49 protein-coding genes (2 of these 49 running past the window's edge) are annotated in these 56,888 nt (G+C 67.1%); 29 read left to right on the top strand and 20 right to left on the bottom strand.

Annotation, left to right across the window (positions count from 1 at the left end; all coding sequences use genetic code 11):
- Together nudC and ampE are read left to right on the top strand one after the other, a co-directional pair.
- A protein-coding gene (gene nudC / locus ACTXG9_RS11740) for an NAD(+) diphosphatase (RefSeq protein WP_111103067.1) crosses the window boundary here: on the top strand, nt 1-626 show its 3' portion. 280 nt of this gene lie to the left of the window's left edge; the window shows 626 of its 906 coding nt (coding positions 281-906); its start codon lies off the left edge, out of view; the stop codon is at nt 624-626.
- 146 nt (nt 627-772) lie between these two features.
- Complete coding sequence (gene ampE, locus ACTXG9_RS11745; protein WP_021203729.1) at nt 773-1,660, top strand: regulatory signaling modulator protein AmpE; 888 nt, start codon at nt 773-775, stop codon at nt 1,658-1,660.
- A gap of 551 nt (nt 1,661-2,211) precedes the next feature.
- On the opposite strand, the gene ACTXG9_RS11750 is transcribed toward ampE, so the two are convergent.
- The 10 genes from ACTXG9_RS11750 to ACTXG9_RS11795 form a co-directional block, all read right to left on the bottom strand.
- Nucleotides 2,212-2,637, bottom strand: a complete 426-nt coding sequence (locus ACTXG9_RS11750) for a DUF2752 domain-containing protein (protein ID WP_111098929.1) — start codon at nt 2,635-2,637, stop codon at nt 2,212-2,214.
- A gap of 43 nt (nt 2,638-2,680) precedes the next feature.
- Nucleotides 2,681-2,959: a CD225/dispanin family protein gene (locus tag ACTXG9_RS11755; RefSeq protein ID WP_019661492.1), complete on the bottom strand. Its 279-nt coding sequence runs from the start codon at nt 2,957-2,959 to the stop codon at nt 2,681-2,683.
- Nucleotides 2,960-2,993: 34 nt separating this feature from the next.
- The gene (locus tag ACTXG9_RS11760; protein WP_005419784.1) at nt 2,994-3,281 is read right to left on the bottom strand and encodes a CD225/dispanin family protein; all 288 of its coding nucleotides are present in this window, start codon (nt 3,279-3,281) and stop codon (nt 2,994-2,996) included.
- Nucleotides 3,282-3,463: 182 nt separating this feature from the next.
- Nucleotides 3,464-5,353, bottom strand: a complete 1,890-nt coding sequence (locus ACTXG9_RS11765; protein ID WP_111098930.1) for an MFS transporter — start codon at nt 5,351-5,353, stop codon at nt 3,464-3,466.
- A gap of 99 nt (nt 5,354-5,452) precedes the next feature.
- Nucleotides 5,453-6,247, bottom strand: coding sequence for an SDR family NAD(P)-dependent oxidoreductase (locus tag ACTXG9_RS11770; protein WP_111098931.1), 795 nt, complete (start codon nt 6,245-6,247; stop codon nt 5,453-5,455).
- A 141-nt stretch (nt 6,248-6,388) separates the two neighbouring features.
- A complete protein-coding gene (gene yccS, locus ACTXG9_RS11775) occupies nt 6,389-8,566 on the bottom strand; it encodes a YccS family putative transporter (protein ID WP_021202133.1) in 2,178 nt (725 codons plus the stop codon).
- A gap of 182 nt (nt 8,567-8,748) precedes the next feature.
- Entirely contained in the window at nt 8,749-10,806 is a 2,058-nt protein-coding gene (locus tag ACTXG9_RS11780; protein WP_111102377.1) for a TonB-dependent siderophore receptor, read from the bottom strand.
- 326 nt (nt 10,807-11,132) lie between these two features.
- Complete coding sequence (locus ACTXG9_RS11785) at nt 11,133-14,255, bottom strand: efflux RND transporter permease subunit (RefSeq protein WP_021202131.1); 3,123 nt, start codon at nt 14,253-14,255, stop codon at nt 11,133-11,135.
- A gap of 31 nt (nt 14,256-14,286) precedes the next feature.
- A complete protein-coding gene (locus tag ACTXG9_RS11790; RefSeq protein ID WP_111098934.1) occupies nt 14,287-17,520 on the bottom strand; it encodes an efflux RND transporter permease subunit in 3,234 nt (1,077 codons plus the stop codon).
- 74 nt (nt 17,521-17,594) lie between these two features.
- Nucleotides 17,595-18,839 carry an efflux RND transporter periplasmic adaptor subunit gene (locus ACTXG9_RS11795; protein ID WP_021202129.1) on the bottom strand — a complete coding sequence of 415 codons (1,245 nt, stop codon included), beginning with the start codon at nt 18,837-18,839 and terminating at the stop codon, nt 17,595-17,597.
- Nucleotides 18,840-19,025: 186 nt separating this feature from the next.
- On the opposite strand from ACTXG9_RS11795, the gene ACTXG9_RS11800 reads away from it, so the two are divergent.
- The 11 genes from ACTXG9_RS11800 to ACTXG9_RS11850 all read left to right on the top strand — a co-directional run bounded on the left by ACTXG9_RS11800 (nt 19,026) and on the right by ACTXG9_RS11850 (nt 30,898).
- A complete protein-coding gene (locus ACTXG9_RS11800; protein ID WP_031269365.1) occupies nt 19,026-20,345 on the top strand; it encodes a M20 family metallopeptidase in 1,320 nt (439 codons plus the stop codon).
- A gap of 633 nt (nt 20,346-20,978) precedes the next feature.
- On the top strand, nt 20,979-21,797 hold the full coding sequence (gene queF, locus ACTXG9_RS11805; protein ID WP_021202043.1) for an NADPH-dependent 7-cyano-7-deazaguanine reductase QueF: 819 nt from the start codon (nt 20,979-20,981) through the stop codon (nt 21,795-21,797).
- A gap of 214 nt (nt 21,798-22,011) precedes the next feature.
- Complete coding sequence (locus tag ACTXG9_RS11810; RefSeq protein WP_005419771.1) at nt 22,012-22,305, top strand: LysM peptidoglycan-binding domain-containing protein; 294 nt, start codon at nt 22,012-22,014, stop codon at nt 22,303-22,305.
- 43 nt (nt 22,306-22,348) lie between these two features.
- On the top strand, nt 22,349-22,861 hold the full coding sequence (locus tag ACTXG9_RS11815) for a hypothetical protein (protein WP_111102215.1): 513 nt from the start codon (nt 22,349-22,351) through the stop codon (nt 22,859-22,861).
- A 359-nt stretch (nt 22,862-23,220) separates the two neighbouring features.
- Entirely contained in the window at nt 23,221-25,443 is a 2,223-nt protein-coding gene (locus ACTXG9_RS11820) for an NADP-dependent isocitrate dehydrogenase (RefSeq protein ID WP_111098607.1), read from the top strand.
- A gap of 278 nt (nt 25,444-25,721) precedes the next feature.
- On the top strand, nt 25,722-26,687 hold the full coding sequence (locus ACTXG9_RS11825) for a hypothetical protein (protein ID WP_021202039.1): 966 nt from the start codon (nt 25,722-25,724) through the stop codon (nt 26,685-26,687).
- Complete coding sequence (locus ACTXG9_RS11830; RefSeq protein ID WP_010481027.1) at nt 26,680-27,228, top strand: GTP-binding protein; 549 nt, start codon at nt 26,680-26,682, stop codon at nt 27,226-27,228. Before ACTXG9_RS11825 ends, ACTXG9_RS11830 begins: the two co-directional genes overlap by 8 nt.
- On the top strand, nt 27,221-27,637 hold the full coding sequence (locus ACTXG9_RS11835) for a roadblock/LC7 domain-containing protein (protein WP_111098609.1): 417 nt from the start codon (nt 27,221-27,223) through the stop codon (nt 27,635-27,637). The genes ACTXG9_RS11830 and ACTXG9_RS11835 overlap by 8 nt, the downstream gene beginning before the upstream one ends.
- A 53-nt stretch (nt 27,638-27,690) precedes the next feature.
- On the top strand, nt 27,691-28,050 hold the full coding sequence (locus ACTXG9_RS11840; RefSeq protein WP_005419760.1) for a hypothetical protein: 360 nt from the start codon (nt 27,691-27,693) through the stop codon (nt 28,048-28,050).
- Between the two features lie 165 nt (nt 28,051-28,215).
- Complete coding sequence (aceK, locus tag ACTXG9_RS11845; protein ID WP_111102217.1) at nt 28,216-29,946, top strand: bifunctional isocitrate dehydrogenase kinase/phosphatase; 1,731 nt, start codon at nt 28,216-28,218, stop codon at nt 29,944-29,946.
- 61 nt (nt 29,947-30,007) lie between these two features.
- Complete coding sequence (locus ACTXG9_RS11850) at nt 30,008-30,898, top strand: energy transducer TonB (protein ID WP_111102232.1); 891 nt, start codon at nt 30,008-30,010, stop codon at nt 30,896-30,898.
- A 34-nt stretch (nt 30,899-30,932) separates the two neighbouring features.
- On the opposite strand, the gene ACTXG9_RS11855 is transcribed toward ACTXG9_RS11850, so the two are convergent.
- From ACTXG9_RS11855 to trxA, 3 genes are all read right to left on the bottom strand, one after another.
- Nucleotides 30,933-32,507 carry a sensor domain-containing diguanylate cyclase gene (locus ACTXG9_RS11855; protein WP_111102218.1) on the bottom strand — a complete coding sequence of 525 codons (1,575 nt, stop codon included), beginning with the start codon at nt 32,505-32,507 and terminating at the stop codon, nt 30,933-30,935.
- 207 nt (nt 32,508-32,714) lie between these two features.
- Complete coding sequence (rho, locus tag ACTXG9_RS11860) at nt 32,715-34,466, bottom strand: transcription termination factor Rho (protein ID WP_019660840.1); 1,752 nt, start codon at nt 34,464-34,466, stop codon at nt 32,715-32,717.
- Between the two features lie 228 nt (nt 34,467-34,694).
- On the bottom strand, nt 34,695-35,024 hold the full coding sequence (trxA, locus tag ACTXG9_RS11865) for a thioredoxin (RefSeq protein WP_005411275.1): 330 nt from the start codon (nt 35,022-35,024) through the stop codon (nt 34,695-34,697).
- A 509-nt stretch (nt 35,025-35,533) separates the two neighbouring features.
- Between trxA and rhlB the strand changes: the two genes are divergently transcribed.
- The 8 genes from rhlB to ACTXG9_RS11905 all read left to right on the top strand — a co-directional run bounded on the left by rhlB (nt 35,534) and on the right by ACTXG9_RS11905 (nt 42,628).
- Nucleotides 35,534-37,258, top strand: a complete 1,725-nt coding sequence (rhlB, locus tag ACTXG9_RS11870) for an ATP-dependent RNA helicase RhlB (protein ID WP_019660839.1) — start codon at nt 35,534-35,536, stop codon at nt 37,256-37,258.
- A 144-nt stretch (nt 37,259-37,402) separates the two neighbouring features.
- Nucleotides 37,403-38,089, top strand: a complete 687-nt coding sequence (ftsE, locus tag ACTXG9_RS11875; protein WP_005411273.1) for a cell division ATP-binding protein FtsE — start codon at nt 37,403-37,405, stop codon at nt 38,087-38,089.
- A 2-nt stretch (nt 38,090-38,091) separates the two neighbouring features.
- The gene (gene ftsX / locus ACTXG9_RS11880) at nt 38,092-39,039 is read left to right on the top strand and encodes a permease-like cell division protein FtsX (protein WP_019660838.1); all 948 of its coding nucleotides are present in this window, start codon (nt 38,092-38,094) and stop codon (nt 39,037-39,039) included.
- Nucleotides 39,040-39,046: 7 nt separating this feature from the next.
- The gene (locus tag ACTXG9_RS11885; RefSeq protein WP_019660837.1) at nt 39,047-39,889 is read left to right on the top strand and encodes a response regulator; all 843 of its coding nucleotides are present in this window, start codon (nt 39,047-39,049) and stop codon (nt 39,887-39,889) included.
- Complete coding sequence (gene ung / locus ACTXG9_RS11890; RefSeq protein WP_111102220.1) at nt 39,886-40,599, top strand: uracil-DNA glycosylase; 714 nt, start codon at nt 39,886-39,888, stop codon at nt 40,597-40,599. The genes ACTXG9_RS11885 and ung overlap by 4 nt, the downstream gene beginning before the upstream one ends.
- Before the next feature lie 278 nt (nt 40,600-40,877).
- Complete coding sequence (gene rpoH / locus ACTXG9_RS11895; RefSeq protein ID WP_099559904.1) at nt 40,878-41,753, top strand: RNA polymerase sigma factor RpoH; 876 nt, start codon at nt 40,878-40,880, stop codon at nt 41,751-41,753.
- A gap of 175 nt (nt 41,754-41,928) precedes the next feature.
- Entirely contained in the window at nt 41,929-42,312 is a 384-nt protein-coding gene (locus tag ACTXG9_RS11900; protein WP_111098618.1) for a type II toxin-antitoxin system RelE/ParE family toxin, read from the top strand.
- Nucleotides 42,296-42,628, top strand: a complete 333-nt coding sequence (locus tag ACTXG9_RS11905; protein WP_019338970.1) for a helix-turn-helix domain-containing protein — start codon at nt 42,296-42,298, stop codon at nt 42,626-42,628. Before ACTXG9_RS11900 ends, ACTXG9_RS11905 begins: the two co-directional genes overlap by 17 nt.
- Nucleotides 42,629-42,704: 76 nt before the next feature.
- On the opposite strand, the gene purD is transcribed toward ACTXG9_RS11905, so the two are convergent.
- Both purD and purH read right to left on the bottom strand, forming a co-directional pair.
- On the bottom strand, nt 42,705-43,988 hold the full coding sequence (gene purD / locus ACTXG9_RS11910; protein ID WP_456115641.1) for a phosphoribosylamine--glycine ligase: 1,284 nt from the start codon (nt 43,986-43,988) through the stop codon (nt 42,705-42,707).
- A 61-nt stretch (nt 43,989-44,049) separates the two neighbouring features.
- The gene (gene purH / locus ACTXG9_RS11915) at nt 44,050-45,633 is read right to left on the bottom strand and encodes a bifunctional phosphoribosylaminoimidazolecarboxamide formyltransferase/IMP cyclohydrolase (protein ID WP_021203250.1); all 1,584 of its coding nucleotides are present in this window, start codon (nt 45,631-45,633) and stop codon (nt 44,050-44,052) included.
- Between the two features lie 224 nt (nt 45,634-45,857).
- Between purH and ACTXG9_RS11920 the strand changes: the two genes are divergently transcribed.
- The 6 genes from ACTXG9_RS11920 to ACTXG9_RS11945 are packed head-to-tail and all read left to right on the top strand — an operon-like array spanning nt 45,858 to nt 51,658.
- On the top strand, nt 45,858-46,475 hold the full coding sequence (locus tag ACTXG9_RS11920) for a CDP-alcohol phosphatidyltransferase family protein (protein ID WP_111098614.1): 618 nt from the start codon (nt 45,858-45,860) through the stop codon (nt 46,473-46,475).
- 34 nt (nt 46,476-46,509) lie between these two features.
- Nucleotides 46,510-48,261 (top strand): bifunctional alpha/beta hydrolase/class I SAM-dependent methyltransferase, encoded by a 1,752-nt coding sequence (locus tag ACTXG9_RS11925; RefSeq protein WP_456115642.1) that lies wholly within the window; start codon nt 46,510-46,512, stop codon nt 48,259-48,261.
- Nucleotides 48,261-49,589: a phosphatase PAP2/dual specificity phosphatase family protein gene (locus ACTXG9_RS11930; RefSeq protein ID WP_111102224.1), complete on the top strand. Its 1,329-nt coding sequence runs from the start codon at nt 48,261-48,263 to the stop codon at nt 49,587-49,589. Before ACTXG9_RS11925 ends, ACTXG9_RS11930 begins: the two co-directional genes overlap by 1 nt.
- The gene (locus ACTXG9_RS11935; RefSeq protein ID WP_021203254.1) at nt 49,586-50,023 is read left to right on the top strand and encodes a hypothetical protein; all 438 of its coding nucleotides are present in this window, start codon (nt 49,586-49,588) and stop codon (nt 50,021-50,023) included. Before ACTXG9_RS11930 ends, ACTXG9_RS11935 begins: the two co-directional genes overlap by 4 nt.
- Before the next feature lie 13 nt (nt 50,024-50,036).
- On the top strand, nt 50,037-50,666 hold the full coding sequence (locus ACTXG9_RS11940) for a lysophospholipid acyltransferase family protein (RefSeq protein ID WP_021203255.1): 630 nt from the start codon (nt 50,037-50,039) through the stop codon (nt 50,664-50,666).
- On the top strand, nt 50,663-51,658 hold the full coding sequence (locus ACTXG9_RS11945) for a phosphatidate cytidylyltransferase (RefSeq protein WP_111102225.1): 996 nt from the start codon (nt 50,663-50,665) through the stop codon (nt 51,656-51,658). The genes ACTXG9_RS11940 and ACTXG9_RS11945 overlap by 4 nt, the downstream gene beginning before the upstream one ends.
- 130 nt (nt 51,659-51,788) lie before the next feature.
- Here ACTXG9_RS11945 and fis read toward each other — a convergent pair whose 3' ends face one another.
- The 3 genes from fis to prmA all read right to left on the bottom strand — a co-directional run bounded on the left by fis (nt 51,789) and on the right by prmA (nt 53,912).
- A complete protein-coding gene (gene fis / locus ACTXG9_RS11950) occupies nt 51,789-52,064 on the bottom strand; it encodes a DNA-binding transcriptional regulator Fis (protein ID WP_005419706.1) in 276 nt (91 codons plus the stop codon).
- Nucleotides 52,065-52,178: 114 nt separating this feature from the next.
- The gene (locus tag ACTXG9_RS11955) at nt 52,179-52,949 is read right to left on the bottom strand and encodes a DUF3426 domain-containing protein (protein WP_021203257.1); all 771 of its coding nucleotides are present in this window, start codon (nt 52,947-52,949) and stop codon (nt 52,179-52,181) included.
- Nucleotides 52,950-52,991: 42 nt separating this feature from the next.
- Complete coding sequence (gene prmA / locus ACTXG9_RS11960) at nt 52,992-53,912, bottom strand: 50S ribosomal protein L11 methyltransferase (RefSeq protein ID WP_026347109.1); 921 nt, start codon at nt 53,910-53,912, stop codon at nt 52,992-52,994.
- 163 nt (nt 53,913-54,075) lie between these two features.
- On the opposite strand from prmA, the gene ACTXG9_RS11965 reads away from it, so the two are divergent.
- Both ACTXG9_RS11965 and ACTXG9_RS11970 read left to right on the top strand, forming a co-directional pair.
- Nucleotides 54,076-55,041, top strand: coding sequence for a hypothetical protein (locus ACTXG9_RS11965; RefSeq protein ID WP_456115651.1), 966 nt, complete (start codon nt 54,076-54,078; stop codon nt 55,039-55,041).
- The gene (locus tag ACTXG9_RS11970; RefSeq protein WP_010481078.1) at nt 55,038-55,412 is read left to right on the top strand and encodes a hypothetical protein; all 375 of its coding nucleotides are present in this window, start codon (nt 55,038-55,040) and stop codon (nt 55,410-55,412) included. Before ACTXG9_RS11965 ends, ACTXG9_RS11970 begins: the two co-directional genes overlap by 4 nt.
- Nucleotides 55,413-55,508: 96 nt before the next feature.
- Here ACTXG9_RS11970 and accC read toward each other — a convergent pair whose 3' ends face one another.
- Together accC and accB are read right to left on the bottom strand one after the other, a co-directional pair.
- Nucleotides 55,509-56,876, bottom strand: coding sequence for an acetyl-CoA carboxylase biotin carboxylase subunit (gene accC, locus ACTXG9_RS11975; RefSeq protein ID WP_021203259.1), 1,368 nt, complete (start codon nt 56,874-56,876; stop codon nt 55,509-55,511).
- Between the two features lie 10 nt (nt 56,877-56,886).
- Nucleotides 56,887-56,888 carry a 2-nt sliver of an acetyl-CoA carboxylase biotin carboxyl carrier protein gene (gene accB, locus ACTXG9_RS11980; protein WP_019660824.1) on the bottom strand. It continues 478 nt past the right edge of the window, so a 2-nt sliver of its 480-nt coding sequence is all that appears in the window; its start codon lies off the right edge, out of view — the gene reads right to left on this strand; only part of the stop codon is in view: it crosses the right edge, with 2 bases visible at nt 56,887-56,888.

The following is a 56,888-nucleotide window of genomic DNA, read 5'->3' on the forward strand; positions in this document are numbered from 1 at the left end:
CCGCACCACGTCGCCTCGACCTGCGCCAGGCCGCGCTGCTGTGGTCGATGGCCGATGCGACCGCCTTCAGCTATGCCCGCGGCATGTCTTACTGGCACTCGCGCACCCGCTTCTGCGGTGTGTGCGGCGGCGCCGTGGCGTTTGCCCGAGGCGGCTTCGTCGGCCGTTGCGCGCAGTGTTCCACCGAGCACTACCCGCGTGTCGATCCCGCCGTGATCGTCGCCGTGGAGAACCAGGGCCGGCTGCTGCTGGGCCGGCAGTCGAACTGGGCCCCGCGTCGTTACTCGGTGCTGGCCGGCTTCGTCGAACCCGGCGAGACGTTCGAGCAGACCGTGGTGCGTGAAGTGCACGAGGAGAGCAAGGTGCGGGTGACCGCCTGCCAGTACCTCGGTTCGCAGCCGTGGCCGTTCCCCGGCGCGCTGATGATCGGTTTCCGTGCACAGGCGCAGGATGACCTGCCGACTGTGGATGGCGAACTGGAAGACGCGCGCTGGTTCACTGCCGATGAGGTTGGCGCAGCATTGGCACGCGATGCGGACGACGATGGCCAGGGCATCCGCCTGTCGCCGCCGATCTCGATTTCGCGCGGCCTGATCGAACACTGGTACCGCGAGCAGCAGGGCTGAACCGGCCTGCGGCCGGGCCGGTTGTGGCTGCTGTATTGCCGCCACCTGAACACGGCCCGGGTTACAGTCCGGTTCACCGCTGAGGGGCGCCGCTGCGACAGGTAAGGTAACGGCGCCGAGCGTTCCGTTTCGTAGGGAGACCTGCCATGTTCACCACTCTGGCCGCCGTGCTGGTGGCACTGGCCCTGGGCCATGTTGCCCCGGCCGCTGCCGCCTCGCTGCGCCGTTTCGACGGCTTCCGGCGCTGGCTGGGCTGGCTGGACGCGCATGGCGGAAAGGCGTGGCAGGGACCGGCCGGTGTTGCATTGGCACTGCTGCCGCCGCTGCTGCTGATGGCGCTGCTGGCATGGCTGCTGCGCGGGGTGCTGTTCGGGCTGCCGTCGCTGATGCTGGGCGTGGCGGTGCTGGCCTGGTGCTGGGGGCCGCGTGATCTGGATCGTGATATCGAAGCGATCATCGATGCGGACGACGCCGCAACGCGTCAGGCCGCCGTGCGCAACCTGCAGGCGGCCGGTGGCAGCCTGCGCGAAGACGTGCCGTCGCTGGTCGAGGCCACCGTGCTCAACGCGCTGCGGCGCTGGTTCGCGGTGCTGTTCTGGTTCCTGCTGCTGGGCCCGGCCGGTGCGCTGGGGTACCGGCTGCTGGCGCTGATGGCGGAAAGCCCGATGCGTGCTCGCGTGCCGGTGGAGCCGCTGGCGCTGGCGCAGCGCCTGCTGGGCTGGATCGAGTGGCCGGTGGCGCAGCTGATGGCGTTTTCGATGGCGCTGGTGGGCAACTTCGATACGGCGTGGAAGGCGTGGCGCCAGGCGCATGGCGAGCGGCTGGCCGGCACCATCGGGTTCCTGGGCGCGGTGGCGCGGGCCAGCGTCAACGCCGAGCTGCGCGAAGATGCGCACGATTACACCGAGGCCGGGCTGTTGCCGGTGTGGCAGCGGCTGCCGGACCTGCGTGATGCGATGAGCCTGGTGTGGCGGATGCTGCTGCTGTGGCTGGCGATCCTCGCGTTGCTGGTGATTGCAGGCTGGGTGACGTAGGTGTTCTGGCAGGGCTTGCAGCCCTGCACCTGCAGAGGCGACAGCAACAGCAACAGCAACGGCAGGATTGCTGCGGGTTGGCGGGGTGGGTCGGATGGCGGGGGACGCCGTGAATCCGTCCATGGAGGCTTGGTCGCCGCATCCATGCGGCTCACACCCCCGCCATCCGACCCACCCCGCCTTCGACAGTTTTCCGTGCACTGACGTTCTGTAGAGCCGAGCCATGCTCGGCTCCGAGCGAGCGCAGCGAAGCTATCCGCTTTTGATCTTCTCTTTCTTTTCCGTGGCGGACGCGCACGGAAACTGTCCGTGGCCGGGCGGGATGGGTTTGAGGGGGTGTCCGCGGCATGGGTCCGAGGCATGCCTCGGGCGGGTTGGGCAGGACGCCCAACCCTGGTCTTGCCGTGCGCGCAGGACAGCGCACACGAGCAAGCCGCGGCCAAGCCTCCACGGACGGATTCACGGCGTCCCCCGCAAACCCATCCCGCCCGGCCAACCCCATGATCGACGAACGCCGCCCACCACGAGGGGCTGCGCCGTTGGCTGGAAACCTAGATCGGCGCCAGCGCGGTAAACGGTGCCCACGGCAGGTTGCGCAGCAGCGCATACCCAGGCAGCACCCAGAGCCAGAACACAGGATTGGCCAGCACCCGCATGAGCGGGTCGAGCAGGCGTGGGCGGATGCCGGCGATGTTCAGCAGCATCAGCAACAGGAACGGCAGGCTGATGACCAGCAGCGGGTTCATCGCCATCGCGCCGGGCAGGTCGAAGTGGACCAGCGAATACAGGCAGCGCGTGCTGCCACATCCCGGGCAGTACAGGCCCGTCAGCGCGTACAGCGGGCAGCTCGGCAAGGGATTGCCGGCGACATACGGATTGACGTTGCGCAGGAGCACCGTGGCGCCCGCGGCCAGGCCGGCGGAAACCAGCAGCGGCGCCCAGCGGGCGAACCGGGAACGAGCAGGAAGCGCGGACATGCAACAACGGATCCGGCGCAGGCGCCGGATCCGTCCAGGCGTATCAGTAGCCGCTGTTGCTCATCGCGCCCATGCCGCCGAGCACAACGAAGAACAGCACGTACAGCACGACCACGACGGCCCAGGCGATGGCCGACCAGATGGCCCACTTCTTGGCCTTGGCGGCGGAGTCCTGGGCGCCGGCAATGTCGCCAGCGGCCAGCTTGCCGTTGACCTGGGCGGCATAGACGATCGACACGATGCCGGCCGGCAGGCAGCAGAACAGGGTGGTCAGGATCGCCCAGACCAGGTTGTTCGGGACCTGCGGAGTGGCGGTATTCATGGGTTCAAGCTCCTTGATGGGTGGTGGTGGTAGATCATTGGTCGGAAAGAGCGCCCAGCACGGCCAAGCCGCCGAACAGCCCGAACCACAACAGCAACAGGACCGGCAGGGCCACGGCCGAAGCCACCGCCCACCAGCCCGCCTTGCGCGACGCACTGTAGGCCCCCGGCAGGTCGCCGGCCGCGCGGCGGCCATCGACCTGGGAGGCATAGACGATCGACACCACGCCCAACGGGAGGCAGCAGAACAGCGTCGTCAGGATCGCCCAGACCAGATGGTTGGGGATGTAGACCGGACGGCTGAGCGGTGGTGGTTGATTCAAAGCAAGACTCCATTCCTTGGTGGCCAGCCGTGATGTATCGGCCGGACCTCCCCCCTGTGGGTGCGTAATCTACCGCAACCGACGTTGCATGTATGCGTTTACAGTCACGACATGTCGCGTACGTCACCGGACGGTGGCCTATGCGGGGGAGGCTGCCGGGCCCGCTTGGCGGGCCGGGTCCGTCAGGCGTGATCGCCGCGCAGTGCCCGCACCTGGGCCTCCAGCACCGGGGCGCTGGTGCTGTGGCCATCCACGGCCGGCGCCGCGACCACTTCGACGGTGGCACGGAAACGGCGCGGCACCCGCATGCGGCCCAGGCGGCTGTCGCGCCGGCTCCACATGCTCGACCACATGCCGCGCAGGGCCATCGGCACCACCGGCACCGGCCGCCGTTGGAGGATCTTCTCAACGCCCGACTTGAACGGGGCCATCGCACCATCCCTGGTCAGCGCACCTTCCGGGAAGATGCAGACCAGCTCACCTTCGGCCAACGCGGCGTCAATCTCGTCGAACGCGCGCTGCATCAGCGCCGGGTCTTCGCGCGCGCCGGCGATCGGGATCGCCTTGGCGGTGCGGAAGATCCAGCGCATCACCGGGATGTTGAAGATCCGGTAGTACATGACGAAGCGCACCGGGCGTGGAATCGTCGCCGACAGGATCAGCGCGTCCATGTAGCTGACATGGTTGCAGACCAGCAGCGCGGCGCCTTCGTCGGGCACGTTGGCCTCGATGCCGTGCGGGCGCAGCCGGTACAGCGTGCGCACCATCAGCCAGCTGAGGAAGCGCATCAGGAATTCGGGGACGATGGTGAAGATGTAGATCGCCACCAGCGCGTTGGCGATGGCCAGCGCCAGGAACTGCTGCGGGATGGTCCAGTGCAGCAGCGTGTGCGCGGCCAGCGACAGCAGGGCCGCAGCGACGATGAAGCCGGAATTCTGGATGTTCAGCGCCGCGAACACGCGCGACATCTGCGCCTTCGGCGTGCGGCTCTGGATCAGCGCGAACAGCGGCACCACGAAGATGCCGGTGAACAGGCCGATGCCGACCAGGTCGATGACGATGCGGCTGCTGCCCGGCTGCTGCAGGAACGGCCCGATGGCCAGCCCCTGCACGGTCGCCTCGCCGCTGCGGGCGAAGTACAGGTCGAGCAGGAACGCGGTCATGCCGAACGCGCCCAGCGGCACCAGGCCGATTTCCACCGTGCGCGCCGACAGCTTCTCGCACAGCAGCGAGCCGATGCCGGTGCCAACCGAGAACAGGGCCAGCGCAAAGATGTACAGGGTTGGCTCACCGCCCAGGTTGGTCACCGCATAGGCCGGTAGCTGCGAGGTCAGCACGGTGCCGACGAACCAGAACCAGGACACGCCCAGGATCGAATTGCGCACGGCTTTCTGCTGGCGCGCCATGCGCAGCACCGCCAGTGATTCCGGCAGCGGGTTCCAGTTGATCTTCAGGTTCGGGTCGCCGGCATCGACCTTGGGAATCAGGCGCGCGGCGATGTTGCCACAGATCGCCAGCGCGATGATCGCGCAGGCCGCCACCACGGTGCCGTGGCTGCCGGCCACGGTGAACACCAGGCCGCCGACGATCATGCCGGACAGGATCGACATCGAGGTGCCCATCTCGACCAGGCCGTTGCCGCCGGTCAGTTCCTCGGGCTTGAGCACCGACGGCAGCACCGAGTACTTCACCGGGCCGAACAGGGTCGACTGCATGCCGGTGCAGAACAGGGCCACCAGCAGCACCGGCAGGCTCTGGGTCAGGAAGCCGACGGCCGCCAGCGACATGATCACGATCTCCATGGTGGTGGTGATCACGATCAGTCGCGATTTCTCAAGTTTGTCGGCGATCTGCCCGGCCAGTGCCGAGAACAGGAAGTAGGGCAGGATGAAGATGGCCGGTGCCAGCGTGGCGTACAGCCCCAGCTCCTCCTCCGGCACGGCCATGAACAGCAACATGCTGATGATCGCCTGCCGGTACACGTTGTCGTTGAACGCGCCGAGTGCCTGGACCACGAAGAACGGCAGGAAACGGCGCTGGCGCAGCAGGGCGAACTGGTTGTGACCGGACATGGAGCCTCCTTGACCGGCGCAGCCTAGCATTCCTGCCCATCTGCTGTGGGTACGGACCTGTGGGTGCGGACCCGTTGGTCCGCACACCTGCCAGCACCCTCAGACGATATCGTCGACCACGCCGCCGTCCACGCGCAGCGCCGCGCCGGAGGTGGCGGAAGCCTGCGGCGAGGCCAGGTACACCACCATGTTGGCCACTTCCTCGACCGTGGCAGTGCGCTGGATCACCGAGGATGGCCTGTGTGCCATCACGAACTCGCGGCCGATCTGCTCCAGCGGCTTGCCGCTGCGCTGGCGTTCATCCTCGAACATCGCCGCGAAGCCATCGGACAGGGTCGGGCCGGGCAGCACCGCGTTGACGGTGACGCCACTGCCGGCCACGCGCTTGGCCAGGCCGCGCGACAGCGACAGCTGCGCGGTCTTGCTGACCCCGTAGTGGATCATGTCGGCGGGAATGTTGCGTGCCGATTCGGAGGAGATGAACAGCACGCGACCCCAGCCGGCATCGACCATCGCCGGCAGCAGTGCCCGCGACAGGCGCACACCGGACATCACGTTGGTCTGCCAGTAACGCTCCCAGGTGGCATCTTCGGTCTCGAAGAAGTCCTCGGGGCCGAAGACGCCGGCGTTGTTGACCAGGATGTCGACCTTGGGCAGGCCGGCCAGCAGCGTATCGACGCCGGCCGCATCGGAGAGATCGGCGGCCACGCCGATCACCTCGGCACCCGGAACGGTAGCGAGCAGGCGCTGGCGGGCGCGTTCGACACTGTCGGTGCTGCGGCCGTTGAGAATGACCCGCGCACCCGCCGCGGCAAGACCCTGGGCGATCGCCAGGCCGATGCCGGCGGTGGAGGCGGTGACCAGCGCGGTGCGGCCGGCGAGTTCGATCTTCATCGGGGATTCCAGTACCAGGGGATCACCCAGTATCCGCGCGGGAACGTGATCGGAATGCATCGCAAGGCGCAACACACGGTTGCACACGGTGCAGTAGATCCACGCCACGCGCGGATGGGATGTCCGACCAGCGACAAGGAATCAGGTCAGGTTGGTCACTGCCTCATTGGCCGCTGCACGCACCTTCGGCAGCATCCGCAGCACCAGCGCCATCTGGGTACGGATCAGCTGCAGTTTCGGCGGCATCGCCTCGTCGATCTGCTCCAGCTCGGCGGCCACCGCGCGGTCTGAGTCGTTGTCATCTTCCGCAACGGGTTGCCGCGCGGTCAGCGCCGTCGCCAGCTGCTGAAGTGCCTTGCGCACGCGATCGCCCGCGGCCAGCGCCAGTGGATCGCCAGCATAGCTGTCCACCTGGTCGCGGTGCGCACCCAGCGCCGACAGATGCCCCAGCAGCGTGTTGGACAGCGCCAGGAAGCGGAAGCCGGCATCCAGATTGCGGCGCACATGGCCGGGTTCGCGCAGCATGTTCGACAATGCGGTGGACAGCGCGGCGTCGGCGTTGTGCATGTCGCGGCGGGCGATGCGGTATGCCAGGTCATCGCGCATGCCGCTGCGGTACTGGCCCAGCACCGAATCCAGGTAGCGAGCCGCAGTGTCCAGCACGCGTGCCAGGACGAGATGCAGCTGCCGGCCCTGCCAGTCGGGCAGGATCAGGAATGCGGCGACGGCGGCGATCGCGCAGCCCAGCAGCGTATCGACCATGCGCGGCACGATCAGCACGAAGCCGTCGCCGATAAGGTTGAAGCAGGTCAGCGCCATCACCGTGATCGCCGCCGATGCCACCAGGTAGCGATCGGTACGGGTGAAGAAGAACAGCAGCGCCGACAGCAGTGCGATCAGCAGCTGCACGTGCAGCTGTGGGAACAGCTGCAACAGCGCCCAGGTCAGTACCAGGCCGGCCACGGTGCCGACGATGCGTTGCGCCAGGCGCTGGCGGGTGGCACCGAAGTTGGGGCGGCACACGAACACGATGGTCAGCAGCACCCACGAGCCGTTCTGTGCATTGAACAGGCGTATCGCGGCAAAGCCGGCGATCAGCGCCAGCGCCATGCGCAGGCCATGGCGGAATAGCACCGAGCCGGGCGTGAGCTGCTGGCGGATGCGCACGCCCATCTCGCGCAACGTGTGCGGGTTGCTGTCGCGCAGGCGGGTGTCGACGTTGTCCAGACTGGCCTCGGAGCGCTCCGCGTCCAGCAGGCGGCGCTCGATGCTGCGCAGGTTGTGCACCAGCAGGTCCAGAGAACCAAGCAGGCGCTGCCACTGCGGGCGCTGCTGGTCACGCAGGTAGGCCAGCGCATCGGCCAGATCGCGTCCGGCCTGCTGGTTGCTTTCGCCATACACGAACGGACGGCGCAGGCGGATCGCTTCGCCCAGGCGCGCGCAGGCCTGGCCCTGCAGGTCGAGCAGGCGCTGGCAGCGGTACAGCACATCGCTGTGGAAGAAGGCGTCGACCAGCGCGCCATAGGGGTAGTGCGAGGAACTGGCGCGCTCGTGGAAATCCTGTGCCATGTAATAGAGACGCAGGTACAGACCGGAGTTCACGCCCGGCCGCCCGGAACGGCCGAAGCGGGCCAGGATCGCTGTCTTGGCCTCGTTCAACGCACCGACCACACGCCGGTTCTGTTCGGCCAGGTCGAGTTGGCGACGTTGCAGGTCTGCTTCCCTCACCGGCTCGAACAGCGCGGCCTTCAGCTGCAGGTAGCGGCCCAGTTCCTGATACAGCCGCGCTACGCGTTCGCGCACCGGACGGTTGGCGAACAGCGCGGTCCACAGGATCGACAGCAGGCCGTACCAGACCGCACCGGCCAGCAGGTGGCTGACCGCGTCCAGCGCGCTGTGCAGGTCGCCGGCGCCATGCTGCTCCAGGCCGATCATGGTGTAGATCGCCAGCGTCACCGTCGCCTGGGCGATCGACGCATAGCGCTCGCCGAGCGCACCGAGCAGGGTCAGGCCGAAGGTGGACAGCGCCAGCGCGCCAATGAAGATCCACGGCCACGGGAACAGCCAGATCACCGATGCTGCGGCAAGGCAGAAACACAGCAGCGACAGCAGTACCGCCTTGGTGCGGCCCCACCAGTTGTCGTCGGTCTCGGCGATGGCGCTGGCGATGATGCCGAGAAACACGCCGGGCAGGGCGGTGAGCGCGTCCAGCTGCCAGCACACGGCAAGCGCTGCGGCCAGGGCGATGAACACCCGCAGGCCATAGCTGGCCTTCTCGTGGGCCCACAGGCGGCTGAGGCGGGATTGGCGGGCGGACATGCAGGCTCGGTGGAAGGGTCTTCCACCATTATTGCGGGCCATGCGTGAAATGGTAGATCCACGCCACGCGTGGATGATTTTCCGCTCGATACGCGGTAGTGCCGGCCGTTGCCCGGCTCTTCATGCGCCCGGACGAAGGTGCGAGGAGCCGGCCGGCGGGCGGCACTACGGGGTTGCCGGGGTTACATGTCGAACCGAACGCTCACCGCGAACGTACGCGGCAGGCCGGCGCCAGCGTTGGACCAGTACTTCCGGTTGGCCAGGTTCTCGACGCTGGCACGCAGGGTCACCGGGTGGCCCGAGGCAAGCAGCCGGTAGCCGACGCCGGCATTCACCAGCGTGTAGTCGGGCAGCTTCAGGGTGTTGTCGGCGTCGTACCAGACATCGCCGTAGTAGCGCACGGCCGCATACGTTTCCAGGCCGTCCACCCACGGCAGCTGGTAGGTGGCATGCATGACGCCGCTCCAGCGCGCGGCACCGGCGGTACGGTTGCCTTCCTGTGCGGCGCTGGCCGGCGACAGCCTGTCGTAGGTCGGGTCCAGCCAGGTGACGCCACCGCCGACCTCCAGGGCATCGTTGAGGTGCAGGTCGGCACTGGCTTCGATGCCTTCGTACAGCGTGATGCCGTCCTGCACCAGGCGCTTGCCGGCAGGCGTGAGCTCATCGATGTTGGCGCCACGCTCCAGCCGGAACGCCGCCAGGTTCGCATTCCAGCGTGCCCCCTCGACCTTCGCGCCGATCTCGTACTGCGTGCTGATGGTCGGGTCGAGCACGTCGCCGGCGTTGACGTAGCTGTTGCCCACGCGGCTGCCCGCTTCCAGCGATTCGATGTAGCTGGCGTAGAGGGTGACGGCATCGCGGGGCTTGAACATCACCGCGTAGGTCGGTGTGACCGGGTAGGTGTGGTAGCGGCCCCTGGTCTCGTAGTCGTTGTAACGCCAGCCCGCCAGCACCGACCAGCCGCCACCGAGGTTCACCGTATCGCTTGCGAACACGGCCTGCTGCACGGTCTCGTCGCCGCGGGTCATCACCCGTGAACCGACGGCGTCATGACGGAGGGCGGGGCGCTGGTACAGGTTGCCGCGGCCGATCAGGTTCCATTCGTAGGGGCGGTCCCATCCCAGCCCGGTCTGGTGGCTGATGCCCGCCACCACCTGATGCTGCAGCGGGCCGGTGCGGAAGCTGCCCTGCAGCATCGCCTGGGCCAGCTTCCACTCGCTCTTTCCGCCCAGTTCGTAGACGTTGACGTCATAGTCGCCGTTGGGATTGTCGATGTAGGCGAAGATCTTGTTGACGTCGTTCCACGAGGTGGTGGCGCCGTAACTCAGGCTGGCTTTCCAGTCGCTGTTGATCTGCCAGTTCAAGCCGGTCGACAGCAGGCTGGATCGGGTGTCGTAGTAGGTGCCGGGCACGCTGTTGTCGGTATCCCCGGCAATCGGTCGCGGCAGCGATGTCAGGCCACGGAAGTAGTACTGCGGCGATTCTTCGCGCAGATCGCGTGACTGGAATACGCCGTCGAAGGTCCAGGTCAGTACATCGCTCAGGCGGGCATCCAGCGAGAGTGCGCCAACCTTGCGATCGACGTACCCACCATTGAAGGTCTCGCCCTTTTCCTGGAAGGCGTTGAAACGGTAGCCGAACATCTGCTCGTTGCCGAAACGTCCGCCAACGTCGATGCCGCCGCTGACGATGCCCTGTTCACGCCAACCCAGCTGGGCGGAGAAGGTGGGCGTGTCCGTCGGCTTCTTGGTGATGTAGTTGACGATGCCGCCGGGTGCACCGAACCCGTACAGGAAGCCGCCCGGGCCTTTCAGCAGATCGACCTGTTCCATCACTTCCAGCGGCCATTCGGTACCCCAGGAAGAGACCTGCAGGCCATTGACGCGATAGCTGTCAAAATTCAGTTCGATACCGCGATTGCGGATGGGTGAGCTCCAGCCGCTGGCGTAGGCGCTGACCTGGGTGGTGACCGAAGGGTCGAGCAGGAAGGCTTCGCCCAGCGAGACCACCTGGCGCTGCTCGATCTGCTCGCGGCCAACAGCGGTGATCGCAAACGGAGTGTCGCGCAGGGCGCGGTCGCCCAGTGCGCCGGCGTCGGTATGGGGGCGTTCGGCGGTGACATTCACCGCATCCAGATCGGTGGCTTTGCGGCTGACGGCCGGCGCTTCGGCATGGGCAGCGCAGGCGGCGGACAGGGCGGAGGCCAGCAGGGCCAGGCGGGGGAGACGGGAAGGCAGCATCGATGGTGGTCCTCGACGGACGGCCACAGGCCATCCGCCCACGGGTGGGGGAAGGGGCAGTGGCTGGGATCACGCAGGCTGGCCGGGGAAGGCAGCGGGGCGCCGCAACGGGGCGCAGGACCGTGGCTGGATGAGAATTGTTCTCTTTTCGTTACGGCACGTCAAACCTGGAGGCGTGCGGACCAACGGTCCGCACCCACGGTCCGTACCCACCATTCGCATCCACGGTAGTGCCGGCCGCTGGCCGGCAGATTCGCCGTACGGAGAAAGCCGGCCAGTGGCCGGCTCTACCCCCGTAGATCCACGCCATGCGTGGATGGGCCGCTCTACGCCCGCTGCGCGCGCTTGAGCAGCTTCGCTTCGCGCCTGCGCGCGCGACGGGCCCGCCAGCGTTCGGCCAGGCACGAGAAGATCACGTACAGCGCCGGCGTGCTGAGCAGGGTCAGGCTCTGCGAGAACAGCAGGCCGCCGATCATCGCGATACCCAGCGGACGACGCAGTTCGGACCCTTCGCCCAGGCCGATCGCCAGCGGAACCGCTGCCAGGATCGCCACCATCGTCGTCATCATGATCGGACGGAAGCGCACGATGCTGGCCTCGCGTGCCGCCTCGCGCGGCGCCAGCCCATGCTCGCGCTGCGCCACCAGCGCGAAGTCGATCATCATGATCGCGTTCTTCTTGACGATGCCGATCAGCAGCACCAGCGCGATCATCGAGATCACCGACAGTTCGGTGTTGGTGCCGAACAACGCCAGCAGCGCACCGACGCCCGCCGCCGGCAGCGTGGACAGGATGGTGACCGGGTGGATCAGGCTCTCGTAGAGCATGCCCAGCACCAGGTAGACGGTCAGGATCGCGGCAAACACCAGGATCAGCATGTCGCTGGGATCTGAATTGAAGCCGAAGCCCGCGTCGTCGGCCAGGCGGATGTCACCGGGCATGCGCATGCCGGCTACGGTGGCGTCGATGATCGCCTTGGCTTCGCCCATGCTCACGTTCGGAGCAAGGTTGTAGCTGAGGTCCATCGTCGTGTACTGGTTTTCATGGGTGATCTGCGACGGTGCCAGGCCGGGCACCTGGGTGGCCACCGCGGTGATCGGTACCATGTCGCCGTTGCCCGCACGCACGTAAACCTCATCCAGCGCCGCCGGCGTGGCGGTCTGCGAGGGCAGGGCATTGACCACCACGCTGTACTGGTTGATGTCGGAGTAGATGGTGGAGATCTGGCGTTGGCCGAAGGCGCCGTACAGCGCGCCGTCGATGGCGCCGACCGTGATGCCCAGGCGCGCAGCCTTTGCGCGGTCGATCTGGATGTTCTGGCGCAGGCCGGCGTTGTCCACATCGGTGCCGACGTCGCGCAGCTTCGGGTTCTTCTTCAGCTCCGCCTGCAGCTTGGGCAGCCACTCCTGAAGTGATGCCAGGTCGTTGCCCTGCAGCGAGATGCGGTACTGCGCGCCCTGGCTTGAGCCGCCGCCGTCATTGCTGGGCAGATCCTGGATAGCGCGCAGGCGCAGTTGCAGGTCGGGGTAGCGGTCGGCCTTGGCGCTCAGCCGCGCCAGGGCGTGCGCGGTGGTTTCGCGACGGCCTTCCCTGCGCGATTTCAGCTCGATGTTGAACTGCGCACTCGACCCCTGGCGGCCGCTGCCCAGGCGAACGCCCACGGTCTTCACTGCCGGGTCGGCCATCAGCATGTCGGTGATGCGACGCTGGCGGCTGACCATGTCCTCGAAGGAAACGGTGGCGCTGGAATTGGCCCGGCCCCAGATCAGGCCGGTGTCCTGCGGCGGGAACGCACCCTTCTTCACTGCACCGAACAGGAAGATGGTGGCGGCGATCAGCAGCAACGGCGTCAACGACAGCAGCAGCGCGTGGCGCAGCGAGAAGTCGAGGAACACGGTGTAGATGCGCAGCATCCGCTCGTGGCCGGCATCGAGCCAGCGGCCGAAACGCGACGGCGGCGCGCTGTGGTCGTGCGCACTGAGGAAGCGGCTGCACAGCGCCGGGGTCAGCGTCAGCGAGACGATCATCGAGACCACGATGGCCGCCACCAGGGTGACGGTGAACTCGCGGAAGAACGCGCCCATCATGCCGCTGGCGAACAGCAGCGGAATGAACACCGCCACCAGCGAGGCAGTGATCGAGACGATGGTGAAGCCGATCTCGCGCGCGCCGGTCAGTGCCGCCTGCATCCGCGGCATGCCCTCGTCGAGATGGCGCATGATGTTCTCGATCACCACGATCGCATCGTCCACCACGAAGCCGATCGCGATCACCAGCGCCAGCAGGCTCAGGTTGTTCAGGGTGAAGCCCATCACGTACATCACCAGCGCCGCACCGGCCAGCGACAGCGGCACGGTTACGGCGGCGATCAGGGTCGGCGCCAGCCGGCGCAGGAACAGCGCCATGGTCAGCACCACCATCGCCAGGCTGATCAGCAGGGTAATCTGCACTTCATGCAGCGACGAGCGGATGGTCGGCGTACGGTCGAAGTACGGCGTCATCGTGGTGCCGGGCTGCAGGTAGTCGCGCAGCGCGGGAATCTGCGCCTTGACCCGGTCCACGGTCTCCACGATGTTGGCCCCGGCGCGTGTGAACACGTACATCACCACCGCCGGCTTGTGGTCGAACCAGGCGGCCTGGTAGGCATCCTGCTGGCCGTCATAGACGTTGGCGATGTCCTTCAGGCGGATCACCCGGCCATCGCCCTGGGTCTTCACCACCAGGTCGGCGAAGTCGGCTGCACGCGCGACCGAATCGTTGGCGATGATCGCGGTGGTGGTATTTCCATCGCTGAGGAAGCCGGTGGGCGAGGTGACATTGGCTGCGCGTACGGCGTTGCGCAGATCATCGGCAGTCAGGCCCAGCGCGTTCATCAGGCGCAGGTTGACGTCCACGCGCACGGCCGGCGTCGAGGCACCGGCGATGTCCACCGAGGCCACGCCGCTGATCTGGCGGATGCGCTGTGCCAGCAGCGAATCGGCGACGTTGTAGAGCTCGTCGGCCGACTGCGTCTGCGAGGTCAGCGCAATGGCGATGACCGGGTCGTCGTTCGGGTTTGCCTTCTGGTACATCGGCGAGCCCATGCCCGAGGGCAGGTCGGCCTGCGCCGAGTTGATCGCGGTCTGCACGTCCAGCGCGGCCGAATCGATGTCGTGGCCGCTCTGGAAGATCATGAACACCAGCGAGCTGCCTTCCGAGCTCGACGAGCGCATGCGGTCGATGCCCGGCAGCTGGCCGAGGTGGCGTTCCAGCGGTGCGGTGACCGTGGACGCCATGGTTGCCGCATCGGCGCCGGACTGGCTGGCGTGCACGAAGATCACGGGGATCTCGATGTTCGGCAGCGCCGACACGCCCAGGCGCAGGTAGCAGATCAGGCCGACCATGAACAGGCCGATGGCCAGCAGCGCGGTGCCGATCGGGCGGCGGATGAAAGGGCCGGACAGGTTCATCGTGCGGCCTCCCGCAGCAGCGGGGCGTGGATCATGCCTGCGGCTCCTGCAGCGAACCATTGCGCAGCGCGCGCTGTTCGCGGCGGCGCGCCAGCCACTCGGAGAAGCGCTCCATGTACAGGTAGATCACCGGCGTGGTGTACAGCGTGACCAGCTGCGACAGCAGCAGGCCGCCGACGATGGCGATACCCAGCGGGCGGCGCAGCTCCGAACCGATGCCGGTGCCCAGCGCCAGCGGCAGTGCGCCGAGCATTGCCGCAGCGGTGGTCATCATGATCGGGCGGAAGCGCAGCAGGCAGGCGCGACGGATCGCTTCATGCGCGTTGGCACCGGCGCGGCGCGCCTCGATCGCGAAGTCGACCATCATGATGCCGTTCTTCTTGACGATGCCGATCAGCAGCACGATGCCGACGATGCCATCCACCGACAGGCTCAGCCCGCACAGCATCAGCGCCAGCAGCGCGCCGACACCGGCCGGCGGCAGGGTGGAGATGATCGTGATCGGGTGGATGTAGCTCTCGTAGAGCACGCCCAGCACGATGTAGATCACCACCAGCGAGGCCAGCAGCAGCCACACCACATCGGTCTGGCTGCCGGTGAATTCAGCGGCCTTGCCGATGAATTCGGCATGCAGGTGTGCCGGCATGTCCAGGCTGTCCTTGGTCTCCTGGATCGCTCGCACCGCTTCGGACAGCGAATAGCCCGGCGCCACGTTGAACGACACCGTCACCGCCGGCAGCTGCTGCTGGTGGCTGACCACCAGCGGTGCGCTGCTCACCTTGCCTTCGGCCAGCGCCGACAGCGGAATGATGTTGCCGGCGCCGACAGTGATGCCGGTGTTCTGCGCGCCGATGCCGGTGGCGGTGGACGAGTTGGAGGAGGTGACCTGGCCGAAGCTGGTGGCATTGGTGCCGGTCAATGCGCCGGCGCCGTTGGAGGCGACCGCCAGCTGTTCCATCAGCGCGGTGCTGGTGCGGAACTCCGGTGCCACTTCCAGCACCACGCGATACTGGTTGAGCTCGGTGAAGATGGTCGAGATCTGGCGCTGGCCGAACGCATCGTAGAGCGTGTCGTCGATGGTCTGCATCGGCACGCCCAGCACGCTGGCCTTGTCGCGGTCGATGTTCAGCTCCAGGGCGCGGCCCTGGCTGGACAGGTTGTTGTCGACGTCGGCCAGTTCCGGGCGCTTGCGCAGCGCTTCGGTCAGGCGCGTGGCCTGGGTCGCCACCGTCGCCGAATCCACGTCCGACAGCGAGTACTGGTACTCGGTGGCGGCCACACGGGTATCCAGGGTTACGTCCTGCACCGGCTTCAGGTAGAGCGCCACCCCCGGAATGCCGGCCACTGCCTTCTGCAGGCGCGGCAGGATCTCCTCCAGGCCATCGCGCTCGCCGCGTTCCTTCAGCACGATCGACAGCTGGCCCTGGTTGAGCGTGGGGTTCATGCTGCCGGCGCCGATGAAGGCCGACACGCCGGTCACGTCCGGATCCTGGCGCAGCGCTTCGGCCACCTGCCTGGTGCGCTGCTCCATCTGCGGGAAGGCGATGTTCTGGTCGGCCTGCACCACGCCGGTGATCAGGCCGGTGTCCTGTTCGGGCAGCAGGCCCTTGGGGATCAGCACGTACAGCAGCACGGTCAGCACCAGTGCGCCGCCGGCCACGGCCAGGGTCAGGCGCTGGTGGCCCAGCACCCAGTCCAGGCTGTGCTCGTACAGGCCGACGGTGCGCGTCCACAGGTTCTGCTTGCCGGCCGCCGCCGCGCGCTCATGCGCGTCCTCGCCCTCGGGCAGGGCATCGGGCTTGAGCAGGTAGGCACACATCATCGGGGTGAGCGTCAGCGAGATCAGCATCGACAGCACCACCGCGATGCTCAGCACCCAGGCGAACTCATGGAACAGGCGGCCGGTCACGCCGGGCATCAGCAGCAGCGGCAGGAACACCGCCACCAGCGAGATGGTCAGCGACAGCACGGTGAAGCCGATCTGGCGTGCACCGATCTCGGCCGCTTCCTTGCCGCTCTTGCCCTGTTCGATATACCGCACGATGTTCTCGATCATCACGATCGCATCGTCGACCACGAAACCGGTGGCCACCACCAGCGCCATCAGCGAGAGGTTGTCCAGCGACATGCCGGCAAAGGCCATCACCGCGAAAGTGCCGGCCAGCGAGAGCGGTACCGCCACCGAGGGAATGATCGTGGCCCACAACCGGCGCAGGAACACGAAGATCACCGCCACCACCAGGCCGATGGTGAGGATCAGGGTGAACTGCACTTCGTGCACCGAGGCGCGGATGGTCTCGGTACGGTCGTTGAAGATCTCCAGGTGCACGTCGGCTGGCAGCACGCCCTGCAACTGCGGCAGGATCGCGCGGATGCGCTCGACCGTCTGCACGATGTTGGCACCGGGCTGGCGCCGCACTTCCAGCAGCACCGCCGGCTTGCCATCGGCCCAGGCGGCGAGCTGGTCGTTCTCCACGCCATCGACCACCTCGGCCACGTCCGACAGCCGCACCGGGCGGCCGTTCTTGTAGCTGATGATGGTGTCGCGGTACTCGGCGGCGCTGGCCAGCTGGTCGTTGGTGCCGATGCTGTAGGACTGGGTCTTGCCGTTCAACGAGCCCTTGGGCGCATTGACGTTGGCCTGGGTGAGCGCGCTGCGCAGCTGTTCCAGGGTCAGGCCCATGTTCGACAGCTGCGCCGGATTGACCTGGATGCGCACGGCCGGGCGCACGTTGCCGGCAATCGAGACCAGGCCGACGCCCTGCACCTGCGACAGGCGCTGGGCCAGGATGGAGTCAGCGTAGTTGTTGACATCGCGCAGCGGACGCGTGTCAGACGTCAGTTTCAAGGTAACGATGGCCGCGTCAGCCGGGTTCACCCGGTTGTAGACCGGCTGGTAGGGCAGCGACGAGGGCAGGGTGGCCTGGCGTATCGCCGCCTGTACGTCCTGCGCGGCGATGTCGATGTTCCGGTCCATCGAGAACTGCAGGATGATCGTGGACAACCCGGCCGACGAGTCGGAGGTCATCAGCTCCAGCCCGGAGATCTGCCCGAACTGGCGCTCCAGCGGCGTGGTGACCAGCGAGGCCATGGTGGTGGCGTTGGCGCCGGGGTACTGGGTGGTGACCACCAGGCTGGGCGCATCGATTTCCGGCAGCGCCGACACCGGCAGCTTGCGGTAGCCGAGGATGCCCAGCAGCAACAGGCCCGCCATCAACAGCGAGGTGGCGATCGGGCGGCGGATGAAGATCGTCGAAAAGCCCACGGACTGATCCTTGCTGGCACTTCAATGTCGGCGCCGACGAGCATGCCGGCGCGAGGGAGAACAGTCGCCTGCGCTCAGCGCGGGCCACCACCGCGACGGCCACCGCCGCCACCGTTCTTCTGTTCGGCCGCCTTCAGCTCGGCCTCGGTCGGTGCGGCCGGGGTCTGGCCCGGCTTCAGTGCGGTGACCTTGCTGCCCGGCTTCAGGCGGAACTGGCCTTCACTGACCACCCGCTCGCCGCCCTTCAGGCCTTCGGCAATCTGCACCTGGCTGTCGCCCACTTCCACGCCGCTGCGCACGGTCTGCATCTTCACCGTGTTGTCGCCCTGCACGACATAGACGTATTCGCCATCCGGCCCACGCAGGACGGCCTGGGTCGGGATGACCACGCCACCGGCAATCGTGCGCAGCTGCATGCGGACGTTGACGAACTGGCCCGGCCACAGGCCATTGTCGGTGTTGTCGAAGACCGCACGTGCCTTGAACGTGCCGCTGTCCGCACTGATCAGGTTGTCGACCACGTCCAGCTTGCCGTCGCCGGACAGAACATGCGAGTCGGCGCGGTCCAGCGCGGCCACCGGCACCGTGCCGGCGGCCTGTGCCTGGCGCACATCACCCAGCTGGCGCTCGGGCAGGTTGAACAGCACGTGGATCGGATGGATCTGGGTCAGCGTGACCAGCGCGGTGCCGGCGTTGACCACGTTGCCCGCGTCGACCGCGCGGATGCCGGCGATGCCGGAGATCGGTGCGGTGACCTTGGTGTACTGCAGCTGCACCTGCGCCGAGCGCATGCTGGCCTCGTTGGCCGCCACCGCGCTTTCGTACTGTGCCACTTGGTTTCGTTGTGTATCCAGATCGGTCTTGGCGACGTACTGGCGATACTCCGGTGCGTTCGAGCGCTGGTAGTTGGAGCGCGCGGTGGCCAGCAGCGCCTCGTTCTGGCGCTTGGCCGCAGCGGCCTGGTCGTAGCTGGCCTGGGCGGTGCGCGGGTCGATCACCGCCAGCACGTCGCCCTGCTTCACTTCCTGGCCTTCGCGGAAATTCAGGCTCATCAGCTGGCCGCCGACCTGCGGGCTGACGGTCACGGTGTTCATCGCAGTCACCGTGCCCAGCGCGCTGGCATACACCGGCACGTCCTGGCGCGTGGCATCGACCACGGTCACCGGCACCGGGCCGGCATCCGGGTCTTCGCCGCCCTGGCGCGCGCCCGCAGCGGGTTTTCCAGCCTTGTCCTTGCCGCCGCCGATGACGCGCAGGCCGACCACGGCCAGCACCAGCACTGCCACGACCAGCAGCACGATCTTCCAAACACGTGACATTACGAGGACTCCAAGAGGGCTGGACCGGGCGGAGCCCGGCGGGCAATGCGCAAAGCATACCTGTGCCACATCACGTTTCCTGCATGACGGATGGGACGGGCGCTAAGACCGGATGCCGCGCCGGAGGTTCCCGTGGCGGCAGTGTTGCCCTACATTCAGCTGGAACCCCCTGCCGTGGAGATTGTGATGCGCCGTTCGCTGCTGCTGTCCGCCCTGCTGCTGGCCCTGCCGGCCCTTGCCCACGCCCAGGACGGGCAGCGCCCGGAAGTGACCGCCGCCGCGCAGCGGCTGCAGTCCAAGGTGATCGAGTGGCGTCGTGATTTCCACCAGCACCCGGAGCTGTCCAACCGCGAAGTGCGTACCTCGGCCGAAGTCGCCAAGCGCCTGCGGGCGATGGGCCTGAAGCCGAAGACCGGCATCGCCCACCACGGCGTGGTGGCGATCATCGAAGGCGGCAAGCCGGGCCCGAAGATCGCATTGCGCGCGGACATGGACGCGCTGCCGGTGACCGAGCAGACCGGCCTGCCGTTCGCTTCCAGGGTCACTGACCAGTACCGCGGGCAGACCGTGGGCGTGATGCATGCCTGTGGCCACGACGCGCACACCGCGACGCTGCTCGGCGTGGCCGAAGCACTGGTGTCGATGAAGAAGGACCTGCCGGGCCAGGTGATGCTGATCTTCCAGCCGGCCGAGGAGGGCGCGCCGCCGCCGGAAGAGGGCGGTGCCGCACTCATGCTGAAGGAAGGGCTGTTCGCCGATTTCAAGCCGGAGGCGGTGTTTGGCCTGCATGTGTTCTCCAGCGTGCAGGCCGGCCAGATCGCGGTGCGCGGTGGCCCGTTGATGGCCGCCTCGGACCGTTTCGGCATCAAAGTGATCGGGCGCCAGACGCATGGCTCGGCACCGTGGAACGGTGTTGACCCGATCGTCGCCACCGCCGATCTGGTCGGCACCGCGCAGACCATCGTCAGCCGCCGTGCCAACCTGTCCAAGCAACCGGCGGTGCTGACCTTCGGCGCAATCAACGGCGGCATCCGCTACAACATCATTCCCGATGAAGTGGAGATGGTCGGCACCATCCGCACCTTCGACGAAGGGATGCGCCAGCAGATCTTCGCCGACCTGCGCAACGTGGCCGAGCACACGGCCGCCGCGCACGGTGCCAAGGCGGTGACCGACATCTACGAATCGGAGGGCAACCCGGCCACGGTGAACGACCCGGCGCTGACCGCGAAGATGCTGCCGAGCCTGCAGGCGGTGGTGGGCAAGGACAACGTATACGAGCCACCGTTGCAGATGGGCGCGGAGGATTTCTCGCTGTACGCGAAGGAAGTGCCTGGCATGTTCTTCTTCGTCGGTTCCACCAGCGTGGGCATCGACCCGGCGACGGCGCCGGCCAATCATTCGCCGAAGTTCCTGCTGGATGAGAAGGCGCTGGATGTGGGTCTGCGTGCGCTGCTGCAGGTGAGCCTGGATTACCTGCACGGTACCGGTACGCCTGCGGGGTGAGGGGTGTTGGCAGGGCTTGCAGCCCTGCACCCGCCGAGACCAAAGCCACGTCAACGGCAAAAGCTGGTTTCCTGAGGGATGGCGGGGTGGGTCCGGTGGCAGGGGACGCTGCAAGTACGTCCATGTAAGCTCGGTCGCCGCTTGCTCGTGTGCGCCGTCCTGCGCACACGGCAAGACCGGGGTTGGGCGTCCTGCCCAACCCGCCCGAGGCATGCCTCGGGCCCATGCGGCTCACGCCCCTGCCACCGGACCCGCCCCGCCTTCGACAGTTTCCCGCGGGCTGTCGGAACGACACTCTGCTTCTGGTGGGTGTCGACCTTGGTCGACACGGCAGGCGTCGTGAACGTCTGAAGAATCGGCTTTTGATCTTGATTTTCTGATCTTTCCCGTGGTGGTGGCCGCGTGCAAGGAACTGTCAGGGGCCGGGTGGGCAGGCGGGGCGGGGGTGTCTGCGGCATGGATGCCGCGGCCAAGCCTCCATGGACGGGTTTACGGCGTCCCCCGACCCGCCTGCCCACCCGGCCAAGCCGATAGACCGCCTTTCGCGATCATCCCAATACAACCACCACGGAGGGGCTTCGCCGTTGGCCGGCCCGGCCGAAGGCCCGCCCTCCGCGCGATACAATGACCCCCATGAACACCCCACAGGATTCCAGCCTCGGTCGCGAGGTCAGTTACCCGTCGCAGTACGATCCCGGCCTGCTGTTTCCGATCCCGCGCAGCGGCGCCCGCGCCGAGATCGGTCTCGATGACGGCGCGCTGCCGTTCGTCGGCCACGACCGCTGGCACGCCTTCGAGCTGAGCTGGCTCGACCCGCGTGGCAAGCCGCAGGTCGCCGTCGCCACCATCCAGGTGCCGTGCACCTCGCCGCGGTTGATCGAATCGAAGTCGTTCAAGCTGTACCTGAACTCCCTCAACAGCACCCGCATCGACAACGCCGAGGCGCTGCGCGCGCGCATCGTGGCGGATCTGTCGACCTGCGCCGGTGCGCCGGTCCAGGTGGAGTTCGGCCTGCCGGAGCTGCAAGAGACGCCGCTTGGCGAATCCATCGACGGGCTGGACGTGGAGATCGACTGCTACGGCCCGCCGCAGGCGGACTTCCTCGCCGCCGATGCGGGCGAGGTGGTGGAGGAGACCCTGGTCTCGGCGCTGCTGAAGTCCAACTGCCCGGTCACCGGCCAGCCGGACTGGGCCACGGTCAGCCTGCGTTACCGTGGGCCGAAGATCGACCGCGCCGGCCTGCTGCGCTACTTGGTCAGCTACCGCGAGCATGCCGAGTTCCACGAGCAGTGTGTTGAGCGGATCTTCAGCGAGGTGTCCGCGCGCTGCCAGCCGCACTGGCTGGAGGTTGAGGCCCGCTACACCCGCCGTGGTGGCCTGGACATCAACCCCTGGCGTGCCAGCCCGGGCATCGTCGCCCCGGCCGCGACCTACCGCGAGCTGCGGCAGTAACCGCCGCAGGCGGTTACCGGTAGTGCCGGCCGCTGGCCGGCAATCGGCCAAGGCCGGATCCCGTGGCACAGCCGGCCAGCGGCCGGCACCACCGGGTGTCCATTCCCCCGATTGTTCAGCCGCCCCCGGGGCCGGCTTCACACCTGCACCATCCCCATTTAACAACCGCCATGGCACCGTGCCAATCACGTAGTCATGCAGACGGGAGTTGTGGATGAGTACCGAGAAGAAAGCCGATTTCTCCGGCGTCAGTGGCAGTGTCGACAGTACCGCCGAGCAGGTGCCGAAGGCGGACTTCTCCGGCGTCAGCGCTTCGGTGGACAGCACCGCAGACGTTGTCAGCGGCGGCACCTATACCGTGCAGAAGGGTGACTCGCTGTCGAAGATCGCCAAGCAGCATCTGGGCGACGCCAATGCCTGGAAGAAGATCTTCGAAGCCAACCGCGATGTGCTTGATGACCCGGACAAGATCTTCCCGGGCCAGACCCTGAAACTGCCGCCGAAGTAAGCCGGCCAGAACGCCGTCCGACAATCCCTGGGAGGAACCCCGAATGATCAAGACCACCCCGCTCCAGACCGCCCTGATCGCCGCCCTGCTGGGCAGCGTCGCCCTGGTCGGTTGCAAGAAGAAAGAAGAGTCGACCGACAACAATGCCGCTCCGGCAGCGACCGCTCCGGCCGAACCGGCAGCACCGGCCCCGATGACCGGCGCGCCGCCGCCGATGGCCGAAGCCGCTGCTGTCAGCGTCTCGTCGGTAACGGTCGGAAAGACCGCCGCCGCCGACAAGTCGGTTGCGACGACGGCTCTGTTCGCACCGAAGGACGACATCATCGTCTCGGTCAAGACCGACGGCGCCGCCAACAACGTCACCGTTGGCGCGAAGCTGACCTACCAGGACGGCCAGGTGGCCGGCGAACAGAATGCCACGCTGAACACCAGCGGTGCCGAAACCACCAACGTCACGTTCAAGAATGCAAAGGGCTGGCCGGCCGGCAAGTACCGCGCCGAAGTCACCGTCGATGGCAAGGCGGCCGGAACGCCGCAGGAGTTCGAGGTCAAGTAAGTCCTGCCGACTCTCTCCCGGCAGGGCTCACGATGGACGCAGCCGCGAGGCTGCGTCCTTTTTTATTGGGCGATGGTCGGCTTCATCCACGCATGGCGTGGATCCACTGATGCTGTGGGCGAGCTTCGTCCAGGCGTGGATGGATCACAGCGTTGCCGGCATGCAGTACCGCCGCGTATGGCGCGGCTTTGCCCCGCGCGGCTGAAAACGCGACAATGCAGGGGTTTCCCCTGCCGCGCGCCCACCCTGACGGCGACGGGGGAAAGCGTGGGGCCCGGCCCCGCGCGCGACACGGTTGCACGTGGCCCGGCGCTGGCGCCGGCCTTCCCCTGAGCACTGCTACAGAGTCCAAGTCCCCCATGTCCAAGATTCTCTACACGCTGACCGACGAAGCCCCGTTCCTGGCCACCCAGTCGCTGCTGCCGATCGTTGACGCCTACACCGGTACAGCCGGCATCGTGGTGGAAACCCGTGACATCTCGCTGTCCGGCCGCATCCTGTCGCAGTTCCCGGAACTGCTCAGTGACGCGCAGAAGGTCAGCGACGACCTGGCCGAGCTGGGCCAGCTGGCGACCACCCCGGACGCCAACATCATCAAGCTGCCGAACATTTCCGCCTCGGTGCCGCAGCTGAAGGCGGCCATCAAGGAACTGCAGGACCAGGGCTATCCGCTGCCGGATTACCCGGAAACCCCGGCCGACGACCAGCAGCGCGACTACAAGGCGCGCTACGACAAGGTCAAGGGCAGCGCGGTGAACCCGGTGCTGCGCGAAGGCAACTCCGACCGCCGTGCACCGCTGTCGGTGAAGAACTACGCGCGCAAGCACCCACACCGCATGGGCGCCTGGGCGCCGGATTCGAAGTCGCATGTCGCGCACATGGCCGCCGGTGATTTCTACGGCAGCGAGAAGTCGGCCACCCTGGCCAATGTCGGTTCGCTGAAGATCACCTTCCACGGCAATGACGGCAGCACCGCTGTGCTGAAGGAAAAGACCGCGGTCAAGGCCGGCGAGATCGTCGATGCCGCCGTGATGAGCCGCAAGGCACTGGCCGCGTTCATCGGCGAGCAGATTGCCGATGCCAAGGCCCAGGGCGTGCTGTTCTCGCTGCACCTGAAGGCGACCATGATGAAGGTCTCCGACCCGATCATGTTCGGCGTGGCGGTGAACGAGTTCTACAAGGACGTGCTGGCCAAGCACGCCGACGTGCTGAAGCAGGCCGGTTTCGATGCCAACAACGGCATCGGTGACCTGGCTGCGCGCCTGCCGTCGCTGCCGGAAGCCACCCGTGCCGCGATCGAAGCCGACCTGGCTGCCGAGTACGCACAGCGCCCGGGCGTGGCCATGGTCAACTCGGACAAGGGCATCACCAACCTGCACGTGCCGAGCGACGTCATCGTCGACGCCTCGATGCCGGCGATGATCCGCGACTCCGGCAAGATGTGGAATGCCGAAGGCAAGCTGCAGGACACCAAGGCCGTCATTCCGGACCGCTGCTACGCCGGCGTGTACCAGGCCGTCATCGACGACTGCAAGGCGCACGGTGCCTTCGATCCGGCCACCATGGGTTCGGTGCCGAACGTCGGCCTGATGGCGCAGAAGGCCGAGGAGTACGGCTCGCACGACAAGACCTTCCAGATCGCTGCCGATGGCGTGGTCAAGGTCACCGACGATGCTGGCACCGTGGTGTTCGAGCATGCCGTCGAAGCCGGTGACATCTGGCGCATGTGCCAGACCAAGGACGCGCCGATCCAGGACTGGGTGAAGCTGGCCGTCGAGCGCGCCCGCCTGAGCAGCACCCCGGCCGTGTTCTGGCTGGATGCCGCCCGTGCCCACGACGCGCAGGTCATCGCCAAGGTCGAGCAGTACCTCAAGGACCACGATACTGCCGGTCTGGACATCCGCATCCTGCCGCCGGTGGAAGCGACCGCGTTCTCGCTGGACCGCATCCGCAAGGGCGAGGACACCATCTCGGTGACCGGCAACGTGCTGCGTGACTACCTGACCGACCTGTTCCCGATCATGGAGCTGGGCACCAGCGCCAAGATGCTGTCGATCGTGCCGCTGATGGCCGGTGGCGGCCTGTTCGAGACCGGTGCCGGTGGTTCGGCTCCGAAGCACGTGCAGCAGTTCGTCGAGGAAGACTACCTGCGCTGGGATTCGCTGGGTGAATTCCTGGCCCTGGCCGCGTCGCTGGAACACCTGGGCAACCGCTACGACAACGCCGCTGCCCGTGTGCTGGCCAAGGCGCTGGACGAAGCCAACGGCCAGTTCCTGGACAACGACAAGTCGCCGTCGCGCAAGCTGGGTGGCATCGACAACCGTGGCAGCCACTTCTACATCGCGCTGTACTGGGCCCAGGCCCTGGCCGCGCAGGACGAAGACGCCGCCCTGAAGGCGCGCTTCGCCCCGCTGGCCAAGGCGCTGACCGACAACGAGCAGAAGATCGTCGAAGAGCTGGTCGCGGTGCAGGGCAAGGCCGTGGACATCGGCGGCTACTACCGTCCGGACGTGGCCAAGGCCAGCAAGGCGATGCGCCCGAGCGCGACCTTCAATGCCGCGCTGGAGCAGCTGCGCGGCTGATCCGTCGCCGTTCGGTCGTGACCCCGGAACCCGCGCTTCGGCGCGGGTTTCTTTTTGGGCGGCCCCATTCGACCCGCGTCCAGAACCGTGACATCCGTTGGCCGTCGGAATGCCGTCAAAGCGGCATGAAACTTGCCCGCGATGGCCGTCGCAGAACCGATCGGACACCGTCTGCAACCGCTCCCGATCTGAGCAGTCGATCACGACGGCTGCCGCTGGCGATGTCCTAGCCTTGGCGACGCGAGGCCACCGGGGAGGTGGCCGCACGGGGAACACGGATGGCACGCGTGCTGGTAGTGGGAACCGACATCCAGGGCGAGCAGGCCCTGCTGCAGCGGCTACGCGTAGCATCGGCGCTGCCGGACGGCCAGATCCGCCGCAGCCAGGATCTGGACGATTGCGACCTGCTGGTCATCCGTGATACGCCGGCGCTGCGCAACGCCGCCCTGCGCATGCGCCAGCAACGCCCGCGACTGCAGTGCTGGATCGAGGATCTGGGGGGCCAGCTGCGCGACGGCGATGGCCCTCAGGACATACTTGATGACGGTGCCATCGGCCGCGCCCTGCGCGGGATGCAGTTGGCAGTGGAGCCACTGACCATGCACGCACCCGCACCGATCCGTCTTGCCGATGGTGCACACGCCATCACCCGCCTGCTGCGCGAGCGGCTGCCCCTGCGCCAGGGGCAGGCACTGCTGAGTGACGCGGGTGACCCCGTCCTGCTGATGGACCTCGAGCATGACCAGGCGGTGCTGTTGCAGGAGCCCGCGAGCGCGCTGGTAGAGCGCCTGGCCGATGCCTTCGAACGCCTGCAGCTGGATGCGCTCACGCCGGCTCGCCTGCAGGCCCTGGCCGGTGAGCGGCCGCGCCAGCCACTGCGGCCCCTGCTGTGGCAGTGGGCACAGCGCAGCCGACATTGGCAGGCACTGGACGAACGCCTGCGTGGCGCCTCGGTGAAGCTGCTGCGCTGGCCGGATTTCCGCGTGCTGGGTCACGACCACGATGGCTTCCGCCTGTGTTCGCTGCTGCTCAAGCGCGCGTGCACGGTTGAAGAGTGCGCGATGCTGCTCGAGTTGCCGGCTGCGGCGGTGCGTGATTTCATCCATGCCGCCTATCTCTGCGGTTACGCGCAGTTGCAGAGCGCCCCGGCGGCACCGATGACGGCCCTACGCGGCAATGGCACCGACAACGGCCTGCTTGCGCGCCTGTGGCGCCACCTGCGTGGGAGTGAGCGCAATGCGTGAGCACAAGGTGGTCGTGCTCGGTGGCATGGGCAGCGGCAAGTCGACGCTGGTGCGCAGCATCGCGGCCGGCGCGGTGATCGACACCGATGTGGCCAACAGTGATCGCCTCGGTGCCGACAAGGCCTCCACCACCGTCGCGCTGGACTACGCAGACATCGACCTGCCCAACGGCGAACGCCTGCGGCTTTACGGGACACCCGGCCAGCAGCGCTTTGATTTCCTGTGGCCGATCCTGCTGCAGGGGGCACGTGGTGCGGTGCTGCTGCTGGACGCGCGCCGTGCCGGGTTGGCCGGCGAGCTGGAGGACTACCTGCAGGTGCTGCAGCCGTTCGCAGCGTCATTGGCGCTGGTGGTGGCGGTCACCCATCTCGACCAGGCGCCGCACGCTGCGCTGGACGACTGGGCTGCACGCGCCAGCCTGGACGATCAACCGCTGCCTTTGCTGGCGGTGGATGCCCGCGACCGCGAACAGGGATTGCTGCTGATGGATGTACTGATGAGCGAAATGGAAGCGCACGCACTGGTGGCCGCGCATGGCTGACGGGCAGATGGCGGTGCTGCCCGATGCCGGCCAGCGTGCGCGCCTGCAGCCGCTGCTGCAGGACCTGCAGCAGCGGGTGGAAGGCGTGCGCACGGTAGTGCTGGCCAGTGTCGATGGCTTTGCCCTGGTCAGCGCTGGTGCCGAAGGGCGCGGCGAACGGCTGGCGGCAATGACCAGCGCGATGCTGGCGCTGGCCGCGGCGGTCGGGCGCGAACTGGTGCTGGGCGATCTGCAGACGCTGATGCTGGAAGCGATGGGCGGGAAGGTGCTGATGCTGGCAATCCAGGCCGAAGGGCGTGCACCGCTGCTGCTGATGGCGGCCTGCGACCAGCGCAGCGTGATCGGCCAGGTGCTGTGGCAGAGCAGGGAATGTGGCCAGGCGATCCTGGCCGAACTCGGCGGATCGTGAGCCCGGCCGCAGGGGAACGAGGGGCTCGAACCAACATCGACAAGGGGTGCGACGTGGCTGGATTGAATGAATCGTTGAACGCACTGATGGGCATCGACGGCGCGCAGGCAGTGGCGCTGGTCGACTACGAAAGCGGCATGCTGCTGGGCGAAGCCGGTGCCGGCATGGACATGGAGGTGGCCGCTGCCGGCAACACCGAAGTGATCCGGGCCAAGATGAAGACCGCCGCCTCGTTGAACCTCAATGACAGCATCGAGGATATCCTGATCTCGCTGGGCAAGGCGTACCACATCATGCGACCGGTCGCGAAGAAGAAGGGACTGTTCTTCTACATCGTGCTGGACCGGACCAAGTCCAACCTTGCACTGGCCCGACGCAAGGTGCAGGACGTGGAGGCCGAACTGGCGATCTGAGCCATTGGCTTCGGTAGAGTCGAGCCCGCACGACTGCTCTTTGCAACTGTAGAGCCGAGCCATGCTCGGCTGCTTCTGCCTGGATCAGCCGAGCATGGGCTCGGCTCTACACAAGCAACCCCACGCCAGCGTATGGTAAAGCCGGTCTTCCCGGGTGAGCCATGCATGTCCAAGCCTGATATCGATGCCGAGCTGGCGTCGCGCATCGCTGGCGCCATCCACGCTGGCTTCGAGCAGTACCACGCCCGCTTTGCGGCGATCACCGCGCGGGCACGGCAGCGCTTCGAGCAGCGCGACTGGGCCGGTGCGCGGCAGGATGCGGTCGAGCGCATCGTCCTGTACGACCTGTGCATCGCCGAGCAGATGGATGCGTTGCGTCGGCTCGCCGGTGACGCGATCGGCGAGCGTGCGCTGTGGCTGCAGGTGCACGCGCGGTACAGCGCGCTGCTGCAGGGCCTGATTGACGCCGAACTGTACAAGACCTTCTACAACACGCTGTCGCGGCGCTTGTTCTCCACCCGTGGCGTGGACCCGGCGCTGGAGTTCATCGCCTTTGACGTCGAGCCGTCCGATGCGATCACCCATCCCGTCGCGCGGCATACCTACGCGGTGTCGCCGACGCGGCCGGTGGAGGCCCTGCAACGCGTGCTGGCCGACTACCGCTTCGACATTCCCTACGCGCACCAGTTGCGTTGCGCGGCGGCCATTGCCGTGCGCCTGCAGGACGACCTCGCCCATTGGGGGGACACGCCGGTGCGCAGCATTGAACTGCTCGACACTGTGTTCTACCGCGAGCGCCGCGCCTACCTGGTTGGCCGCGTGTTCGGTGAGCATCGCTTCTCGCCCTGCGTGATCGCGCTGGTCAACGATGAGCGCGGGCTGCGAGCCGATGCGGTGCTGACCCGGCGCCGTGATGTCGCCCATCTGTTTGGCGTGTCGCGCAGCTACTTCCAGGCCGATCTGGGCACGGTGGGCGATGCCGTGGTGTTCCTGCGCAGCCTGCTGCCGGGCAAGCCCATCGATGAGATCTACACGGTGCTGGGACGCGCCAAGCAGGGCAAGACCGAGCGCTACCGCACCTTCTTCCGCCACTTCAGCGAGCACCCGCAGGAGCGGCTGGTCCCCGCCGAAGGCACGCCGGGCATGGTCATGGCGGTGTTCACCCTGCCCAGTTACCCGCTGGTGTTCAAGCTGATCCGCGACCGCTTCGCGTGGCCCAAGGCGATGTCGCGACAGCAGGTGGAAGAGAAGTACGCGCTGGTGTTCAACCTTGATCGTGTCGGCCGCCTGCTCGATGCACAGCCGTATCGTCATCTGCGCTTCCCGCGCGAGCGCTTCGCGCCGGCCCTGCTGGATGAACTGCTGCAGCAGTGCGCGCAGAGCGTACGCATCGATGGCGATGAGGTCGAAGTCGCACTGTGCTATGTGCAGCGTCGTTTTCGTCCCTTGAACCTGTACCTGCGCGAGCAGGGCGCGGAGGCGGTGCGGGCGGCGGTGCTCGACTATGCGCAGGCGATCACCGACATGGCGCGCAACAACATCTTCCCCGGTGACATGCTGCCGAAGAATTTCGGCGTATCACGGCATGGGCGGGCCGTATTCTACGACTACGACGAGCTCTGCCTGGTCAGCGACTGCGTGTTCCGCGCCTGGCCGCAGCCGCGTACGCCGGAGGAGGCCATGGCCGACGAGCCCTGGTTCCATGTTGGCCCGCGCGATGTGTTTCCCGAGCGCTTCGGTCCGTTCATGGGCCTGCCGGCTGCGGAGCTGGCAGCCGTGCGCGAGCACTACCGGCACCTGTTCGACCCGGGCTGGTGGCAGGGCCTGCAGGAACGCTTCGCACGAGGGGACTATCCGGATACGCCGCCCTATGCGGGCGCGCACCGGCTGGCCTGAGCCGGCTGTCATGGGTATTGGGACTGAGGTACGCTCGCTGTTCATCACCAAGGATCCGGCAATGATGCGTTCTCCACTGTTTCTCGCCCTCGCGCTGGCCGTCGGTGCCGGCGCCCCCCTGCTTGCAGGTGACGCCACTGCGCAGACCGCACGCGCTGTACGTGCGACTGCGGAAATGAGCATGGTGCTGTCCGGTCATATCGAGGTCACGCCGGAGGGCGCGGTCAGTTCGCTGGTGCTGGACCAGAAAGCCATGGTCGCCCCGGGCATCGCCTCCTTCGTCGAAGGCACCATCGGTGGCTGGCGCTTCGAGCCCACGCTGCGCGATGGCCAGGCGGTGGCCACGAGGGCCCCTTTGCGCGTTCGCCTGCGTGGCAAGGCTGCGGCCGACGGCGGTTATGAAATCAGCATGACCAGTGTCGACTTCAGCGAGTACGATCCTGAGGCCACTGGTTCGGTGACCCCGCTGCACATGACACCGCCGCGCTACCCGGAGGCGGCCTACCGTAACGGTGGCCAGGGTGAGGTGCTGCTGCTGGTCAAGGTGGCGCGTGACGGAACAGTGGCCGACGTGGCCGCCGAGCAGGTGAACATGGCTGTGGTCGCGTCCGAGCGGACCCTGGCCAAGATGCGCGACATCCTGGCCAGAGCCAGCGTCAGCACCGCCCGCACCTGGACCTTCAAGCCACCGACCACCGGGGAGGACAGCACCCGGGACAGCTGGACGGTTCGCATCCCGGTGAACTTCGCCCTGAACCATGATCCCAATGCAGAGGCGGAACGCTATGGCCGCTGGCGCGCTTTCATTCCGGGGCCGCGGCAGAGCGTGCCGTGGCACGAGGCCGACCCGGTCGAGCAGGCCGGCAGCGATCTGCTGCCGGAAGGCGGCGTCTACATGGTGGACGGCGCCAAGCGCGGCCTGCGCCTGCTGACCCCGCTGCAACAGAGCTGAGACCCGCTGCGGAGCCGGGCAGCCCGGCTCCGCGTCAGTCGGCGTAAGGGTAAATCACCACCCGGTTGCGGCCTTGTTCCTTGGCCATGTACAGCGCCTTGTCGGCCAGCCGCAATGCCTGCTCGGCATCGACATGGAAGCTGGGGAAGTGAGCCACGCCCAGCGACACGGTGATGGTGCCGACCGGTTCGAATGGGTGATCGGCGATGTGCTGGCGCAGGCGTTCACCGGCCTGGCGGGCCGAGTCGGTACTGATGCCCGGCAGCAGCAGCAGGAATTCCTCGCCGCCGGCGCGGCAGAGGATGTCGCTGTCGCGCGAATAGCGGCGCATCTGGTCAGCGATGTGGACGATGGCGGCGTCGCCGACGTCGTGGCCATGGCTGTCGTTGATCGACTTGAAGCGGTCGATGTCCAGCGCCAGGATCGCGAACGGGATGCCCTGCACCTGCAGCGCGTCCAGCGCCTGCTGCAGGCCGCGGCGGTTGAGCAGGCCGGTCAGCGGGTCGGTACGGCTGGCACGGTTGAGCGTACCGATACGGTCCTGCAGGGCATTGAAGCTGTGCAGCACTGCCTGCTTGAGTTGGGCGACCTCGAAGTACCACGCGCGGATGCCGCTGACGTGGCTGATCGCATTGCCGGTGTCTTCGCCGCCCTGCACGTTGCGTGCGAGCTGCCACAGTGGCAGCGAGATGCGGCGGGCGAACCACCAGGTGACCAGCAGTGACAGCAGGCCGAGCGGGATCGCGTTCCAGATCACCGCGGTCATCAACCGCGACAATGGCTGCAGCGTGGCCTCGGTCGGCCGCTGGGCGACGATGCCCCAGCCGGTGGCCGGTACCGGCGCATAGCCGGCCAGCATCGACACGCCCAGGTTGTTGCGGACCTGCTGCGCACCGCGTTCACCGCGCACCACTGCCTTCACCGCCGGGTTGCCGACCACGTAGTCGCCGACCCGCTTGCCATCGGCGTGGTACAGCAGGCGGCCATGGCGGTCCACCACGTACAGGTACGAGCCGTCGCGGTAGTAGTGCTTGCCCAGCAGCGTGTGCAGCGCACTGCGCTGGCGCAGGTAGAGGGTGCCGCTGACGTAGCCGCGATAGCGGCCCTGGCGGTCGAAGATCGGGTGCGACAGCGAGACCAGCAGCTTGCCGGTGGCCGACTGGTACGGGTCACTGATCATCGGCTGGCGCGCGGCCAGTGCCGCGTTGTTGCCGACGCTGTGCAGGATCTCGCCCTGCAACTGCAGGGTCTGTGGCGAGGTGGCGATCACCAGGCCATCGGCATCGACCACCAGCGAGGAATTGAAGCTGTTGGTCTGCAACTGCAGGCGGCTGGCTTCGTCCTGCGCCTGTGCCGGATCGAGATTGCTCTGGCCCAGCCGGGTGGCCGCATACGCCAACTCCTGCTGCGCGGCCAGCAGGAAGTTCTGGGTGGTCTCGGCCAGCTTGGTGGCATAGACGCGGTTGGCTTCCAGGGTATTGCCGACCAGCTGGTCGCGCTGCACCCGGTAGCTGGCCAGCAGGGTATTGACCAGGGCGATGATGGCGCTGAGCAGGGCCAGGGCGAGGATCAGCTTGCCCAGGTTGAGGCGGGGAGACAGCGTTCGCATGCGTCGACGGATCCGGCAGGAGGCTGGACCCGACCGGTTCTCCGGAAGGGGCGACAGCGGGAATCGGTGGCCACGCCCTTGGGGCCGGGCAGGGTATAGGGCGAATTATCGCCAAAAGTCGGAGGCGGCAAAGTGAAACAGGTCGCCCTGCAGGCAAAAAAAAACCTGCCGCAGCGAGCGGCAGGCTTCTTCCGATGCAACGCCGGATCAGCGCTTCATCGAACCGAAGAACTCGTCGTTGGACTTGGTGTTCTTCATCTTGTCCAGCAGGAATTCCATCGCGGCCATTTCGTCCATCGGATGCAGCAGCTTGCGCAGGATCCAGATCTTCTGCAGCAGTTCCGGCTCGATCAGCAGGTCTTCGCGGCGGGTGCCGGAACGGTTGATGTCGATGGCCGGGAACACGCGCTTTTCAGCAATACGACGGCTCAGGTGCACTTCGCTGTTGCCGGTGCCCTTGAACTCTTCGTAGATCACCTCGTCCATCTTCGAACCGGTGTCCACCAGCGCCGTGGCGATGATGGTCAGGCTGCCGCCTTCTTCCACGTTGCGCGCGGCACCGAAGAAGCGCTTCGGGCGGTGCAGGGCGTTGGCGTCCACACCACCGGTCAGCACCTTGCCCGAGCTCGGCACCACGTTGTTGTAGGCGCGGGCCAGGCGGGTGATCGAGTCGAGCAGGATCACCACGTCCTTCTTGTGCTCGACCAGGCGCTTGGCGCGCTCGATGACCATTTCGGCCACCTGCACGTGGCGCGCGGCCGGCTCGTCGAAGGTCGAGCTGATGACCTCGCCGCGCACGGTGCGCTGCATTTCGGTCACTTCTTCCGGGCGCTCGTCGATCAGCAGCACGATCAGGTGCACGTCCGGGTGGTTGGTGGTGATGGCGGTGGCGACCTGCTGCATCATCATCGTCTTGCCGGCCTTCGGCTGCGACACGATGAGCGAGCGCTGGCCCTTGCCCTGCGGCGCCATCAGGTCGAGGATGCGGCCGGTGATGTCTTCCGACGAACCGTTGCCACGCTCCAGGGTGAAGCGGCGGCGCGGGAACAGCGCGGTCAGGTTCTCGAACAGCACCTTGTTCTTCGACGCTTCGATCGGCTCGCCGTTGATGGTGTCGACGATGTTCAGCGCGAAGTAGCGCTCGCCGTCCTTCGGGAAGCGGATGCGGCCGGAGATGTGGTCGCCGGTGCGCAGGTTGAAGCGGCGGATCTGGCTGGGCGAGATGTAGGTGTCGTCCGGGCCGGCCAGGTAGCTGGCTTCAGCCGCGCGCAGGAAGCCAAAGCCATCCGGCAGGATTTCCAGCACACCGTCGGCGGCAACGCCATCGCCGTGGCGGGTCAGCACCTTCAGCAGGGCGAAGATCACATCCTGCTTGCGGGCGCGGGCCACGCCTTCGGAGATCTGCAGCTGCTCGGCGATTTCCAGCAGCTTCTGTGCCGGCATGCGCTTGAGGTCGCTCAGCGAATAGACCGGGAAGCCCTCGGGCACGTTGGCGTGCGGGCGCGGCACGAACGGCTGCTGCTCGCCGCCGTCGTTGGGCATGCCCTCGTCGCGGAAGCGGTTGTTGCGGTCACGGTCGCGCCGGTTGCGGAAGCGGTCGCGGCGGTTGCCCTGCCCCTGGCCCTGCTGGCCATTCTGGTTGTATGGGTTCTGGCCCTGGTTCTGGCCGCCCCCCTGATGGTTGTGCTGCTGGCGCGGCTGGCCGGATTCGCGGCCTTCGCTGCCTTCGCCACCGCCACTGCTGGCAGGGGCCTCGGCGGCGGGCGCGCTCGGTGCAGGTGCTGCGGCAGGCGCCGGCGCGGGAGCTTCGGGCGCGGAGGCCAACGGCAGCGTCGGCTGCGCCGGAGCGGCGCTGGTTTCGGCGGCTGCCGGGGCGGCGGCCTTGCTCACGCGGGGCTTGCGCACACGCTTTTCGGCGGGCGCATCGGCGCTGCCGGTTTCGGAAGTGTTATCGGACAAGAGCGTTATTCCTCGCTTGAAGGTGCGAGCGCCCGGCTGGGGCGGCGAACGTTGGGAATGGGTCTGGAAGAAACTGCGTCCAGAGGGTGCGGCACGCGAACGCGGCCGGATATGCCGACACTATCATCGGCCTGCGGCGCCATGCAAGGGTCGCCGGGAACAGCATTCATCATGGGCGCAGGGGCGCCGCCGGCAGCCGCGTTCGGCGGCTGCCGGAGAACCGCAGGATCAGGCCAGGGCCTTGTCCAGCAGGCCGGCCAGCTGGGCCTTGCCCACCGCACCGATCTGCTCGCCGACCTTCTCGCCGTCCTTGAACACGACCAGGTACGGAATCGAACGCACGTGGTATTTGGCGGCCAGCGCACGGTTGTGGTCAACGTTGACCTTGGCGATCTTGGCGCGGCCCTGGTAGGCATCGGCCAGTTCGTCCAGCGCCGGGGCGATCATCTTGCACGGGCCACACCACTCGGCCCAGAAATCGACCAGCACCGGTTCCTTGGAATTCAGCACTGCGCTATCAAAGTCGGCATCGCCGACATGTACAACCTTGTCGCTCATCTTGGTTTCTCGTCTTGGATTGCACCCGGCCATGCCGGAGGTGGGTGAACTGGGCCATGCCCGGTGGCGCGACCCTCGTCGTTGCCTCGCGGCGCACTGCCGCGGTGCGTTCGGCGGGATGCCTGGACGCTCACGGCCGGCAGTGTACCCCTATCGCAGGGCAGGGACAGGCGCCGGTTGGAACCCAGCGTATCGTGATCGCTTCGATGGCCGGTATGTGTCGGATTTCACTGTCTTCCTGTACATGGGGCTGGCAGTGGGCGACACCAGCGAACCCGGGCAGGCCGTTCAAGTCCGGTGTGGCTGGGTGAAGGTAGCGTCTCTGGATGCCATGAGACGCCGCATTCCGGTTTGCCTGCCCGAGTGCGGTAAACTGGGGCATTGTGCGGCGCGCGGACCAGGTGGTCCCAGCCTGCCAACCCGCCGCAGGGGCCGCAGTTTGCGACGGTGCCCCCAGACGCTGAAGTGCCAGCCGCCCCACGGGCCGGCGGCCATACCAAGACGGACTCATGAGCGACAAACCGCTGACCGATTTGACCTTCTCCTCCTTCGAGCTGCATCCGGCCCTGCAGGCCGGCCTTGAAGGAGCCGGATTCACCCGTTGCACCCCGATCCAGGCGCTGACCCTGCCGGTCGCGCTGCCCGGTGGTGACGTTGCCGGCCAGGCCCAGACCGGCACCGGCAAGACCCTGGCCTTCCTGGTCGCTGTCGTGAACCGCCTGCTGACGCGTCCGGCGCTGGCCGATCGCAAGCCGGAAGATCCGCGCGCGCTGATCCTCGCCCCGACCCGCGAGCTGGCCATCCAGATCCACAAGGATGCGGTGAAGTTCGGTTCCGACCTGGGCCTGCGCTTCGCCCTGGTCTACGGCGGCGTGGATTACGACAAGCAGCGCGAGCTGCTGCAGCAGGGCGTGGACGTGATCATCGCCACCCCGGGCCGCCTGATCGACTACGTCAAGCAGCACAAGGTGGTGTCGCTGCACGCCTGCGAGATCTGCGTGCTGGACGAAGCCGACCGCATGTTCGACCTGGGCTTCATCAAGGACATCCGCTTCCTGCTCCGCCGCATGCCCGAGCGCACCACCCGCCAGACCCTGCTGTTCAGTGCCACCCTCAGCCATCGCGTGCTGGAGCTGGCCTACGAGCACATGAACGAACCGCAGAAGCTGGTGGTCGAAGCCGAGACCATCACCGCCGCGCGCGTGCGCCAGCGCATCTACTTCCCGGCCGACGACGAAAAGATTCCGCTGCTGCTGGGCCTGCTGTCGCGCAGCGAAGGCGCGCGCACCATGGTCTTCGTCAACACCAAGGTGTTCGTCGAGCGCGTGGCGCGTTCGCTGGAAAAGGCCGGCTACCGTGTCGGCGTGCTGTCCGGTGATGTGCCGCAGAAGAAGCGCGAGAGCCTGCTCAACCGCTTCCAGAAGGGCCAGCTGGAAATCCTGGTGGCCACCGACGTGGCTGCGCGCGGCCTGCACATCGACGGCATCAAGTACGTCTACAACTACGACCTGCCGTTCGACGCCGAAGACTACGTGCATCGCATCGGCCGCACCGCGCGCCTGGGTGAGGAGGGCGACGCGATCAGCTTCGCCTGCGAGCGCTACGCCATGGGCCTGCCGGACATCGAGGCCTATATCGAGCAGAAGATTCCGTCCGAGCCGGTCACCAAGGAACTGCTGACCCCGCTGCCGCGCCCGGAACGCCCGGCGCCGGCGGCAGGCGAGGAAGGCGAGGACAACGAAAGCGTCGGCCAGATCTTCCGCGAAGCGCGCGAAGCCCGCGCCGCCGAGGAAGAGCGTCGGGGCGGTGGCCGCAGCGGCGGCCGCTCAGGCAGTGGTGGTGGCCGCGGTAGTCGCGACGGTGAACGCAGCGGCGAACGCCGTGCGCGTGGCCCGCGCAAGCCGCGCGTGGAAGGCGAGCAGGGCGCAGCCGCCGCGGTTGCCGGTGCCGAAGGCGCCGCCGCCCAGGCCCCGCGTCCGCCGCGCCCGCCGCGTGCCGAAGGCGCACCGGCAGCTACGGTGGACGGTGAGCACAAGCCGCGCAAGCGCCGTCGTCGTCGCCACGGCCGTCCGGTCGAAGGTACCGAGGGTGTACAGGCCAACGCCGGCAACGGCGCCAGCCCGGTGACCCCGGTGCAGGTGGTGGCCAAGCCGGTGCGTACCGCCGCCGATACCGGTGACTCGTTCCTGACCCGCATCGGCCGCAAGATCCGCCGGATGCTGTCGGGCAGCTGATCGGCGCTGCCGATCAGCGGGTAGCACCCGATCGTTGGTCGGGTGGCTTTGAAAGGTGTGCCGACCAACGGTCGGCACCCACCAGGCGGGGCCGGTGGCACCCACCGTCTCCACGACGTCGCGCCGGTCCTGCATAATCGGGGCATGAGTGTCCTGCGCTTCGACAATGTCAGCAAACAGTACGCCGGTGGCCACGAGGCGCTGACCGATGTCAGCTTCGAGGTCGCGCCGGGCGAGATGCTGTTCGTCACCGGCCATTCCGGTGCGGGTAAAAGTACGCTGCTCAAGTTGATCCACCTCGACGAGCGGCCCAGCCGCGGCGCGGTGGTGTTCGACGAGCGCAACCTGCTGAAGGTGCGCGGCGGCGACGTGCCGCGCCACCGACGCGCGGTGGGGGCGGTCTACCAGGACCACCGCCTGCTGATGGACCGCTCCATCGCCGAGAACGTGGCGCTGCCGCTGATCCTGCGCGGCACCCGCCGTGGCGACATCAGCAAGCGCGTGCGCTCGGTGCTGGAGCGGATGGGCCTGGGCCATCGCGAGAAGGCGCTGCCCTCGCAGCTGTCGGCCGGCGAGCAGCAGCGCGTGGGCATCGCCCGCGCCATCGTCGGCGAGCCCAAGCTGCTGGTGGCCGATGAGCCGACCGGCAACCTCGACCCGACCCTGGCGGCGGAGATCATGGCCCTGTTCGCCGAACTGCCCGCGCGCGGCACCAGCGTGCTGGTGGTCAGTCACGACCTGCCGCTGCTGCGCCGCATGCGCAAGCGCGTGCTGATCCTTGACCACGGCCGGCTGGTGGATGACATCTCGCCGCAGGACCTGGCGGAGTAACCATGGCGAAGAACGAAAACAGCGAAGCCGCCGCCCCCTCGCGCGTGGGCGTCTGGTTCCAGCACCACGTGCACAGCGTGGTGTTCAGCCTGGGCCGTGCCTGCCGCAAGCCGTGGGCGACCCTGCTGACGGTGATGGTCATGGCGCTGGCGCTGGCGTTGCCGCTGGGGCTGTCGATCGCGCTGGACAACCTCAAGCAGTTCGCCGGCAGCGTGCAGCAGTCGCGCGACATCAACGTGTTCCTGAAGGGCAACGTCGATGGTCCCGGCGCGCTGCGCCTGGCGGGCCAGCTGCGCGACCGCGACGACGTGGCCGAAGTGAACGTGCGCACGCCGGAGCAGGGCCTGCAGGAACTGCGCGATGCCGGCCTCGGTGAGGCGATCGACGCACTCAACGACAATCCGCTGCCCTCGCTGCTGGTGATCACCCCCGGCCAGGGCAAGGATGACGCACGCCTGGCGCGCGCGCTGGAAAGCCTGCCCGAGGCCGACCTGGTGCAGCACGATGCGCTGTGGCGCCAGCGCCTGGATGCCTGGCTGGCGTTCGGCGCGCGGCTGGTGCAGGTGCTGTCGGTACTGCTCGGCGCGGGGGCCGCGCTGGTGGTCGGCAACACGGTACGCCTGGACATCCAGGCCCGCCGCGAAGAGATCGGCGTGCTGCAGCTGCTCGGCGCCAGCGATGGCTTCATCCGCCGCCCGTTCCTGTATCTGGGTGCGTGGTATGGCCTGGGCGCAGGCGCGGTTGCATTGGCCCTGATCGGCGCCGCCGGTGCCGCGCTGCGCGTGCCGCTGGCCGAACTCTCGCGCAGCTACGGCAGCCCGTTCGTGCTGCATGGCCTGGACCTGCTGCATGGTGGCCTGGTCCTGCTCGGCACGCTGCTGCTGGGCTGGCTGGGTGCCTGGCTGGTGACCGGCCACTTCCTCCGCCAGACCCGCCCGACCGATACCTGAGACCGGCATGCAACCGCAAGCGCTGAAGCACCTTGAAGGGCCCGCGACGCGGGTGATGGTGGTCGATGGCTCGAAGCTGGTCCGCAAGCTGATCGCCGACGTCCTGCAGCGCGACCTGCCGGGCGTGGAGGTGATTGGCTGCGACAGCATCGAAGACGCGCAGCAGGCGCTGGCGCAGGGCCCGGTGGACCTGGTGACGACCTCGCTGACCTTGCGTGATGGCGACGGCCTGGCGCTGGCGCGCATGGTCCGCGAAGCGGCCGGACAGGCCTATGTGCCGGTGATCGTGGTTTCCGGCGATGCCCAGCAGCACCTGGAGCAGCGCCGCTTCACCGAGTACGTCACCGACTATTTCGACAAATCCCTGGGCCATGAAGCGCTGGCGACCTTCATCCGTGGCTATGTGCAGCCGCAGACCATCCCCGGCGCCACCATCCTCTATATCGAGGACAGCCGCGTAGTGGCCGAGGCCACCAAGCGCATGCTCGAGCGGCAGCAGTTGAACGTGCTGCACGTGGTCAGCGCCGAAGAGGCCTTCACCCTGCTCACCGCCGAGTCGCTGGGCCGCAGCCGCCACCGCATCGACCTGGTGCTGACCGACGTCACCCTGAAGGGCGAGCTGAGCGGCCGCGACGTGGTGCAGCGCGTGCGCGTGGACTTCGGCTACGGCAAGCGCCGCCTGCCCGTGCTGGTGATGACCGGCGACGGCAACCCCCACAACCAGACCGGGCTGCTGCAGTCCGGTGCCAACGACCTGGTGCTCAAGCCGATCGAAGAGCGGCTGCTGGTCACCAAGGTGCTGTTCCAGCTGCGCCTGGCTCGATTGAATGATGGACCTTTGTTGCGATGATCGATGAAGTAACCGACACCCCGACGATCCAGCTGGAACCGAGCTGGAAGCAGCACGTCGGTGAGTACCTGTTGCAGCCGCAGATGCGCGAGCTGTCGGCCGTCCTGCGCCAGCGCAAGGCCAGCGGTGCGGCGGTGTTCCCGCCCGGGCCGCAGATCTTCGCAGCGTTTGACGCCACGCCGTTCGAGCAGGTGAAGGTGGTGATCCTCGGCCAGGACCCGTACCACGGGCGCGGCCAGGCCCACGGCCTGAGTTTCTCGGTACCGCCCGGCGTGCCGGTGCCGCCGTCGCTGCTGAACATCTACAAGGAGATCGAGAGCGATCTCGGTATCCCGCGCCCGGACCACGGCTGCCTGATCCCGTGGGCGCAACGGGGCGTGCTGCTGCTCAATGCCGTGCTGACGGTGGAGGAGGGCAAGGCCGGCGCGCACCAGGGCCGTGGCTGGGAAGGCTTCACCGATCATGTGGTGGACGTGCTCAACCGCGAGCGCGAAGGCCTGGTGTTCATGCTCTGGGGCGCCTACGCGCAGCAGAAGGGCAAGGTCATCGACACCCGCCGCCATCGCGTGCTGAAGGCCCCGCATCCGTCGCCGCTGTCGGCCCATCGTGGCTTCCTCGGCTGCCGCCATTTCTCCATGGCCAACGAGTACCTGCAGCGCCGCGGCCAAGCCCCGATCGACTGGTCGCTGCCGCCGCGCTCGGCGCTCTGAGCGCCGGCGAGTGGCCGGGCCTGAACGCCGGGCAACGTTCCCCGTCCTGAATGGGCCTCCGGAACGGCGCGTTCAGCTCCGCTTGACCGGAATCGGCAGGTTTTCAGTGGGTAATTGCTTGAATTCCAAGGGATTGTGAATCCCGAAAAGCGTGCTCGCCACTGTCATCGAATCGCGCTACGGTAGGGTTCTGTTTGGGACCAGTGTTGCATCAATAGGATGCTGGAACTTTTTCCTCCTTTAGCAGTCCAAATCCCGGACTGCTAAGATGGGTGCCTATGAGCCAGAACACCTCTACTGCCCTTGTGGCAAACAATCTCCCGATTCCCAGTGCGCTCGGTTCGCTGGACGCCTACATCGGTGCCGTGCACCAGATTCCGGTGCTGTCGGTCGATGACGAACAGGACCTGGCCCGTCGCTTCCGCGACGGCAACGATCTGGACGCCGCCCGCGAGCTGGTGCATTCGCACCTGCGCTTCGTGGTGCACGTGGCCCGCGGCTACAACGGCTACGGCCTCGCCCTGGGCGACCTGATCCAGGAAGGCAACATCGGCCTGATGAAGGCGGTCAAGCGCTTCGACCCGGACATGGGCGTGCGCCTGGTCTCCTTCGCCGTGCACTGGATCCGTGCCGAAATGCACGAGTTCATCCTGAAGAACTGGCGCATCGTGAAGGTCGCCACCACCAAGGCGCAGCGCAAGCTGTTCTTCAACCTGCGCAAGTCGAAGACGCGCCTGGGCTGGATGAACGCGGCGGAAGTCAGCGCGGTGGCCAAGGATCTGAACGTGTCCGAGCGCGAGGTCATGGAAATGGAGTCGCGCCTGTCCGGCCGCGATATCGGTTTCGATGCGCCGTCCGACGAGGACAACGAACACGCACCGCCGTCGCCGGCTGCGTTCCTGGTTGCCGATGACGAAGACCCGTCGATGGCTTACGAGCGCGAGGACAACGAAGACAACCAGATGCAGCTGCTGCGCGAAGGCCTGGCCGAACTGGATGCGCGTTCGCGCGACATCATCCGTCGTCGCTGGCTGGATGCCGACAGCAAGGTGACGCTGCAGGAGCTGGCCGACGAGTACGGCGTGTCCGCCGAGCGCATCCGTCAGGTCGAGGCGAACGCGCTGAAGAAGATGAAGGCGCTGTTCACCGCGTAAGGCGGGATGGCGTTGAAGCAATGAAAAGGCCCGGCACTGCCGGGCCTTTTTCGTTTGTGGGCCTTAGCCACGCATGGCGTGGCTCTACTCTGACGCCAGAGCGGTGATTGTGCCGACCGGGTCATGTGCTGGATGCTGATGTTCACGCCGTACCACCCAGTGGCACGGTATGATCATGCCACGCGTCTTCCGCACACGAAGTTTCAATCGCAGTATGCGTAGGACCACCCTGTCTGACGCTGCGCTGTACCGGTCGGTACGTGAAATGGAAGCGGGTCTGGTGGATGCTGATCTTGGCGGCGGAATCTTCAAGAAGCGCGTTCCGTTGCCGGGGCGAGGAAAGCGTGGGAGCGTTCGAATCATCGTCGCCACACAGCGAGGCGGGCATTGGTTCTTCCTTTTCGGCTACGAGAAGAATGAACGTTCTGCGATCACGAATGCGGAACGGGATGCGCTGCAGTTGTACGCATCGGAGTTCCTGAGAATGAGTACGGCGCAGCTGAATCGCGCCGTGGAGTACGGGGATCTACAGGAGATCGGCCATGACGAAGACCCCTGAGCGACGGCGCGCGAAAAGTGCGCTTCTTGAAGCGGTGCATGATGCTGCTGTGAGTCTGCACGCGCATGGCTTCATCGATAAACGTCGGTTGAGCAGCTACGAAGCACTTTGCCTTGAGCCGGTCCCTGAGTACAGCAGTGCCCAGATCCGTGCCCTGCGTACGTCACTGCAGCTCAGTCAGCCGGTCTTTGCGGGGGTTCTCAATACCAGCGTTTCGACCGTACGCAGCTGGGAGCAGGGCGAAAAGAAACCCAGCGGACCGTCACTGAAATTGCTTAACCTGATTGATCGGAAGGGTCTCGAAGCAGTCCTGTAAAGCAAAGGCCCGGCAATGCCGGGCCTTTGCTTTACCGTGGTATTCAATCCGCGCCATGCATGGGAGCGGGGGAGCCTCACCCCTCGCGTGCGATCGCGCGCCAACCAATGTCGTTGCGGTGGAATTCGTTGGCCCAGGTCACCTTGGCCACGCCGGCATAGGCATTGGCCTGCGCGTCGCGCACGCTGTCGCCCAGTGCGGTCACGCACAGCACGCGGCCGCCGGCGCTGACCACCTGGCCCTGCGCATCCAATGCGGTACCGGCATGGAACACCTTGGCAGTGGCCGGCACGTCGTCCAGGCCGGAAATCACGTCACCGGTGATCGGCGCTTCCGGGTAGGGCTTCGCCGCCAGCACCACGCCCAGCGACGGGCGCGCATCCCACTGTGCCTCGATCTGGTCCAGGCGGCCATCAATCGCCGCTTCCACCAGGTCCACCAGATCCGACTGCAGGCGCAGCATCACCGGCTGGGTTTCCGGATCGCCGAAGCGCACGTTGAATTCAATTACCTTCGGCGCGCCGCTGGCATCGATCATCAGGCCGGCGTAGAGGAAACCGGTGAACGGGATGCCGTCGGCGATCATGCCCTGCACGGTCGGGTTCACCACTTCGCGCATCACGCGTGCATGCACCTCCGGCGTCACTACCGGCGCCGGCGAGTACGCGCCCATGCCACCCGTGTTGGGGCCGGTGTCGCCGTCGCCGACGCGCTTGTGGTCCTGCGAGGTGGCCATCGGCAGCGCATGCACGCCGTCCACCATCGAAATGAAGCTGGCTTCCTCGCCATCGAGGAATTCCTCGATCACCACGCGGGCGCCGGCATCGCCGAACGCGTTGCCGGAGAGCATGTCACGCACCGCGTCTTCGGCCTCGGCCAACGTCATTGCGACGATCACGCCCTTGCCGGCGGCGAGGCCATCGGCCTTGACCACGATCGGCGCACCCTTCTCGCGGATGTAGGCCAGGGCAGCGTCCACGTCGGTGTGCACGGCATAGAACGCGGTGGGGATGTTGTGGCGGGCCAGGAAGTCCTTGGCGTAGGCCTTGCTGCCTTCCAGCTGCGCGGCGGCGGCGGTCGGCCCGAAGATGCGCAGGCCGGCGGCGCGGAAGCGGTCGACCACGCCGGCCACCAGCGGTACTTCCGGGCCGACCACGGTCAACGCCACGCCTTCGGCCTGGGCCAGCGCCAGCAGGCTGTCGATATCGGTCACCTTCACCGCCACGTTGCGGCACTTGTCTTCGCTGGCGGTACCGGCGTTGCCGGGCGCCACGATCACTTCGGTGACACGGGAGGACTGGGCCAGCTTCCATGCCAGGGCGTGTTCGCGGCCGCCAGAGCCGATGACGAGGATCTTCATGGGACAGGGTTCTCGGGTGCGGAAAAGAAAAGCCGGGCAGGGCCCGGCTTGGTGATGCGGATCAGTGGCGGAAGTGGCGCACGCCGGTGAACACCATGGCCAGGCCATGTTCGTCGGCGGCGGCGATCACTTCGGCATCGCGCATCGAACCGCCCGGCTGGATGACCGCCTTGATGCCGGCGGCAGCGGCGGCATCAATGCCATCGCGGAACGGGAAGAACGCATCGGAGGCCATCACCGAACCTTCCACCACCAGGTTCGCATCGGCGGCCTTGATGCCGGCGATGCGGGCCGAGTACACGCGGCTCATCTGCCCGGCACCGACACCGATGGTGCGGTTGTCCTTGGCATAGACGATCGCGTTGGACTTGACGAACTTGGCTACCTTCCAGGCGAACAGCAGGTCGGTGAACTGCTTGTCGGTCGGCGCCAGCTTGCTGACCACCTTCAGCTCGTCGCGGGTCATGCCGCGGTTGTCCGACGACTGCAGCAGCAGGCCCGAGCCGACGCGCTTGCTGTCGAAGTTGTTCAGGCCATCGCCATGCGGGATGCGCAGCACGCGCACGTTGGCCTTCTTCTGCGCGTACTCCAGCGCGGCCGGCTCGTAGTCCGGGGCAATCAGCACTTCCACGAACTGGCGGTCCAGGATCACCTTGGCGGTGGCGGCGTCCAGCGGCGTGTTGAAGGCGATGATGCCGCCGAAGGCGCTGGTCGGGTCGGTGGCGTAGGCCAGCTCGTAGGCATCGCCGTTGCCGGCACCGACGGCCACGCCGCACGGGTTGGCGTGCTTGACGATGACGCAGGCCGGCGCATCGAACTGGCGCACGCATTCCCACGCCGCGTCAGCATCGGCCAGGTTGTTGTAGCTCAGTTCCTTTCCCTGCAGCTGCTGGAACGTGGCCAGCGTGCCCGGCACCGGGTACAGGTCGCGGTAGAACGCGCCGCTCTGGTGCGGGTTTTCGCCGTAGCGCAGGTCCATCACCTTCACGAAGGTCGAGTTCATCTGTGCCGGGTACTCGGCACGCACCGGCACGGCGGCGTCGGTGGCGGTGACCGCCGACAGGTAGTTGCTGATCGCCGCATCGTACTGGGCGACGCGGTTGAACGCGGCCACCGAGAACGCGAAGCGGGTTGCAGCCGTCAGCTGGCCGTCGTTGGCCGCCAGCGAGGCCAGCAGCTCGGGGTACTGCGACGGGTCGGTGGCCACTGCCACGCGGGCGAAGTTCTTGGCCGCCGAACGCAGCATGGCCGGGCCGCCGATGTCGATGTTCTCGACCGCGTCGGCCAGGGTGCAGTCGGCCTTGGCGGTGACCGATTCGAATGGGTACAGGTTCAGCACCAGCAGGTCGATGGCGCCGATGCCGTGCTCGGCCATCACCGCGTCATCCAGGCCGGAGCGGCCCAGCAGGCCGCCGTGCACCATCGGGTGCAGGGTCTTGACCCGACCGTCCATCATTTCCGGGAAACCGGTGACCTCGGCCACGTCCTTCACGGCCAGGCCCGCCTCGCGGATCGCCTTGGCGGTGCCGCCGGTGGACAGCAGCTCCACGCCGCGTGCCGCCAGCGCAGTGGCCAGCTCGACCAGACCGGTCTTGTCGGAAACGGAGAGGAGGGCCCGGCGGACGGGCAACAGATCAGCAGTCATGGGACGGAATCGGCAGCGGAGCGGGGCCGATATTGTAGGCGGTGGGGGCCGGTGGCGGGCGCCGCAGGGGCAGATTTGCCGTGGCAGTTGACGTAAAGGCGGGTCGGGCACATCGATCCGGCCCGATCCGGGGGCTGGGCTGCGGACCGGAGCAGGGTTGTTGGAATCTGCCAACGATGGGGTAGGCTGTGCCCCGCACTGCCAAGGATCAGCGGGTACGGATCATGTCGATCTACGCATTGAAAGGACGTTTCCAGGACCTGTTGCGTCCGGCCGTACGCGGTCTGTTCCGCATGGGGATCACTGCCAATACGGTGACCGTGGCCGCTGCCTTGGTCTCGCTGCTGGTGGCCGCGGCCGTGTGGTGCTGCGCGCCTGCCCAGCCTCTGCTGTACCTGCTGCTGCCGTTGTGGATGCTGCTGCGCATGGCGCTCAACGCGGTGGACGGCATGCTGGCGCGCGAATTCGGCCAGCAATCGCGGCTGGGCGCCTATCTGAACGAATTGTGCGATGTGATCGCCGATGCGGCGCTGTACCTGAGCCTGCTCAGCGTACCCGGCGTGCGCCCGGAGGCGCTGTGGCTGCTGGCCTGGACGGCGGCGCTGAGCGAGTACGCCGGCGTGCTGGGGCTGATGGTCGGTGCCAGCCGCCGCTATGACGGCCCGATGGGCAAGAGCGACCGCGCCTTCGTGATCGGTGCGCTGGGCTTGCTGCTGGCCTTCGGCTGGGGCAGTGCACTGACGGCCAGCGGCGTGGCTGCAGCCATGGCAGTGTTGTGCGTGCTGACGATGATCAACCGCGTCCGTCGCGGACTGCGGGAAGCGGCGGTTTCGCCGAATTAATCAAGCAGATACAAAAAGACAATCAGGAGATTGCATGCGTCAGGCGCAGGAACGGGAATTCCACAGCTTCGACCAGGTACCGCTGTTCTACCGGTACTGGGCGGGCACCACCGCAACCCCGGCCACCAAGGCCATCGTGCTGCTGCACCGCGGCCACGAGCACTCCGGCCGGGTCACCCACCTGGTCGATGAGCTGGACCTGCCCGACACCGCCTTCTTCGCCTGGGATGCGCGCGGCAATGGCCGTTCGCCGGGCGCACGTGGCGATGCACCGGGCTTCCCGGCGCTGGTGCGCGACCTCGATAGCTTCATTGCCCATATCGGTGCCGAGCACGGCATCGCGGTGGAAAATATCGTGGTGATCGCGCAGAGCGTGGGCGCGGTGGTCGCCGCGACCTGGGTGCACGATTACGCGCCGCGCCTGCGTGCGCTGGTGATGGCTTCGCCGGCGTTCAAGGTGAAGCTGTACGTGCCGTTCGCGCGCCCGGGCCTGGCCTTGATGCAGAAGCTGCGCGGCAACTTCTTCGTCAACAGCTATGTCAAGCCGCAGTGGCTGACCCATGATCCGGCGCGGGTGGAAAGCTACCGTACCGATCCGCTGATCACCCGGCCGATCTCGGTGCGCGTGCTGCTGGGCCTTTACGAAGCGGCTGACCGCATCGTCGCCGATGCGCAGGCCATCAGCGTGCCGGTGCAGCTGCTGGTGTCCGGTTCGGACTTCGTGGTGCACCGTGGCCCGCAGGATCGCTTCTATGAACGCCTGTCCAGCCCGATCAAGGAGCGGGTGCATCTGCCGGGCTTCTTCCACGACACGCTGGGCGAGCGCGATCGGGCACCAGCACTGGCGCGCATCCGCAGCTTCATCCAGGCGCGTTTTGCCGAGCCGCTGCGCGAACTGCCGCGGCGTGACGCGCACCGTCATGGACCGACCTTCGAGGAATCAGAGATCCTGGCGTGGCCACCCGAACGCAACAGCCTGGCCGACCTGCGCTGGCGCGTGGTGCGCGGCGGCCTGCGCTTCGGTGGCACGCTGTCCGAAGGCATTGCGCTGGGCCTGCAGACCGGTTTCGATTCCGGCAGCACGCTCGACTACATCTATCGCAACGAAGCGCGCGGCAAGGGCCCGCTGGGCCGCATGGTCGACCGCAATTACCTGGACGCAATCGGCTGGCGCGGCATCCGCATCCGTGGCCAGCACCTGCAGGAACTGCTGCGCGATGCTGCCCAGCGCCTGCGCGGGCAGGGCACGCCGGTGCGCGTGCTGGACGTGGCCGCCGGCCATGGCCGCTATGTGCTGGAAGCGCTGGGCCAGGTCGAACAGCGCGCCGACCGCATCGTGTTGCGTGATTTCAGCGATCTGAACGTGACCCAGGGCCAGGCCTTGATCGAGCGCCTCGGTGCGGCCGACATCGCACGCTTCGAGCAGGGCGATGCGTTCGATCCAGCGCAACTGGCGGCGGTGGACCCGGCGCCTACGCTGGCGGTGGTATCGGGCCTGTACGAACTATTCCCCGACAACGACGCCGTGCTGCGCTCGCTGCAGGGCATCGCCGCAACCGTACCGGTGGGCGGCTACCTGGCCTACACCGGCCAGCCCTGGCACCCGCAGCTGGAATTCATCGCCCGGGCGCTGACCAGCCATCGAGGCGGCGCCGCGTGGGTGATGCGCCGCCGTACCCAGCAGGAGATGGATGAGCTGGTGCGCCTGGCCGGGTTCGAGAAGGTGGCGCAGCGCATCGATGACTTCGGCATCTTCACCGTGTCGCTGGCGCGCCGGACCGCGTGATGGCGACGCTGGCCGCAACCCCACTGGCCGCGGAAGGGCGCCCCTGGCGGCGCGCCCTGCTGTGGCTGGCTCTGCTGGGTCCGTTCTTCTTCGCCAGCTACGGCTTCGCCAACTGGATGGCTGGTCGCCATCCCGAACTGCCGGTGATGGCGTTCGCCTGGGAGACGCGCATTCCTTTCGTGCCGTGGACGATCGTGCCGTACTGGTCGATCGACCTGTTCTACGCGGTCTCGTTCTTCCTGTGCCGGCAACGTCTGGAACTGGACCGGCATGCGCTGCGGCTGTTCAGTGCACAGCTGATCGCGGTCACCTGCTTCCTGCTGTGGCCGCTGCGCTTCAGTTTCGAGCGGCCGGAGATCGGTGGCGTGTTCGGTTGGCTGTTCGATGTGTTGCTGGGCTTCGACAAGCCGTTCAACCAGGCGCCATCGCTGCACATCGTGCTGCTGATCGTGCTGTGGGTGAAGTTCGCGCAGTATCTGCACGGCGTGTGGCGTTGGGTGCTGCATGTGTGGGCGCTGCTGATCGGCGTCTCGGTGCTGACCACGTTCCAGCACCATTTCATCGATATCCCGACCGGCCTGCTGGCCGGCTGGCTGTGCGTCTGGCTGTGGCCCGAGCAGGGCACGCCGCCACTGCGGGCCTGGCGCACGGCGCGTGATCCAAAGCGCTGGCGTCTGGCCTCGTTCTACCTGCTGGGCGCGGGGGTGCTGCTGGTGCCGGTGGTGGTGCTGGGGGGCACGGCGCTTTGGCTGCTGTGGCCGGTGGTGTCGCTGCTGCTGGTGGCGCTGGCCTATGCCGGGCTGGGTACGGCGGTGTTCCAGAAACGCGCCGATGGTCGCCTGACCGTGGCCGCGCGCTGGCTGCTGGCGCCGTACCTGGGTGCAGCCTGGATCAATTCGCGGCTATGGACGCGGCGTGTGCCGCAGCCGGTGCCGGTGATGGACGGCGTGTGGCTGGGGCGCATTCCCGACGGCGCGTTGCCGCCGCCACTGTCGGGCGTGGTGGATGCCTGTGCCGAGCTGTCCTGCCGCGCGCCAGGCGCGGCGTACGCCAGTGTGCCGATGCTGGACCTGGTAGTGCCCACGCCGGAGCAGCTGCGCGAGGCAGTCGAGGCCATCGAGCGGCTCCATGCGCACGGACCGTTGCTGGTGTGCTGTGCGCTGGGCTATTCGCGCAGTGCGGCCAGCGTGGCCACCTGGCTGCTGCGCAGCGGTCGTGCGGCCGATGCTGACGCTGCGGTCGCGATCGTGCGTGTGGCACGCCCCGGCATCGTGCTGGGCGCGGCGCATCTGCATGCCATCACCGCTGCAGCAGGAGCGCGCGCATGAGCACCGTTCCCGATCTGGCGACCATGCAGCTGCTGCTGCGGCAGGGGCGTTGGCCGGCATGCCTGTCGCTGGGCCTGTTGCTGGTGGCGTTGCTGCTGCTCGGCATCGAGACGGGGCTGGCGATGATCGCTGCCGGGCTGTTGCTGCTCAGTGTTGCCGCGGGCATCGCACAGGCCTACCACGCGTGGCGTGTGGGGCTGGATGCCGATCTGCTGCAGCTGCTGCGCGATGAGGGCCTGCACGACGAAGCCGCCGCGCGCCGCACCGATCAGCTGCTGCACGACAGTGGCCTACGCCGTGCCTCGCCCGCTGCACAACTGCGCGGCTGGGATGCGCGTTGGGCCGGCATGCGCCGCCTGCTGCTGCGCCAGTACCTGCTGACCGCAGTGCAGTTCGTACTGCTGGTGGTGGCCGTGTTGTGGCCGCAGACGTGAACGGGAGGGACCGATGCTTGCCGAACTGATTGCCCGCGCCTGCAGTGGCGCGATCCATGTGGTGACCGGCGCCCGCGCGCTGTGGATCGGCTGTGCGCCGTCCAGCGAGCGTCGCGTGTACTACGGCAACCATGCCAGCCATGGTGACTTCGTGCTGATCTGGTCGTCGATGCCACCGGCATTGCGACGGCAGGTGCGCCCGGTGGCCGCGGCCGAATATTGGCAGCGCGACGGCCTGCGTCGCTACCTGATCGACGCGGTGTTCAACGGTGTGCTGGTCGAGCGCGAGGCCGGGCATCGTCAGCAGGATCCGCTGCAGGTACTGCGCGAGGCCGTGGACGAAGACTGCTCGCTGATCCTGTTTCCGGAAGGCACGCGCAATGTGGGCGATGAGCCGCTGCTGCCGTTCAAGAGCGGCATCTACCACCTGGCACGGCAACGACCGGAACTGGAGTTCGTGCCGGTGTGGATCGACAACCTGAAGCGGGTGATGCCCAAGGGCCGGTTCCTGCCGCTGCCGCTGCTGTGCACGGCCACCTTCGGTACGCCGCTGCGGCTGCAGGCTGACGAGGACAAGGCCGCCTTCCTGGCCCGCAGCCGACAGGCGCTGCTGGACCTGGCGCCGAATGGAGGTCGTGCATGAGTTTCGTGCTGGATGTATCTGGCGATCTGGCAACGCAGACTGTCGGCCAGCAGACCGGCCTGCTGTTTGCCGGTGTGGGGGCGGTGCTGGTGCTGGCCACGCTGGTGGCCGAGACCCTGCGCTGGCGCCAGCGCGGCCAGCCCAGTGCAGTCATCGCCAACCTGGTGTCACGCATCCGCGCCTGGTGGGTGATGGCGATCGTGGTCGGGCTGGCGCTGTTCTTCGGACGTGCCGGGGTGATCGTGCTGTTCGCGATCATCTCGCTGTTTGCGTTGCGCGAGTTCATCACGCTGGCGCCGACCCGCTCGGGCGACTACTACGCGCTGCTGGCCGCGTTCTACATCGTCCTGCCGTGGCAGTACTACCTGGTGTGGATCGACTGGTACGGCATGTACACGCTGCTGATTCCGGTCTATGCGTTCCTGTTCCTGCCGATCCTGTCGACCATCGGCGGTGACACCACGCACTACCTGGAGCGGACCGCGAAGGTGCAGTGGGGCCTGATGATCTGCGTGTTCTGCATCTCGCACGTGCCGCTGCTGCTGAACCTGCACGTGCCGGGCTACGATCCGGCGCGCAACGTATTGCTGTTCGCTTTCCTGGTGATCGTGGTGCAGTCCTCGGACGTGCTGCAGTACATCTGGGGCAAGCTGCTGGGCAAGCATCTGATTGCGCCGAAGCTGTCGCCATCGAAGACGGTGGAGGGCTTCGTCGGTGGCGTGCTGAGTGCCAGCGCGCTGGGCGCAGCGCTGTGGTGGATCACCCCGTTCACGCCGCTGCAGGCGTTCGGCCTGTCGCTGCTGATCAACCTGATGGGGTTCTGGGGCGGCCTGGTGATGTCGGCGATCAAGCGCGACCGTGGCATCAAGGACTGGGGCCACATGATCGAGGGCCATGGTGGCATGCTCGACCGGCTGGATTCGGTGTGCTTTGCCGCGCCGGTGTTCTTCCACGTGGTGCGGTATTACTGGAAGGCGGGCGGCGGCGGTTGATTCTGCCGGCTTCCATCCACGCATGGCGTGGATCTACCGGTAGTGCCGGCCGCTGGCCGGCAACTGCAACATCGTGCCATCGTGCATCATTGGGTTGCCCGCCAGCGGCTGGCGCCACCCAGGCGCGCGCTTACGCGCTGATGCCGTATTCCTTCAGCTTCTTGCGCAGGGTGGCACGGTGGATGCCCAGCATCGCCGCGGCGCGGCTCTGATTGCCTTCGCAGTGGTTGAGCACTTCCACGAACAGCGGGATCTCCATCTCGCGCAGCACGATCTCGTAGACATCGTCCGCATCGCAGCCATCAAGGTCACGCAGGTAGCGGCGCACGGACTGGGCGACGTGTTCACGCAGCGGTGGCCGGGGAGCGCCACGACTGTTGTCAGGACGAGAAAGGACAGCGTTCAAGGGGGTTCCCGATTCGGTTGGCCCGTGCGCGCGGAGCGCGCGGCCGGACGAGGTGGTGGCGGCCAGTCTAGCGCGAGCGTGCCCGGCCTGCCACGGCTGGTCGCCTGCCCCCGGTCAGAGAAAGTCGAAGGTGAATGCGACGGTGGACGCAGCGGGCTCCTGTACCCGGAACGCGACGCGCGCGCTCTGGCCCGGTTCCAGCAGGGCTGCGCCGGGGTTCTCACCCAGGTATTGCGCGGGCGTGAACACGCCGCTGCCGATCACCCGGCCATCGGCATCGGACAATGACAGCCGCAGGTCCGGCCACGCCTGTGCCCAGCGCGCATCATTGCGGATGCTGGCCTGCACTTGCAGCACGCCGGCCTGGCCTGGCAAGGGGCGGATCTCGCGGCTGGTCATGGTGAACGCAGCGGGCTCGTGCCAGGCGGGCAGGCTGCAGCGCAGCACGCCACACAGTGCACCCAGCCATGCGCGGTTGCCGGCGTCGGCAGCCAGCCGCGCACGGTCGGCCAGCACACTCTGCAGGACCAGCAACAACGCCAGCCCGGCGACCAGCAGCCAGTGCCAGCGGGGGGCTGGCTGCGTGCGCTGGCGTGCGCTGCCGAGGAAGCTGGGGGCATCGCTGGCGACCGCTGTTGCCTGCACCGCGGCCAGCGCCGGTTCGATGGCTGCAGCTTCAGCAACGATGACAGCGTCATCGTCGTGTCGCATTTGTGTGGCCGGTGGTTGCGCCAGATTGCTGGGCTCGGCCTGCACCTGCTCCACAGGCGTTGTCTGCCCGGTTTGATCCTGCATGCGCGGATCGGACGCAGGCGCAACCTCACCTTCCGGGGTCTTGCGCAGGAAGGTGGCCAGGGGGCGGCGGGGTGGGTTCGGCTCGGACATGCTCAGGGCGCGGGCTCGGATCCAGCGGTCATTCAACCACGATCAGGCGCGGCGCACGCCAGTGATGCGCATCCAGTCGCCGTCCTGGGTGGCCTGCAGATCATCGAACCAGGCCGCGTAGCGCTGCAGCAGTTCGCCTTCCTGGCCATGCAGGATGCCGGACAGGGCGATGCGGCCGCCGGCGGCGACGCGTGCGGCCAGCAGTTCGGCCAGCGCATCCAGCGCCGAGGCGAGGATGTTGGCGACCACGATCGGATAGGTCGCGGCCGGTTCGTCCTGCGGCAGGTACACGTGCATGCGGGCCTGTTCGCCGTTGCGCTCGGCATTGTCGGCGGTGGCGACCAGCGCCTGCGGATCGTTGTCCACGCCGATGGCTTCAGCGGCGCCCAGCTTCAGCGCGGCCAGTGCAAGGATGCCCGAGCCGCAACCGAAGTCGAGCACGCGCTGGCCCTGCAGCAGGCCATCCACGGCCAACTGGTCCAGCCAGCGCAGGCACAGTGCGGTGGTCGGGTGGGTACCCGAACCGAACGCCAGGCCCGGGTCCAGCCGTACCACGGCGGCGTCGGCGGCCTGTGCGGCGTCGGGCAGTTCGTGATTCCACGGCACGATCCAGGTACGGCTGCCGAAATCCATCGGCTGGAACTGGTCCAGCCAGGCGCGTTCCCAGTCTTCATCCTCGACCGCGCGGAAGCTGCCGCTGCTCCAGTCCAGTTCTGGATCGAAGGATTCCAGTGCGGCCAGCAGCAACAGCGCGTTGCTGTCGGCGGGGAACAGCGCGCTCAGCACCAGGGTGTCCCACAGCGGGGTCTCGCCCACGCCTGGTTCGAGAATGGCCTGTTCGTTGCTGGTATCGGCCTCGGCATCGAGCAGGGTCACGGCCAGTGCACCCACGTCCTCCAGCGCATTTTCATAGCGGGGCTGGGTGGCTTCGGTGCAGCGCAGGGTCAGTTCCAGGAACGGCATGGTGGTGGGGGCAATCGCGGGAAAGGGGGCCATGCTAGACCATCGGAGCGTCTCCGTATTGCCTGAGATGCTGTGCCTGGATGAACGAAGCCCGTTCAGACAGGCCCGTCGGGCCTTGCTAAACTTCGTGCTTTCCTGTGTGCCGTATCGCCCGCCGCCGCCGATGGCCTTCGCTCCTACCCTGAAAACCTGGTTGCTCGTGCTGCCGGCCGTGGCCGTGCTGGGCGTGGCCGGTTATCGGGCCAGCGGCCATGCTCCGGCTTCTTCGGTAGACTCGGCGGATCTGGCGGCTGGAGGGGCGGCCACTGACAGTGCGGCACCGCTGCCGGTGATGCCGGAGGCGCTCGCGCGCCGGCTGGCACCCTTCGAGCGTGGCGGTGCATTGCCGTCCGGGCTGCCCCTGGATATCCGCGCTGATCTCGAAGAGGCCACCGACCTCTACGCCTATGCACAGCGGTTGCGTGCGCAGGCGGACGAAGGCAATCACGAGGCGCGCTGGATGCTCAGCCGTGTCTACGACTATTGCGCGCAGTATGCGGTCGATCCGGGTGGCTACCGCCTGGACAACAACGTGCTGGCCGGATTGGGCCTGACTGCCGCACCGGCGATGGTGCAGGCGCGCGAACGCGTCGCGCAGCGTTGCGGCGGGTTCGTGCCGGGCGACAAGCTGGGCACGGCCCTGGTGCTGTCCGAACGGCGCAAGGCGGCTGCACAGGGCAACCTGGCTGCCGAGGCTGCGCTGTTCGCCGAGGGCGAACCGCTGCAGGACAGCCCCGAGTACCGCCGTGACCTGGTTGAACGGGTGCGCACCTCGCGTGACCCGGAGGCCTTCATGGCCATCGCACCGGGGATGGGCGTGCGTGCCTCGGGTGACCGCGCGCTCAGCGGGCTGGTGGCGGGCGAGCAGCTGAGTGAACTCGCATGGCGGCTCGCGGCCTGCGAACTCGGTCTACCGTGTGGGGCAGACAGTGTGCTGGTCAACAGTTTTTGTGCGAACGGAGGGATCTGTTCGCAGGATGGTACGCAGGATTTCCGGGATTTCGTGTATGACGCTGCGGTATCGCGGCAGGGCGCTGGGAAGATGAAGGAATGGATCAAGCGATTGGTTGGAAAGAGGAACGAGCAATGAACTACCGCCGATTCCTGCACGGGGCCAAGTTCTGGTTCTGGGTGGCCCTGTTCGTGGCCTACTCGGCCGGCGCCGTTGGCCTGTTGATGATCGATACCTATGAAGATCGCTACCGGCATCTGTCGAAGGTGGAACTGACTACTGTGAAGGCGCAGGAAGACGTGCGCCGTGCCGGTGCCAGCCAGGTGGCTGCGGTCTATCGGGCGCAGAGCGGCATGCCGTTTGCGTCGCTGCCGGCGGGCAGCACCTTCCAGGTGGTGTGGCCGGATGGTTCGACCGAGACCATGGTGATCGTCGACCCGACCTCGCCCAACGGCGTGCGTCCGCTGGCGAACTCGCAGATCCCGGCCGAAGCTGCCGACAAGCGCTGATGCGCCTGCTGTAGCACCGGGCATGGGCTCGGCGCTGCAGCAATGGAAAAGGGCGGGGATATCCCCGCCCTTTTCATGTCCAGCACGCGGCGCCGATCAGGTCAGTGCGATCGGCTTGTTCTTGCGCTCGGCAAGACGCTTTTCCAGGTAGTGGATGTTCTGGCCACCGGCCTGGAAGCCCTTGTCGCGCATGATCCGCTGCTGCAGCGCGACGTTGGTCTTGATGCCATCGACCACCATTTCGCTCAGTGCCACGCGCATGCGGGCAATGGCGGTTTCGCGGTCCGGGCCGTGCACGATCAGCTTGCCGATCATCGAGTCGTAGTTCGACGGCACGCGGTAGCCACTGTAGATGTGGGTGTCCACGCGCACGCCGGGACCGCCCGGCGGATGGAAGCCGGTGATGGTGCCCGGGCTCGGCACGAAGGTTTCTGCATCCTCGGCGTTGATACGGCATTCGATGGCATGGCCGGTCAGCACCACGTCACTCTGCTTGATCGACAGCTTCTGGCCGGCGGCGATCTTCAGCTGCTCGGCCACCAGGTCGATGCCGGTGACCATTTCGGTGACCGGATGCTCCACCTGGATGCGGGTGTTCATCTCGATGAAGTAGAAGCGGCCGTCCTCGTACAGGAACTCGAAGGTGCCGGCGCCGCGATAACCAATGCGGATGCAGGCTTCCACGCACACCTTGCCGATCTGCTCGCGCTGCTCGGCGGTGATGCCCGGTGCCGGCGCTTCTTCCACCACCTTCTGGTGGCGGCGCTGCATCGAGCAGTCACGCTCGCCCAGGTGGATGGCGTTGCCCTGGCCGTCGGCCAGCACCTGGATTTCCACGTGGCGCGGATTCTCCAGGAACTTCTCCATGTAGACCTCGCCATTGCCGAACGCGGCCTTGGCCTCGCTCTTGGTGGTTTCGATCGAGGTCTTCAGCGAGGCTTCGGCGTGCACCACGCGCATGCCGCGACCACCGCCACCGCCGGCCGCCTTGATGATGACCGGGTAACCGATCTCGCGGGCGATCTTGGTGTTGGCGACGATGTCATCACCCAGCGGGCCGCCCGAACCGGGCACGCACGGCACGCCGGCGGCCTTCATCGCGCGGATGGCCTCGACCTTGTCACCCATCATGCGGATGGTGTCGGCCTTGGGGCCGATGAAGATGAAGCCGGACTCCTCCACGCGTTCGGCGAAGTCGGCGTTCTCCGAAAGGAAGCCGTAGCCCGGGTGAATGGCCTGGGCGTCGGTGACTTCAGCGGCGGCGATCAGGGCCGGGATGTTGAGGTAGCTCTGCGGCGACGGCGCCGGACCGATGCAGACCGACTCGTCGGCCATGGCCACGTGCTTGAGGTTGCGGTCGACCGTGGAGTGCACGGCCACCGTGCGAATGCCGAGGGTGTGGCACGCGCGCAGGATGCGCAGCGCGATCTCCCCTCGGTTGGCGATGACGACTTTGTCGAGCATGGCGTGCCCCTC

Source organism: Stenotrophomonas maltophilia group sp. LNF247 (genome assembly GCF_054083135.1).

What these genes read in the sequence shown, in the direction of transcription:
- ampE (WP_021203729.1), top strand. Translation starts at nt 773, where the DNA reads ATGTTCACCACTCTGGCCGCCGTGCTGGTGGCACTGGCCCTGGGCCAT.
- ACTXG9_RS11750 (WP_111098929.1), bottom strand. Translation starts at nt 2,637, where the DNA reads ATGTCCGCGCTTCCTGCTCGTTCCCGGTTCGCCCGCTGGGCGCCGCTG.
- ACTXG9_RS11755 (WP_019661492.1), bottom strand. Translation starts at nt 2,959, where the DNA reads ATGAATACCGCCACTCCGCAGGTCCCGAACAACCTGGTCTGGGCGATC.
- ACTXG9_RS11765 (WP_111098930.1), bottom strand. Translation starts at nt 5,353, where the DNA reads ATGTCCGGTCACAACCAGTTCGCCCTGCTGCGCCAGCGCCGTTTCCTG.
- ACTXG9_RS11770 (WP_111098931.1), bottom strand. Translation starts at nt 6,247, where the DNA reads ATGAAGATCGAACTCGCCGGCCGCACCGCGCTGGTCACCGCCTCCACC.
- yccS (WP_021202133.1), bottom strand. Translation starts at nt 8,566, where the DNA reads ATGTCCGCCCGCCAATCCCGCCTCAGCCGCCTGTGGGCCCACGAGAAG.
- ACTXG9_RS11780 (WP_111102377.1), bottom strand. Translation starts at nt 10,806, where the DNA reads ATGCTGCCTTCCCGTCTCCCCCGCCTGGCCCTGCTGGCCTCCGCCCTG.
- ACTXG9_RS11785 (WP_021202131.1), bottom strand. Translation starts at nt 14,255, where the DNA reads ATGAACCTGTCCGGCCCTTTCATCCGCCGCCCGATCGGCACCGCGCTG.
- ACTXG9_RS11795 (WP_021202129.1), bottom strand. Translation starts at nt 18,839, where the DNA reads ATGTCACGTGTTTGGAAGATCGTGCTGCTGGTCGTGGCAGTGCTGGTG.
- ACTXG9_RS11800 (WP_031269365.1), top strand. Translation starts at nt 19,026, where the DNA reads ATGCGCCGTTCGCTGCTGCTGTCCGCCCTGCTGCTGGCCCTGCCGGCC.
- queF (WP_021202043.1), top strand. Translation starts at nt 20,979, where the DNA reads ATGAACACCCCACAGGATTCCAGCCTCGGTCGCGAGGTCAGTTACCCG.
- ACTXG9_RS11810 (WP_005419771.1), top strand. Translation starts at nt 22,012, where the DNA reads ATGAGTACCGAGAAGAAAGCCGATTTCTCCGGCGTCAGTGGCAGTGTC.
- ACTXG9_RS11815 (WP_111102215.1), top strand. Translation starts at nt 22,349, where the DNA reads ATGATCAAGACCACCCCGCTCCAGACCGCCCTGATCGCCGCCCTGCTG.
- ACTXG9_RS11820 (WP_111098607.1), top strand. Translation starts at nt 23,221, where the DNA reads ATGTCCAAGATTCTCTACACGCTGACCGACGAAGCCCCGTTCCTGGCC.
- ACTXG9_RS11825 (WP_021202039.1), top strand. Translation starts at nt 25,722, where the DNA reads ATGGCACGCGTGCTGGTAGTGGGAACCGACATCCAGGGCGAGCAGGCC.
- ACTXG9_RS11830 (WP_010481027.1), top strand. Translation starts at nt 26,680, where the DNA reads ATGCGTGAGCACAAGGTGGTCGTGCTCGGTGGCATGGGCAGCGGCAAG.
- ACTXG9_RS11835 (WP_111098609.1), top strand. Translation starts at nt 27,221, where the DNA reads ATGGCTGACGGGCAGATGGCGGTGCTGCCCGATGCCGGCCAGCGTGCG.
- aceK (WP_111102217.1), top strand. Translation starts at nt 28,216, where the DNA reads ATGTCCAAGCCTGATATCGATGCCGAGCTGGCGTCGCGCATCGCTGGC.
- ACTXG9_RS11850 (WP_111102232.1), top strand. Translation starts at nt 30,008, where the DNA reads ATGATGCGTTCTCCACTGTTTCTCGCCCTCGCGCTGGCCGTCGGTGCC.
- ACTXG9_RS11855 (WP_111102218.1), bottom strand. Translation starts at nt 32,507, where the DNA reads ATGCGAACGCTGTCTCCCCGCCTCAACCTGGGCAAGCTGATCCTCGCC.
- trxA (WP_005411275.1), bottom strand. Translation starts at nt 35,024, where the DNA reads ATGAGCGACAAGGTTGTACATGTCGGCGATGCCGACTTTGATAGCGCA.
- rhlB (WP_019660839.1), top strand. Translation starts at nt 35,534, where the DNA reads ATGAGCGACAAACCGCTGACCGATTTGACCTTCTCCTCCTTCGAGCTG.
- ftsE (WP_005411273.1), top strand. Translation starts at nt 37,403, where the DNA reads ATGAGTGTCCTGCGCTTCGACAATGTCAGCAAACAGTACGCCGGTGGC.
- ftsX (WP_019660838.1), top strand. Translation starts at nt 38,092, where the DNA reads ATGGCGAAGAACGAAAACAGCGAAGCCGCCGCCCCCTCGCGCGTGGGC.
- ACTXG9_RS11885 (WP_019660837.1), top strand. Translation starts at nt 39,047, where the DNA reads ATGCAACCGCAAGCGCTGAAGCACCTTGAAGGGCCCGCGACGCGGGTG.
- ung (WP_111102220.1), top strand. Translation starts at nt 39,886, where the DNA reads ATGATCGATGAAGTAACCGACACCCCGACGATCCAGCTGGAACCGAGC.
- rpoH (WP_099559904.1), top strand. Translation starts at nt 40,878, where the DNA reads ATGAGCCAGAACACCTCTACTGCCCTTGTGGCAAACAATCTCCCGATT.
- ACTXG9_RS11900 (WP_111098618.1), top strand. Translation starts at nt 41,929, where the DNA reads ATGCCACGCGTCTTCCGCACACGAAGTTTCAATCGCAGTATGCGTAGG.
- ACTXG9_RS11905 (WP_019338970.1), top strand. Translation starts at nt 42,296, where the DNA reads ATGACGAAGACCCCTGAGCGACGGCGCGCGAAAAGTGCGCTTCTTGAA.
- purD (WP_456115641.1), bottom strand. Translation starts at nt 43,988, where the DNA reads ATGAAGATCCTCGTCATCGGCTCTGGCGGCCGCGAACACGCCCTGGCA.
- purH (WP_021203250.1), bottom strand. Translation starts at nt 45,633, where the DNA reads ATGACTGCTGATCTGTTGCCCGTCCGCCGGGCCCTCCTCTCCGTTTCC.
- ACTXG9_RS11920 (WP_111098614.1), top strand. Translation starts at nt 45,858, where the DNA reads ATGTCGATCTACGCATTGAAAGGACGTTTCCAGGACCTGTTGCGTCCG.
- ACTXG9_RS11925 (WP_456115642.1), top strand. Translation starts at nt 46,510, where the DNA reads ATGCGTCAGGCGCAGGAACGGGAATTCCACAGCTTCGACCAGGTACCG.
- ACTXG9_RS11930 (WP_111102224.1), top strand. Translation starts at nt 48,261, where the DNA reads ATGGCGACGCTGGCCGCAACCCCACTGGCCGCGGAAGGGCGCCCCTGG.
- ACTXG9_RS11935 (WP_021203254.1), top strand. Translation starts at nt 49,586, where the DNA reads ATGAGCACCGTTCCCGATCTGGCGACCATGCAGCTGCTGCTGCGGCAG.
- ACTXG9_RS11940 (WP_021203255.1), top strand. Translation starts at nt 50,037, where the DNA reads ATGCTTGCCGAACTGATTGCCCGCGCCTGCAGTGGCGCGATCCATGTG.
- ACTXG9_RS11945 (WP_111102225.1), top strand. Translation starts at nt 50,663, where the DNA reads ATGAGTTTCGTGCTGGATGTATCTGGCGATCTGGCAACGCAGACTGTC.
- ACTXG9_RS11955 (WP_021203257.1), bottom strand. Translation starts at nt 52,949, where the DNA reads ATGTCCGAGCCGAACCCACCCCGCCGCCCCCTGGCCACCTTCCTGCGC.
- prmA (WP_026347109.1), bottom strand. Translation starts at nt 53,912, where the DNA reads ATGCCGTTCCTGGAACTGACCCTGCGCTGCACCGAAGCCACCCAGCCC.
- ACTXG9_RS11965 (WP_456115651.1), top strand. Translation starts at nt 54,076, where the DNA reads ATGGCCTTCGCTCCTACCCTGAAAACCTGGTTGCTCGTGCTGCCGGCC.
- ACTXG9_RS11970 (WP_010481078.1), top strand. Translation starts at nt 55,038, where the DNA reads ATGAACTACCGCCGATTCCTGCACGGGGCCAAGTTCTGGTTCTGGGTG.
- accC (WP_021203259.1), bottom strand. Translation starts at nt 56,876, where the DNA reads ATGCTCGACAAAGTCGTCATCGCCAACCGAGGGGAGATCGCGCTGCGC.